Annotated in this window: 46 protein-coding genes; 20 read left to right on the top strand and 26 right to left on the bottom strand. The window is 58.5% G+C overall.

What is annotated here, in order from left to right; genetic code table 11:
- Positions 1-322: 322 nt before the first annotated feature.
- From ACE3NW_RS08945 to ACE3NW_RS08930, 4 genes are all read right to left on the bottom strand, one after another.
- Entirely contained in the window at positions 323-1,033 is a 711-nt protein-coding gene (locus ACE3NW_RS08945; protein ID WP_374282546.1) for a nucleotidyltransferase domain-containing protein, read from the bottom strand.
- Positions 1,030-1,671 carry a TetR/AcrR family transcriptional regulator gene (locus ACE3NW_RS08940; RefSeq protein WP_374282544.1) on the bottom strand — a complete coding sequence of 214 codons (642 nt, stop codon included), beginning with the start codon at positions 1,669-1,671 and terminating at the stop codon, positions 1,030-1,032. The genes ACE3NW_RS08945 and ACE3NW_RS08940 overlap by 4 nt, the downstream gene beginning before the upstream one ends.
- 180 nt (positions 1,672-1,851) lie before the next feature.
- Positions 1,852-3,540 carry an FmdE family protein gene (locus ACE3NW_RS08935; RefSeq protein WP_374282542.1) on the bottom strand — a complete coding sequence of 563 codons (1,689 nt, stop codon included), beginning with the start codon at positions 3,538-3,540 and terminating at the stop codon, positions 1,852-1,854.
- 177 nt (positions 3,541-3,717) lie between these two features.
- Positions 3,718-4,341, bottom strand: a complete 624-nt coding sequence (locus tag ACE3NW_RS08930) for a molybdenum cofactor guanylyltransferase (protein ID WP_374282540.1) — start codon at positions 4,339-4,341, stop codon at positions 3,718-3,720.
- 268 nt (positions 4,342-4,609) lie between these two features.
- Here ACE3NW_RS08930 and ACE3NW_RS08925 point away from each other — a divergent pair, with 268 nt between their 5' ends.
- The 4 genes from ACE3NW_RS08925 to ACE3NW_RS08910 all read left to right on the top strand — a co-directional run bounded on the left by ACE3NW_RS08925 (position 4,610) and on the right by ACE3NW_RS08910 (position 10,292).
- Positions 4,610-5,098 (top strand): CvpA family protein, encoded by a 489-nt coding sequence (locus ACE3NW_RS08925; RefSeq protein ID WP_374282538.1) that lies wholly within the window; start codon positions 4,610-4,612, stop codon positions 5,096-5,098.
- 27 nt (positions 5,099-5,125) lie between these two features.
- Entirely contained in the window at positions 5,126-5,926 is an 801-nt protein-coding gene (gene mazG / locus ACE3NW_RS08920; RefSeq protein ID WP_374282536.1) for a nucleoside triphosphate pyrophosphohydrolase, read from the top strand.
- Between the two features lie 74 nt (positions 5,927-6,000).
- On the top strand, positions 6,001-8,139 hold the full coding sequence (locus ACE3NW_RS08915; protein WP_374282534.1) for a hypothetical protein: 2,139 nt from the start codon (positions 6,001-6,003) through the stop codon (positions 8,137-8,139).
- Positions 8,136-10,292, top strand: a complete 2,157-nt coding sequence (locus ACE3NW_RS08910) for a hypothetical protein (protein ID WP_374282532.1) — start codon at positions 8,136-8,138, stop codon at positions 10,290-10,292. Before ACE3NW_RS08915 ends, ACE3NW_RS08910 begins: the two co-directional genes overlap by 4 nt.
- A 317-nt stretch (positions 10,293-10,609) precedes the next feature.
- On the opposite strand, the gene ACE3NW_RS08905 is transcribed toward ACE3NW_RS08910, so the two are convergent.
- The 5 genes from ACE3NW_RS08905 to ACE3NW_RS08885 all read right to left on the bottom strand — a co-directional run bounded on the left by ACE3NW_RS08905 (position 10,610) and on the right by ACE3NW_RS08885 (position 16,372).
- On the bottom strand, positions 10,610-11,143 hold the full coding sequence (locus ACE3NW_RS08905) for a serine/threonine protein phosphatase (RefSeq protein WP_374282530.1): 534 nt from the start codon (positions 11,141-11,143) through the stop codon (positions 10,610-10,612).
- The gene (gene glpX, locus ACE3NW_RS08900) at positions 11,144-12,127 is read right to left on the bottom strand and encodes a class II fructose-bisphosphatase (protein ID WP_374282528.1); all 984 of its coding nucleotides are present in this window, start codon (positions 12,125-12,127) and stop codon (positions 11,144-11,146) included.
- A gap of 148 nt (positions 12,128-12,275) precedes the next feature.
- Positions 12,276-13,958 carry an NAD+ synthase gene (locus ACE3NW_RS08895; protein WP_374282526.1) on the bottom strand — a complete coding sequence of 561 codons (1,683 nt, stop codon included), beginning with the start codon at positions 13,956-13,958 and terminating at the stop codon, positions 12,276-12,278.
- A gap of 18 nt (positions 13,959-13,976) precedes the next feature.
- Complete coding sequence (locus tag ACE3NW_RS08890; protein ID WP_374282524.1) at positions 13,977-15,851, bottom strand: UbiD family decarboxylase; 1,875 nt, start codon at positions 15,849-15,851, stop codon at positions 13,977-13,979.
- Complete coding sequence (locus ACE3NW_RS08885; protein ID WP_374282522.1) at positions 15,851-16,372, bottom strand: NUDIX domain-containing protein; 522 nt, start codon at positions 16,370-16,372, stop codon at positions 15,851-15,853. Before ACE3NW_RS08885 ends, ACE3NW_RS08890 begins: the two co-directional genes overlap by 1 nt.
- A 152-nt stretch (positions 16,373-16,524) precedes the next feature.
- Between ACE3NW_RS08885 and ACE3NW_RS08880 the strand changes: the two genes are divergently transcribed.
- Positions 16,525-17,067: a MarR family winged helix-turn-helix transcriptional regulator gene (locus ACE3NW_RS08880; RefSeq protein ID WP_374282520.1), complete on the top strand. Its 543-nt coding sequence runs from the start codon at positions 16,525-16,527 to the stop codon at positions 17,065-17,067.
- Positions 17,068-17,175: 108 nt separating this feature from the next.
- Here ACE3NW_RS08880 and ACE3NW_RS08875 read toward each other — a convergent pair whose 3' ends face one another.
- The gene (locus ACE3NW_RS08875; RefSeq protein WP_374282518.1) at positions 17,176-17,943 is read right to left on the bottom strand and encodes an L-threonylcarbamoyladenylate synthase; all 768 of its coding nucleotides are present in this window, start codon (positions 17,941-17,943) and stop codon (positions 17,176-17,178) included.
- Here ACE3NW_RS08875 and ACE3NW_RS08870 point away from each other — a divergent pair.
- Entirely contained in the window at positions 17,942-18,415 is a 474-nt protein-coding gene (locus ACE3NW_RS08870) for a 23S rRNA (pseudouridine(1915)-N(3))-methyltransferase RlmH (protein WP_374282515.1), read from the top strand. The genes ACE3NW_RS08875 and ACE3NW_RS08870 overlap by 2 nt on opposite strands.
- A 40-nt stretch (positions 18,416-18,455) precedes the next feature.
- Here ACE3NW_RS08870 and ACE3NW_RS08865 read toward each other — a convergent pair whose 3' ends face one another.
- Together ACE3NW_RS08865 and ACE3NW_RS08860 are read right to left on the bottom strand one after the other, a co-directional pair.
- Positions 18,456-20,858, bottom strand: coding sequence for an STT3 domain-containing protein (locus ACE3NW_RS08865; protein ID WP_374282513.1), 2,403 nt, complete (start codon positions 20,856-20,858; stop codon positions 18,456-18,458).
- Positions 20,859-20,909: 51 nt separating this feature from the next.
- Positions 20,910-21,602: a 16S rRNA (guanine(527)-N(7))-methyltransferase RsmG gene (locus ACE3NW_RS08860; RefSeq protein ID WP_374282511.1), complete on the bottom strand. Its 693-nt coding sequence runs from the start codon at positions 21,600-21,602 to the stop codon at positions 20,910-20,912.
- A gap of 216 nt (positions 21,603-21,818) precedes the next feature.
- Here ACE3NW_RS08860 and ACE3NW_RS08855 point away from each other — a divergent pair, with 216 nt between their 5' ends.
- The 5 genes from ACE3NW_RS08855 to ruvC all read left to right on the top strand — a co-directional run bounded on the left by ACE3NW_RS08855 (position 21,819) and on the right by ruvC (position 26,985).
- Positions 21,819-22,760 (top strand): ACP S-malonyltransferase, encoded by a 942-nt coding sequence (locus tag ACE3NW_RS08855; RefSeq protein ID WP_374282509.1) that lies wholly within the window; start codon positions 21,819-21,821, stop codon positions 22,758-22,760.
- 217 nt (positions 22,761-22,977) lie between these two features.
- Positions 22,978-24,633: an arginine--tRNA ligase gene (gene argS, locus ACE3NW_RS08850; protein WP_374282507.1), complete on the top strand. Its 1,656-nt coding sequence runs from the start codon at positions 22,978-22,980 to the stop codon at positions 24,631-24,633.
- Positions 24,634-24,835: 202 nt separating this feature from the next.
- On the top strand, positions 24,836-25,663 hold the full coding sequence (locus ACE3NW_RS08845) for an SPOR domain-containing protein (RefSeq protein WP_374282505.1): 828 nt from the start codon (positions 24,836-24,838) through the stop codon (positions 25,661-25,663).
- An 8-nt stretch (positions 25,664-25,671) separates the two neighbouring features.
- Positions 25,672-26,475: an MlaE family ABC transporter permease gene (locus tag ACE3NW_RS08840; protein ID WP_374282503.1), complete on the top strand. Its 804-nt coding sequence runs from the start codon at positions 25,672-25,674 to the stop codon at positions 26,473-26,475.
- Positions 26,476-26,481: 6 nt separating this feature from the next.
- Positions 26,482-26,985 carry a crossover junction endodeoxyribonuclease RuvC gene (gene ruvC, locus ACE3NW_RS08835; protein ID WP_374282501.1) on the top strand — a complete coding sequence of 168 codons (504 nt, stop codon included), beginning with the start codon at positions 26,482-26,484 and terminating at the stop codon, positions 26,983-26,985.
- 104 nt (positions 26,986-27,089) lie between these two features.
- Here the strand turns inward: ruvC and ACE3NW_RS08830 are convergent, their stop codons facing one another.
- Positions 27,090-27,689, bottom strand: coding sequence for a flavodoxin family protein (locus ACE3NW_RS08830; protein WP_374282499.1), 600 nt, complete (start codon positions 27,687-27,689; stop codon positions 27,090-27,092).
- Positions 27,690-27,826: 137 nt separating this feature from the next.
- On the opposite strand from ACE3NW_RS08830, the gene ACE3NW_RS08825 reads away from it, so the two are divergent.
- Positions 27,827-28,222: a winged helix-turn-helix transcriptional regulator gene (locus ACE3NW_RS08825; protein ID WP_374282497.1), complete on the top strand. Its 396-nt coding sequence runs from the start codon at positions 27,827-27,829 to the stop codon at positions 28,220-28,222.
- 123 nt (positions 28,223-28,345) lie between these two features.
- Here ACE3NW_RS08825 and ACE3NW_RS08820 read toward each other — a convergent pair whose 3' ends face one another.
- Positions 28,346-29,677 carry a hypothetical protein gene (locus tag ACE3NW_RS08820; RefSeq protein ID WP_374282495.1) on the bottom strand — a complete coding sequence of 444 codons (1,332 nt, stop codon included), beginning with the start codon at positions 29,675-29,677 and terminating at the stop codon, positions 28,346-28,348.
- Positions 29,678-30,278: 601 nt separating this feature from the next.
- Positions 30,279-30,875, bottom strand: a complete 597-nt coding sequence (locus tag ACE3NW_RS08815) for a peptidylprolyl isomerase (RefSeq protein ID WP_374282493.1) — start codon at positions 30,873-30,875, stop codon at positions 30,279-30,281.
- Positions 30,876-31,164: 289 nt separating this feature from the next.
- On the opposite strand from ACE3NW_RS08815, the gene ACE3NW_RS08810 reads away from it, so the two are divergent.
- The 3 genes from ACE3NW_RS08810 to murJ all read left to right on the top strand — a co-directional run bounded on the left by ACE3NW_RS08810 (position 31,165) and on the right by murJ (position 36,116).
- Positions 31,165-31,872 carry a Bax inhibitor-1/YccA family protein gene (locus tag ACE3NW_RS08810; protein ID WP_374282491.1) on the top strand — a complete coding sequence of 236 codons (708 nt, stop codon included), beginning with the start codon at positions 31,165-31,167 and terminating at the stop codon, positions 31,870-31,872.
- A gap of 90 nt (positions 31,873-31,962) precedes the next feature.
- Positions 31,963-34,500 carry a ribonuclease R family protein gene (locus ACE3NW_RS08805; protein ID WP_374282488.1) on the top strand — a complete coding sequence of 846 codons (2,538 nt, stop codon included), beginning with the start codon at positions 31,963-31,965 and terminating at the stop codon, positions 34,498-34,500.
- Entirely contained in the window at positions 34,500-36,116 is a 1,617-nt protein-coding gene (gene murJ / locus ACE3NW_RS08800) for a murein biosynthesis integral membrane protein MurJ (protein ID WP_374282486.1), read from the top strand. The genes ACE3NW_RS08805 and murJ overlap by 1 nt, the downstream gene beginning before the upstream one ends.
- 15 nt (positions 36,117-36,131) lie before the next feature.
- On the opposite strand, the gene ACE3NW_RS08795 is transcribed toward murJ, so the two are convergent.
- The 5 genes from ACE3NW_RS08795 to ACE3NW_RS08775 all read right to left on the bottom strand — a co-directional run bounded on the left by ACE3NW_RS08795 (position 36,132) and on the right by ACE3NW_RS08775 (position 44,815).
- Positions 36,132-36,926, bottom strand: a complete 795-nt coding sequence (locus tag ACE3NW_RS08795) for a hypothetical protein (protein ID WP_374282484.1) — start codon at positions 36,924-36,926, stop codon at positions 36,132-36,134.
- A gap of 54 nt (positions 36,927-36,980) precedes the next feature.
- Positions 36,981-37,487, bottom strand: a complete 507-nt coding sequence (locus tag ACE3NW_RS08790) for a metal-dependent hydrolase (protein WP_374282482.1) — start codon at positions 37,485-37,487, stop codon at positions 36,981-36,983.
- A gap of 184 nt (positions 37,488-37,671) precedes the next feature.
- Positions 37,672-39,963 carry a vitamin B12-dependent ribonucleotide reductase gene (locus tag ACE3NW_RS08785; RefSeq protein ID WP_374282479.1) on the bottom strand — a complete coding sequence of 764 codons (2,292 nt, stop codon included), beginning with the start codon at positions 39,961-39,963 and terminating at the stop codon, positions 37,672-37,674.
- A 541-nt stretch (positions 39,964-40,504) separates the two neighbouring features.
- Positions 40,505-42,955: a small ribosomal subunit Rsm22 family protein gene (locus ACE3NW_RS08780; protein ID WP_374282477.1), complete on the bottom strand. Its 2,451-nt coding sequence runs from the start codon at positions 42,953-42,955 to the stop codon at positions 40,505-40,507.
- Complete coding sequence (locus ACE3NW_RS08775; RefSeq protein WP_374282475.1) at positions 42,956-44,815, bottom strand: ASKHA domain-containing protein; 1,860 nt, start codon at positions 44,813-44,815, stop codon at positions 42,956-42,958.
- A 197-nt stretch (positions 44,816-45,012) separates the two neighbouring features.
- Here ACE3NW_RS08775 and fliM point away from each other — a divergent pair, with 197 nt between their 5' ends.
- Positions 45,013-45,993, top strand: coding sequence for a flagellar motor switch protein FliM (gene fliM, locus ACE3NW_RS08770; protein ID WP_291330703.1), 981 nt, complete (start codon positions 45,013-45,015; stop codon positions 45,991-45,993).
- A gap of 144 nt (positions 45,994-46,137) precedes the next feature.
- On the opposite strand, the gene gmhB is transcribed toward fliM, so the two are convergent.
- Entirely contained in the window at positions 46,138-46,770 is a 633-nt protein-coding gene (gene gmhB / locus ACE3NW_RS08765; RefSeq protein WP_374282473.1) for a D-glycero-beta-D-manno-heptose 1,7-bisphosphate 7-phosphatase, read from the bottom strand.
- Between the two features lie 202 nt (positions 46,771-46,972).
- The gene (locus ACE3NW_RS08760; RefSeq protein ID WP_374282471.1) at positions 46,973-47,374 is read right to left on the bottom strand and encodes a MucR family transcriptional regulator; all 402 of its coding nucleotides are present in this window, start codon (positions 47,372-47,374) and stop codon (positions 46,973-46,975) included.
- A 1,136-nt stretch (positions 47,375-48,510) separates the two neighbouring features.
- Here ACE3NW_RS08760 and ACE3NW_RS08755 point away from each other — a divergent pair.
- Positions 48,511-49,461, top strand: a complete 951-nt coding sequence (locus tag ACE3NW_RS08755; protein WP_374282469.1) for a TrkA family potassium uptake protein — start codon at positions 48,511-48,513, stop codon at positions 49,459-49,461.
- Between the two features lie 137 nt (positions 49,462-49,598).
- Here the strand turns inward: ACE3NW_RS08755 and ACE3NW_RS08750 are convergent, their stop codons facing one another.
- Positions 49,599-51,350 (bottom strand): methyl-accepting chemotaxis protein, encoded by a 1,752-nt coding sequence (locus tag ACE3NW_RS08750; protein WP_374282467.1) that lies wholly within the window; start codon positions 51,348-51,350, stop codon positions 49,599-49,601.
- 333 nt (positions 51,351-51,683) lie between these two features.
- Between ACE3NW_RS08750 and ACE3NW_RS08745 the strand changes: the two genes are divergently transcribed.
- Positions 51,684-52,289, top strand: a complete 606-nt coding sequence (locus ACE3NW_RS08745; protein ID WP_374282465.1) for an RICIN domain-containing protein — start codon at positions 51,684-51,686, stop codon at positions 52,287-52,289.
- Positions 52,290-52,941: 652 nt separating this feature from the next.
- Positions 52,942-53,295 carry a DsrE family protein gene (locus ACE3NW_RS08740; protein WP_374282463.1) on the top strand — a complete coding sequence of 118 codons (354 nt, stop codon included), beginning with the start codon at positions 52,942-52,944 and terminating at the stop codon, positions 53,293-53,295.
- 76 nt (positions 53,296-53,371) lie between these two features.
- Here the strand turns inward: ACE3NW_RS08740 and ACE3NW_RS08735 are convergent, their stop codons facing one another.
- From ACE3NW_RS08735 to ACE3NW_RS08725, 3 genes are all read right to left on the bottom strand, one after another.
- Complete coding sequence (locus ACE3NW_RS08735) at positions 53,372-54,259, bottom strand: glycosyltransferase (RefSeq protein WP_374282461.1); 888 nt, start codon at positions 54,257-54,259, stop codon at positions 53,372-53,374.
- A 242-nt stretch (positions 54,260-54,501) separates the two neighbouring features.
- A complete protein-coding gene (locus ACE3NW_RS08730; RefSeq protein ID WP_374282459.1) occupies positions 54,502-55,269 on the bottom strand; it encodes a hypothetical protein in 768 nt (255 codons plus the stop codon).
- An 85-nt stretch (positions 55,270-55,354) separates the two neighbouring features.
- Positions 55,355-55,828, bottom strand: a complete 474-nt coding sequence (locus tag ACE3NW_RS08725) for a TspO/MBR family protein (RefSeq protein WP_374282566.1) — start codon at positions 55,826-55,828, stop codon at positions 55,355-55,357.
- A gap of 322 nt (positions 55,829-56,150) precedes the next feature.
- On the opposite strand from ACE3NW_RS08725, the gene ACE3NW_RS08720 reads away from it, so the two are divergent.
- The gene (locus ACE3NW_RS08720) at positions 56,151-57,383 is read left to right on the top strand and encodes a radical SAM protein (protein ID WP_374282457.1); all 1,233 of its coding nucleotides are present in this window, start codon (positions 56,151-56,153) and stop codon (positions 57,381-57,383) included.
- Positions 57,384-57,671 lie beyond the last annotated feature (288 nt).

Raw genomic sequence — 57,671 nt, 5'->3', positions numbered from 1 at the left:
CTGGTAACTTTGCGTGCCATTTCAGCCTGATGGCACATAGATAACCATATGATTGCACATACAAACAGCACATATTGGGCTTATCTTATGCCACATTTTACGCTGAAATCATTATATTTTTTTCTTTAATTTTTACTTCTGAAGCAACCATTGACGATTCTATTGCCTCAAAAAAAAGACCACCATACAACGGTGGCCATAAATTATCCCTAAACAAGCAGTATTTTGCCACTCAGGCGAAATACGAACCGATGTTCGCTCAAGGCACAGCGAGGAGGGCTTGCAGCAATGCTACAAGCATTCACTTGCAGCCTATCCCCCCCTATGCCCTTCGCGCACAAGCCGTATCTGCGCACAGTTGCAAGCTGGCAGCGTGCAACATAGTGCTGCACCAACGCAACAATATGCTGTAAATATCATTTTCCGGGATCTCTGCAATCGCCTGCGAAAAATCAAGTCCGGTTTTGATAATTATCTTATCCGCGCCCTCCAGTTGCAACAGCAATTCTTTTTTACTGCGACAATACACGCCAAATACCAGCCAGTGCTGCACCTGCATGACAAAAAATGCGGCTTTACAGGCATCCTTCAATATCCTTGCTCTGGCATCTGCCGGCGCATACAGATAGGCGTGCGTGAGCATATGCATAAGCCCTGCAGCGCCGATTCTAACAGCTTCTGCTGCATCTTTGGAAGACAAGACAGGAAGAAAACTCTTCAGTTTACCATAATAATCATCTGTATCTTTATAAAATCCAAAAAGTTCGTGCCTTGGCCAGTTAAGCAAATCAGCGGTACTGCCAAAAAATCCGCAGGCCTTTTGACCTTCTGGCATGGCGCGAACAATGGAACGATACGTATCAAGGTCATCAAGAGCAACAGCGTCCAGCAGCACTACCACATCAATATCGCTGGATTCGGTGGCTTCCCCCCTCCTGTAGCTGCCCTGAAGCCCAAGGTATTGTAGTCGCGTGCCAAAAACCTGTTGCAACTGGCACAAAATGTCGGCCATCCATATCTCTGCATTGATCATAGCTGTTCCTTGTGCCCTTCCTGCTTTTCATACAGATAGCTGAACTGCCCTTCTTCCACACCCAGAGCCTTTTCTGCCACCCAAGCCAGCGCCCTGGCTTTTTGCTGCCGCTGTGCGCAGCTCCAAGAAAAGGCAGACCCGTGCAAAAGAAACTCGGAAGCTGCAAGCAAAATTTCCATACATTCCAGTGGATATTCCGTATTGAACGTCCCTTCCTGAATTCCCTGCCGCACAATATCTGCCAGAATGGGTGAAAGGCCTGTAACGATTGATGCCATTGTTCTCTGGTGTAGGTCTGCATTGCCCACAGCACGGGCTTCATTTTCAAGCCTGTCGCCAAATTCATTCTCTCTACCTGTACAATAAAGAATACGAAATAGCTTTTCGTGCGCAGTGAGGATATTTTCTTCTGCAATAATTTTAGCAGCTGCAATTTCTGCATCAATATACTTTTCAATTACCGCATCCATTACAGCTTCTTTTGACGCAAAATAGTGGTAAAAAGTACCCTTTGCTATATTCAAAGCCTCAAGAATATCGTTGACCGTGCTGTTTGCGTAACCTTTTGTTGTAAACAGTGTTTGGGCAACGTCAACTATTTCTGCCTTGCGTTCGCCATGTTCTTTTATGATGCGCATAGGTTCCCCTGTTTTACAGACCGACCGTCGGTCTATAAATAATCAACATACGCCACGACGTCAACAGCGTGGACAATCAAAAACGCTTGAGTCTGACAGGCTGTTTCAAAGAAAAAGAAGGCCCAGAAACATTTCTGAGCCTTCCAAAAAATTATTTGTATTACAAAAATGCGGGATCTGCTATTTGCCAAACCAGCACTTGGGATAAGTACAGGTATGGCACGACAGGCAGTAGCCGCCCTCACCCATGCGGGCGGCTTCGGCACGGGTAAGCCCACGCCCAGCCAGCATGCGCGGCAGCACCAGATCGAGGAAGGTGGTTTTGTAGTACAGGGCGCAGGCGGGCACGCCCAGCACCTGCATGTCGCCCTGCGGGCCAGGTATGCGGCCCATGAGGCTCATGGTTCCCGGCAGCACAGGCACGCCGTGCAGCACATCGGTAAGGCCCGCTTCAACCAGTGCCTGCCGGGTCACGTCGTCCGGGTCAACCGAAAGGCCGCCGGTGGTGATCAGCAGGTCTGCCCCGGCCTCGCGCATGGCGGCCACAGAGGCACGCATCATGGCCTTGTCGTCGGGCACGATGTCGGTGCGCACCACGGTACAGTCGAGCATGGTTACCTTGGCCGTGATGACGGGAATAAACTTGTCTTCAATGATGCCCTGAAACACTTCCGTACCCGTCACCAGAATACCCACACGGGCCTTGCGCAGGGGCAGCACGCGGAACAGGGGCCCGCCCTCCAGCGCTTCCAGGGCCTGGGCCATGCGCTCGCGGGTTATGTACAGCGGAATGGCCCGCGTGCCGCACAAGGCCCCGCCCTGTTTGACCAGCGTACCATCCTGCCGCGAGGCAACCATAACTTCGGGCACAAGGTTGAACCGCGTCATGCGCTCCACATCCACGCAAAACAGGCCGTTGCGGGCAGCCTTGAAATCTATCTTGCCCTCGTGGGGCGGCAGCTCATAGGTCACGCCTTCGCCAGCCATGCGGCGGGCAAAAATTTCGGCCGCCTCGTCTTCGTGAACCTGGGCCTGCGGGTCGGCAGATTGGGGCTGCCCGGTACCATCGTCCACAACAGCCACATTGAAGCGGCCCATCTGCTGCAAGCGGCATATGTCGCCCACAGAGATACGCTGCCCGGCCTTGAATTCCGGCCCCTTGAACTGGCCGGGATCAATGCGCGTCATGTCGTGCGCCACGGTTTTGCCCACGGCCTCTTCCACCGGCACAACACGCACGCCCGCAGCGGCCTTGTGGTGCTCGGCGGCAAGAGCCTGGCAGTCTTCCTTGAGCTCGCGCCGCGCCAGAACATAGGGGGCCTCGCCCTGACAGCCACGGCACACCGGGCCGTCCTCAACAGGATAGGCCTCGCCGCACACTGGGCAGCAGAGAATGCGCGTCATGTGTTTGTGCCCCATAAAACGGCGTTTGACCGTGATGGGTTCCAGCTTGCAGATGCTGTCGCCAGCGGCTTCAATTTCTGATTCCAGCAGCGCGATATCCTGATCTTTTTTGGCTTTTTCCTTAAAGAACCATGCCTTGAGCTCAGGGTAGGCGGCCATTTTTACCGGGTCGAGGCTTACGCGCACGCCCTCGCCCGTGTACTTGTCAAAAAGCGAAACGGCGTAGCGCCCCAGGTTGTGAATCTTCATCCAGTTGTTGCCAATGCTGCACAGGGTCAGCAGCTGCACGGCGTCGGGCAGGCACTTGCCAGATTCCACCACGGCTTCAAACAGTGTACCCTCGGGCAGATGGCGCTTGGCAAGCTCAACCATGTACCCGCCCACAAGCAGGCCGGGAGCGGCATAACCATGAAAATTTTCTGCCAGACGGTGAAATTCCTTGAATGTATAAGCCCCAATATCCATATCTGCTCCAGATCACCGCAGGCCCCGCAAGGGTGCGCACCGGCAAAGTTGTTCGCGCGCTGTTCATTCCGCTTTCCGGGCAGACGCGCAACCGCGCCGGGCAGCAAATATTACTGGCGGCCAGCAGGCAGCCGCATATAATCACGTTTACATAAAATAGCGTGAACCAAAAAAAGTTTAAAGAGATGCCCCAAGAATATCCAGCACCGTTTTGAGGTCATCCGGGCGGTTCAGATTCACAAAGGGACGCGATTCGTTGGAGCCATAAGGCAGCCGACACTGACTTTGCACCGGCACAATACAGTTGAGACGGCCACCCGGCGATTCGAGCCATTTTTCAAACAGGGGCAGGGACGCTGTTTCGTACACTGCGGCAAGGGCCTCTGGTCTGCCGCTGGCCGCCTCCACATAGAGCGTTGCCAGTGTGCCAGCAGGGGCCGCCGCGCGCGCTTCCAGCAGTCTGCGCAGGGTGGGGGCATCCATAAGCGGCATGTCACACGATAGTGCCAGCACCGCCGCAAAACCCTGCGCCTGCGCCTCCCGCAGGGCCTCCAGAATGCCCGCCGCCGGGCCCTGGCCATGCTTTGCGTCAAACAGACACGCATAGCCGCTGCGCGGGGCATCTGCCCGGCACGAAACCCAGCAGCGGGGCAGCAGATCAGCCAGCAGGGCATGGGTGCGGGCCAGAAGATCGGGCTTGTCTGGCCCGTATACGCGCAGCTGGGCCTTGTCGTGCCCCATGCGGGTGGAAAGCCCCCCCGCCAGCACAACGCCCGCCACGCTGCCCTGCAACTGTCCCATCCTGCCTCCTGCCACCGGGATGCGCCAGTTTTTGCGCATGCCGCCTGCCTGTGATATATTTTTTGAATGATGCACCAATTCCACCCCGCACCGCAAGCCTGCCTGGGCAAATCGGGTATCATTGATCTCCACAGCCCTGCCCGCACGGCGCATTGTGCCGCGTGCGAGCATCTGCTATGCTCTGCCCCGCCGCAGGTCAAAAACTGCGGCACAAAAGCCATCGCGCAGCGAACCGCCCAAGGATACCCACAGTCGCAACGGAGAACGCATGGGTCAGGATATTTTCGACCTCATCATAGTGCTTATTCTGGTTTTTTTTGGCACACGGGGCTTTATTCATGGTTTTGTGGGCGAGGTGGCCGGTCTTGTCTCGCTGTTGGGCGGCTTTTGGGCCGCACACCACTATCATCCCCTGCTTGCCCCGCGCCTGACCCTCATTGTTGACCCCTCATGGCGCATCATTGCGGCCTATGTGCTCATTTTTCTGGGCGTGATCATATCCGTGGCCATTCTTGCCCGCATACTGCAAAAAATTCTTTCTTTCTCCTTTGTATCGTGGGCCGACAAACTGGCTGGCGGCATGCTTGGCCTGGCCAAGGGCGTGCTGCTGTGTTCGCTGGCCCTGCTGTTTTTGCAAAAATTTTTCGCGGGTGCTCCCTTTATGCAGCACTCACGCGCACTGCCCTACTTTAACGCGCTCATGACCCAGGTACACGGCTGGCTGCCGCCCGACCTTACCGCCCGCCTGGGCATTTAACCGCCGCATTACCAAGGAATCTGCATCATGGAAAAGACCGCTCTTGAAGAACTTCAGCTGATCATAGACAAGCTTACCGCCCCCGACGGCTGCCCCTGGGACAAGGAACAAACCCCCGAAAGCCTTACCGAATACATCATCGAAGAGAGCCACGAGCTGGTCAGCGCCATCCGCTCTGGCGATGTGGCCGAAATTCGCGAAGAACTGGGCGACGTGGCCTTTTTGCTGCTTTTTGTGGCGCGCATGTACGAAAAAAAGGGCCAGTTCACCCTCGACGATGCCCTCAACAACAACCGCGCCAAGATGATTCGCCGTCATCCGCACGTATTCAGCGACACGGTTTTTGACAGTCTGGACGAACAGCTCAAGGCCTGGGAAAAAATCAAACGCGCCGAGCACACCGACGACGAAGGCAAACCCGAGGGCCTGTTCGACAGCCTGCCCGAAAGTCTGCCCCCGCTGGCCAAGGCCTACCGCATCAACTCCAAGGCAGCCCGGGTGGGCTTTACCTGGCAGGAAGACGAGGAAGTGGAGCAGCAGGTGGAAGCGGAATGGCTGGAATGGCTCGACGCCTCGGCCGGCACAGATCAGGAAGCCCAAAAGCACGAGCTGGGCGATCTGCTGTTCAGCATTGCCGAACTGGGCCGCCGCAAGGGCATCAAGGCCAACGAAGCGCTGGACTACGCCAACCGCCGCTTTCTCAAACGCTTTGCCCGCATGGAAGAAATAGCCCGCGAGCAGAACCGTGACTTTGCAGCCCTTACCCTTGATGAAAAAGACGAGCTGTGGAACACGGCCAAGGCCGAGGAAACAGCGACAAAAGCCTAGCGGTCGCACTCATGCCCATGCAGCGCCCCTTTTACTCCCGGCTTTCCCGTCCAAAACGGTGCTGGCAGGCAGCCATGCTGCCGCTTGTGCTGCTGCTTGCCTTGAGCGTGGCGCTGGCCGCCTGCACACCGCGCAGCGGGCGCACCGCGCACGGCGGATACGAAAGCACGCTGCGGCGCGAGCAGGCAGCGGGCAGCGCCGCCCTGCTGCCACGGGCGGATCCCGGCTATCTGCAATGGCTTGAGCGGCAATCCATGCTCGGCTCTACCCAGGAGCTCACGGGCCAGGTATCGGGCACAGACCTGATCTGGCGCAACAGCGCTTCGGCACGGCGCGTGCCGCTGCTGCTTACCGCCGCGCCCAACTGGTTTGATGTGAACCCCCACAGCCTTGCCACCGGGCAGCCAGCCCTGCGGGCGCTGGCACAGCCGGGGCTGGACGCCATGCTGACACAGGCGGGCTTTGGCGGGCTGTTCCTGGCCCCCATCGGTGAAAAGGGCGACATCTGGAGTTCGCACGCGGCTTCGGCGCAACCCGACGCCGCCTCGGAAGCGGGCGACAACATCACCTCGTTGCGGCCTGATCCCGCACTGGGCCTTGCCGAAGATTTCAACCGCCTTGCAGAAAAAATGGATCAGGCCCACATGCAGATGGGCGGCGAACTGCCCCCCGCAGCCACGGGCCTTGGGCCGGATTTCATACTTCAGGCACGCAGAGCCTCGCGCTTTGACGGTCTGTATGCCATGATGTCTGTGCCGCAAAAAGATTGGGGTATTCTGCCCACCACTGCTGGCGAGTGGGATTGCCTGCCCCTGCGCGACTCCGCCGTTGCCGAACTGCGCAAGCGCGGCATTGTTCCCGACATGCTGCGGCGCGACAGCGCAGACTGGGCCACCCCCGGCGGATGGGCCGTAACCGGCGAAATTCGCGGGGCCGATGGTCAGGTGCGGCGATGGGTGTACCGCTACAGCGGCAATGCCCTGCGGCCCGTTCTGCTGTGGCAGGATCCTTCCGGCCAGGCCCGGCGGGTATTTTCTGCTGCTGTTATCCAGCACACGGGCCTGCAACAGCAAACCCTTGCCGGCATAAGGCTTGAGCCCCTCATGGGGCTGGACGCGCAGACCGAGGGCCAACCCGCCAACAGGGGCGACACATCCGCGCTGGTTCCCGGCATTGAAGCGCTGGAATCTCTGGCGGGCGAAGTACACCGCTATGGCGGGTGGGCCGTGCAGGACGATGTGCTGCCCCCCTCGCTGACAAGGGCAGTGCTTGCCACCGCCGTTGATTTCAGCCGCGACAGCATCACTCCGGCAGCCGCAGGCTATGCCCTGCTGAGCGGCGATGCAGCCCCGCTGGCCGCCCTGCTCAAGGCATCGCTGGCAGCGGGTGTTGACCACAGCCGTCTGGCGCGCGGGCTGCGCGACAGGCAGTATGTGGACTGGCGCCCCCTGCTTGATCTGCCCGATGGCAAGACTCTGGTACGCCGCGCGCAGTCGCTGGCCAAGGGTTCGCCCGAATCCACCGGCCTGCCCGCAACACAGGCAGAGCTGGCAGCGCGGGCGCTTGGGCTGGACGACACCAGGGCAGCGCGGCCAGAAAACACGGCGGCCATGGAATCGGCCTGCATGCTGCTGCTCAGCTGGCGCATGGGTTTGCCGGGACTGACATTTTTGAGCCCGCAGGATATAACGGGGGCGCTGGGTCTGCCGCAGGGTTCCGGCAAGGGTGCATCCGACGCTTCTGGCGTAACGCTTTTGAGCACCACCAGCCGTGCAGATGGGATAACAGGTGGACTGCCAGGAGGACTGGCTGGAGGGCAGACTGCGGCCCCGCTGGCCTTTGGCCCGCTCGATACCCAGTGGAACCGCGAAACCAGTTTTGCGCGCCAGATTGCCCGTATTCTGCAAGGCAGAAAAGCCGCTGGCCTGGCAGGCGGGCGACTTGTGCAGATCAGCTCCGGGGCCCCCGGCTGCGTGGCAAGCCTGAGTGCTCTGCCCGGCGGCGGCTACTGGCTGCTTGCCGCGAATTTTTCTGAAAAAAAACAGCATATTGTATGCCCCCTGCCCGCAGACGCGCAAGGCCCGGCACGAGATGTGCTGAACGGCCAGAGCATCTCAATGGCCGGACGCGCCGTGGAAATTGATCTCGAAGCCCGCCAGGCCCGGCATGTGCTGCTTGGTGAGCCGAAAACGCATGAAGGAGCGATGCCATGACCCAGAACAGCGCCCAGAATCCCGAAGGCCAGGCTGCCTGTCAGCCGGAGGGCCAGCAGCCCAGCGCGGAGGGTGAACACACCGCCGCAGCGCAAGCTGCTGCAGCTTCCCAGCCGTCAGCACCTGCTGCCGAGTCTGCCGCCCAGGCGGCCCCCAGCCCGGAAAGCTCCAGTACCGGCGCGTCACGCCCGGTAACCATAGCGGCCAAGGGGTTCAGGGGAATGTTCGGCAATACCGGCAAAACGGCCAAGCCCGCTTCTTTCTCAAAACCGGCTGCCCAGCCCACAGTCGAGCCCACGGCTCCTGGCTTTGGCGACAAGATTTTTGACGCGGCCAGCCTGGCTGGCCCTCTGGCCCTGCTGCTCATCATGCTGGCCCAGGCATGGCCTGCCCTCATGGGACACAGCGTGTACTGTCCCCGCGAGGCTGCGGGCATCATGGCCTTTGTGCAGACCTCGCAAAGCGGCATGTGGCTGGCTCCTGCGGGTGACGGCCTTGCCCAGTGGCCCGTGTTTTTCTGGTTTTTGCGCGGCATTGATACCCTGCTGACCAAAGTTGCGCCGCAGTTTGCCCATCTGCTCTTTCCCCTTGCCGCCATGGCTGGCTGCCTGTTGAGCCTTGTGGCTGTGTGGGTGCTGGGGCGCGTGGCCGGGCTGGACCGCCGGGCCGCTCTGGCTGGCGGCATGCTGCTGCTCTGCGCGCCTATTTTTGCGCCGCTTTCCACCTTTGTGGGCCCAGAGGCCCTTGCAGCGGCTCTTACGCTGCTTTCACTGGCCTGTCTGTGCCACGGCTGGCAAAAGCCGGGCACAACCATTACGGTTCCCCTGGGCTTTGTGCTGGCGGCGCTGGCCGGGCTCACCGGCGGGCTCTTTCATATCCTGTTGCCAGTGCTCACCAGCCTTGCCTTCCTGTTCTGGCGCTGCGGATTCCGCCGTGCCCAAAAGCCCGACGGACTTTTGGGCTTTGGGCTGCTGCTGGGCCTGATAGGCTGCTGGCTGGCCGTGGTCATGCTGTGGCAGCAACCCCAGGGCTACCTTAAAAATCTTGGCGAACACCTCGTCACCTGGCCCCTCAGCAAGGCCACATGGTGGAAACCCCTGGCCTTTGCGGCCCTGGGCCTTCTGCCGTGGCTGGCCGTGATCTGCGGCGTTTCGTGGGCGCGCGTGCTGCGCATGGCCCCGGCAGATCTGCTTGCCTCGCGCAAGGAAAAGGCTGGCATGGCCTTTTTGTGGATAGCCCTTGTCGTCGCCCTGCTGCTCTGCATTCCCGCTGCCGACATGGTGGGCGCGGCTGTGTGCGCCGCCTGCCTGGCCGCGCTGCTGCTGGGCAAGGCCCTGCTGCGGCTCTCCCCTGCCGGGGCAAACCTGTTCTACATCATCGCGGCCCTGTGCCTGTTGCACGCCAGCATGACCCTGGTGGCGGCAGGCTTTGGCTACACCCTCGACTGGCTTGGCAAGTTCATGCACTTCACGCTCACGGAAAGTCAGCGTGCCGCCGTGCTTGGGCTCAAGGCCCTGCCCGTGATCGGCGGCATTGGCATAGTGGCGGCGGCACTGCTTGCCCGTCTTGTGCGCCGTGGCGCGCATGGCGGAACCAGCGGTTCGCTTGTGATGTGCGCGGCCATTGCCATTGTGCTGGCCCAGCCCGCATCGCTCATGCTGATGCCCCAAATGGAAAAAACTCCTGAAGCCCAGGTAAAAAGCCTGAGCGCCATTCTGACTCCGGCTCCTGCTGCGCCTGCGGCTCCGGCCATTCCGGCAACGCCAGCCGAAGTTGCCCCCGCACCGGCTGTTGCTCCCGAGGCCCCTGTGGCCGCTCCTGCGGCAACACCGGCTGAAGAACCCAAGGCTGCCCCGGCCGCCGCGCCTGAAGCTGCCCCGGCTGAAAAGCCCGCCGCTCCAGTGCAGGAGCCCGCTGCCGCTGCACCCGCCCAGCCTGCGGCTGCCGCACCTCAGGCCACAACGCCCCAGACCGCAACTCCCGCAGCTCCTGTGTTGGCTGCTCCTGTTTCGGCTACTCCGGCAGAAGCACCCGCAGCACCCACGGCCGCCGATGCGGCCAAGGAACTGGCCAGGGAAGTGGTCAAGGAAGCTGCTCCCGCAGCCCCTGTGGAACAGGCCCCGGCTGTCCCCGCTCCGGCCCCAGCCAACTAAGGGCTCTCTATCAGATACAGCAACCCGCTCCGGGTTGACCGCGCAAGGCCCCTTTCGAGGGGCCTTGCTGCATGTTGCGGGTAGTGGGCTGCCACAACGACGCATCTGCTGCGCATGAGTGCGCCTGCGGCATACCCGGCCAGCCGCAGCCACGTACAATCACGCGCTGCCTCGCGCACGCTCCTTCCCCCCGCACACGCAAACAGCATCACAACACAAAAAAAGACCCCGGAGTGATCCGGGGCCCTTGCAATCAAACCAGTTGCCAGCAAACATGCGCCCCCAGTGCTTTGCACGGAGCCGCAAGCCTGACCGAGCTATTTGTTAATGGGCGGCGCATCGCCGCCAGCCTTGAGCATGGTTCCAAGATGACGCCTTGCCAGCGCAAGCTCGCCCTCGGAAACCACGGGCATATCCTTGGAACGCGCGCCTGTCATGTCATTGCCTTCTTCCACAATGGAGAGAGCGGCGGCCATACGGCCCATGACGCAGAAAAAGCGCACCGGGTTCCAGTTGTGGGCCTGCACCCAGGCAGCCGCATTGGGCGAATAGAGAAAATCTGCCTTGCCGTTGCGCAGTATGGGATGCGCCTCCTCGTTATTGCCCTTGGCCCAGGTGCGGAACTGGGGCAACAGTTCGAGAAAGTCCAGCAGTTCCTTGTCCGTCACCGGCGGCTGTTTGTCATACACGCTCGCATTGGCGCTGGAGGTGGCAGGAGAAGCGGGTTGCTCCGTCTTTTTCTTGGCAGCGGGAGCCTGCGCGGCCTCGGTAATGCCGGGTGTAAAGGCCACCAGCGGCAAGGCCAGCAAAAGCGCCGCAATGACGCCAGAGTGAGATAAAATATTCTTCATTCAATACCGAACCGCGCTGATTTTCGAGAGCCTGTCCATATTATGGTAAGACTCCACATACCGCAGCGTACCGGTTTTGCCACGCAAAACCAGAGAATGCGTCACGGCGTGCTTGGCGCTGTAGCGCACGCCCCTCAGGAAATCGCCGCCGGAAATACCCGTGGCTGCAAAGAAGCAATCGTCGCTGCGCACCAGGTCGTGAACTGTGAGCACCTCACGGGCATCAATGCCCGCCTCGGTGATGGCCTCTTTTTCCACATACGACTGCGGATCAAGCCGGGCCAGAATCTGCCCGCCCATACCCTTGATGGCGCAAGCGGCCAGCACACCCTCTGGCGTGCCGCCCGTACCCATCATGATATCCACCTCAGAGCGGGGATCAACAGCCATCAAGGCCCCGGCAACGTCACCGTCGGTTTGCAGCTGGATGCGCGCCCCGGCCTGACGGACTTCGGCAATGAGTTTTTCGTGGCGGGGCTTGTCGAGCACAAAGACCACAAGGTCCTGCACGCTCTTGCCCATGGCCTTGGCCACATTGGAAAGGTTGTCCTTTACCGGTGCGTCGAGGTCGATCACGTTGCGGGCCTCGCGGGCCACAACAAGCTTTTGCATGTAATAGCTGGGGCCGGGATTGAACATGCTGCCGCGCGGGGCCACGCCCACCACCGAGATGGCGTTGGGGCGGCCATAGGCCAGCAGATTTGTGCCTTCCACGGGGTCAACGGCCACATCAAGGCTGGGGCCAGCGCCCTTGCCCACTTTTTCGCCGTTGTAGAGCATGGGGGCATTGTCTTTTTCGCCTTCGCCAATGATGACCAGGCCGTCAATGCTGAGGGTGGCGAAGCTGACGCGCATGGCGTCAACGGCAGCGCCGTCTCCGGCTTCCTTGTCTCCCCGTCCGAGCCAGCGGGCCGATGCAAGGGCCGCAGCCTCGGTAATGCGAACAATGTCCAGGGCCAGATTTTTCTCCGGTGCTTCCGCCATGATATCCTCCACTCAAATCAGCGTTGTGCAACACACTGCTCTTACCCCAGTGCGGTGCGGGCTTCAAGAAAAAACCCCGCCTCTTTTCGCGGGCGGCGGCCAAAGCCTGGCCGTGCCGCCCTGTCCATCACCAGTTTGGATTGCCTGCCTATTTTTCGGGCAGGCTGAAACGCCCGGCCACGGGCGTCTGCCAGCCACCGCCAAAGGGCGTGCGGCTCAGATAGAGCGACAGCGGTTCCTGACGGCGCTTGAATTCAGCCCTGAACAGCTTTTCGCGCACGTCCGTGCGGGTGGGCGAGAGCGGGCCGGATTCGGCCTCTGCGGGCTGCAAAAGGTCTTCAAGAATGGGATCCAGATCCTCGTAGGGCAGCAGGCTGTCAGAATCCTTCTGACCGGGGCGCAGTTCTGCCGAGGGGGCCTTGGTAAAAATTTCGTCGGGTATGATCTCTGCGCCACGGTGAGCATTGTACCAACGGCCCACGGCATAGACCTGGGTTTTGGTAAGGTCGCCGATAACCGCCAGCGCGCCCACAGAATCGCCGTACAGGGTGCAGTACCCCATGGCCCCCTCGCTCTTGTTGCCGGTATTGAGCACCAGCGCTCCGGCCCTGTTGGCCAGCGAGGTAATGAGCGTGCCGCGTATGCGGGCCTGCACGTTTTCAAAGGTAACGTCGCCCGGTTTTTCTTCAAACAGGTCAAGACCGGGCTTGAGCGCGGTTGCAAAGGCCTCCATGAGCGGGCCGATGGGCAGGGTCACGGTAGTGATGCCCAGATTTTTTGCCAGCTTGGCAGCGTCTGTGAGCGAGCCTTCACTGCTATGGGGCGAAGGCAAAAGCACGCCGGTGACATTGTGCGCACCAAGGGCCTCCACAGCCACGCTGCATACAAGGGCCGAATCCATGCCGCCAGAAATGGCCACAATGCCCTTTTCTACACCGCACTTGCGCACAAAATCACGCGTGCCGAGCACAAGAGCCCGCCAGTAGTCTTCTTCCACACACGAGGCCAGCGGTTCGGGAGTCTTGGGCGTACCCTGCCCGCGTGCGGTGTCCACCACCAGCACATCTTCCTCAAAGGCCTTGCCACGGGCGAGCAGCTGGCCTGTGGGATCAAATACAAGGCTCTGGCCGTTGTACACGCGGCTGTCGTTGCCGCCTACCATATTGACCGAAAACATGTGTACGTGATGCCGGGCCGCCACGTGCGAAAGCAGGTGTTCGTCCGTTTCTTGCGCGCCCACGCTGAAGGGCGCAGCCGCCATGTGTACGAGGGCATCAACGCCGCGCTGCACCAGCTCCATGAGCGGATTGTGGCCGCTGGCGTAACGGGTTTTCCAGAAAGAACCGTCTTCGCTCTGCGCGTCTTCGCACAGCACCACGCCGATGCGCCAGCCGCCCATGGTCACTATGCCGCACGAGATGCCCCGGTCAAAATACCGCGCGTCCTCGTCGGTTGATTCGGCCACGCTGGGGTTCTGCCCCTGATTCTGGTACACCTTGCGCGAAACCACCTGCCAGCCGCCCTTTTCAACCAGCACAGCCGCGTTGGAGAGCAGGCCAGAGGCGTACACGCTGGGCACGGGCGCGCCCACCAGCAGCGAGGGGCCGTCCTTGAGTTCTGCGGCCAGAATGTCCAGCGCCTTGAGGCAGCCTGCGGCAAAACCCTGGGCGCACAGGTAGTGGCCGGGGGCCACGCCGCAAAGGGCAAGTTCGGGCGTGACACACAGGTCTGCCCCGGCGGCTCCCGCCTGACGGGCGGTGCTGATGATACGTTCCAGGTTTCCGGCCACATCGCCAGTAACGGTGTTGCACTGCAATAGGGCGATTTTCATTCCGATGTCTCCCCAGAGTTACAAGTAGTTGTGCAGGGGGCCGCCCGGCGCTGCCAGGGCTTCCACCTTACGAATCACCGCCGCGTCCTCTTCCAGTGGGGGGGCATGGAAGGGCTTGAGGCGTGCATCGATGACCAGCGGTGCCTGGCACGACCAGTGACGGGCCTGCGTGGCGGCATTTGCGCCGTACACGTCTGTGGCCGGGTCTGACCGGGTAAAGGCCACCCATAAAAAATTATCCAGCGCCTGGGCGCAAAACTCCGCATCGTCGGCCACAACAACGAGAGGAAAAGCCTCGCGCCCCGGCCACTGGGCCAGTGCCTGCGCAAGAGCTTCCAGCTGCGGGTCGGGCTGATTGCGTTCCAGGCTGTGCCGGGGCCCGCCTATGGCCACAAGGCCTGGGCCGCACACGCGCACGGGGCCAAAACCTTCGGGCAGGGACGGCAAATCCGCCGCCGGGCCGGCAAGCTCGGTTCCAAGCGTGCGGCGCTTTTTACCGGCAGAGGCCCACACAAGCTTGGAGCCTTCGTTGAGCGCGCCGCCCGTGTAGTCCAGCGTATCATTGGTGCTGCGGGTGATGAAGTGCAGATCGCGCGCAAAGTCGGCCCGCTCCAGCAAATGCCGCAAAAAGGCGGGCACATCACGCGCCGACAGATTGGGCGCGTCTTCGTGCGCCACCAGAAACACGTACTTGGCAAGGGCTGTCTGGGTGGTTCCCAGCAGATGCAGCCCGGCAGTGATCAGTTCACGCGGGCGGCGGTCTTCTTCATACGGCGTGTAGCGTTCGCTGCCCACGGCCAGCAGCAGGGGGTGAACGCCAGCGGCGTCCACGGCATGCACATCGCACACGCCCTGAAAAACCTGCGGCACAAGCGGCCCGGTAAGCTCGTGGATAAAATCGCCAAAGACCGTGTCTTCCTGCGGGGGGCGGCCCACAGCGGTAAAGGGCCAGATGGCCCCCTGCCGGTGGTAGACGGCATCAACCTTGAGCGCGGGAAAATCATGCGTAAGACTGTAGTAGCCCACGTGGTCGCCAAAGGGGCCTTCGGGCTTGCACTGGGGCAAAATATGCCCGCTGATGCAAAAATCGGCCTGGGCCAGCACCGGCAGGGGCAGCCCTTCAACACTGGCCATTTCTGTGCGCCTGCCGCCAAGCAGCCCGGCAAAGCGCAGCTCGGAAAGGCCTTCGGGCAGGGGCATGACAGCGGCCACGGTGAGGCTTGGCGGCCCGCCCACATAAATATGCACGGGCAGGGGCTTGCCCATCTCAAGGGCGCGGGCGTGGTGCGCCCCGATGCCACGGTGTATCTGATAGTGCAGGCCCACCTCGTCGGCCCCATATGCGTTGCCGCCCAGCTGCACACGGTACATGCCCAGATTTGAGGCATCCGCGCCGGGTTTGGCAGGGTCTTCGCTGTACACGAGGGGCAGGGTTATGAAGGGCCCGCCGTCCATGGGCCAGCAGACCAGCTGCGGCAGATCGGCCAGCTTGCAGCGGCATTGCAGCACGGGGGCCACAGCAGTTGCCTGCTCTGCCCGCACCCGGCTTACCTGGGGCAGCATGTTCACAAGCCCGGGCAAGGCCCGCAGCGACTGCAAGGGACGCTTGAGCGCGGCGGCAGGGTCGGCCTTGGCAGCCAGCACAGCCTCCACGGCGGGCAGGCTGCGCCGAAAAATGAAGTGCAGCCTCTCGCGCGTGCCAAACAGGTTGGAAAGCATGGGAAAGGGCGTGCCCTTGACCCTGGTGAACAGCAGGGCCGGGGCATTGGCACGGAAGGCGCGGCGCTGGATGGCGGCCAGCTCCAGATGCGGATCAACCTCGGTTTCAATGCGCACCAGATGCCCGTTGGCTTCCAGATCCTGCACGCATTCCTGAAGATTGCGGTAGCTCATTACACTCCTTCCCCGTGATTTTCCACAGCCGCAGGCGCATCAACGCGGGGCTGCACGCCCGCCAGGGCGCGTTTGCCTTCAAGCATGGCTTTGAAATCGGCCAAAATCTGGGCGTGGTCAAAAACCAGAGGCTGCGGCAGCGCGTCCAGCGGATAAAAATCCGCATGGGCTGCATCGTCGCCAGCTTGCAGGGCCTCTGGATTACGGGGCCTGCCCGCAAAGGCCACGGTCAGCGTGTGCTGCCGGGGGTCGCGGTCGGGGCGGGAATAGACGCCCAAAAGCCCGGTCAGTTCCACATCAAGCCCGGTTTCTTCGCGCATTTCGCGCACGGCGGCAGTTTCCGCACATTCGCCCTCTTCGATAAATCCGCCCGGCAGTGCAAAACCCACCGGCGCGTTGGCACGGCGGATGATCACCACGCCCCTGCCGGGTTCGTAAATGACCACGTCTGCTGTGGGCGTCGGGTTCCGATAACTGGAATATGGCTTGCCGCAGTGCGGACAGGTAACCTGGCGTTTCATGCAATCTCCGTCTGGGGTTCGCGCCACGGCGCGCAACTGGTGTATACTAAGCCAGCATGCCCCGAGCCGCAAGCGCGGGAAACAATTCACCCCTCCTGGTCCGGCACGAAACCCGAATTGACAAAAATGTATGGATACCATACACATTTGCTATGAAGAAAAACGGCCAAAAAAATACAGTGGAACTGCGTATCCAGAAATCCATGCTCAAAACCATGGGGCACGAGGCGGCCCACGGGCCGCGCAGCGCGCCTGTCAGCCACGCCCTGCTGGGCATTGCCACGCGCTTTCAGGAAATAGAACGCCAGTGCTGCAAATTCGGCACAGATGTGGATATCCACATGGCTGAAATCCACACCATCATGGCAATCCACAACAACGAGGGGATCCATGTGGGAGGCCTGGCCGAAAACCTGGGCGTCACCAAGGGCAGTGTTTCGGAACTGCTGCGCAGGCTTGAGCGCAAGGGGCTGGCGCACAAGGAAAAAGACCCGCTTAAAATGACCCGCCTCAATGTTTTTTTGACAGAAAAAGGCAAGACGGCAAACGCCCGCCACATGGGTTTTCATTCGCAGCTGGACGGACTGGTGGACGAGGCCATGGGCACACGTTCGCCCGAAGAAATAAAAAGCATTGTGAGCTTTTTGACTGAAATTCTCGACCGTCTCAACGCCGCCGAAGTCAAGGACGAATAGCCCTCTGCCGTTCTGCCCGCAAGGCGCTCTCCGCTGGCCCTGCCCGCACACGCCCGCCGCCCCGGCATATCTGCAACGGGGGGGCAAAACCCCGGCGGGGGTCACGCTTTATTCAACTGTAAAGCCCGCCGCCACAAGCTCTGCCACGCTGACAGCCCCGGCCCGCACCACGCGCAGCCGTTCTGATGCCCCAGCCGCCCCGCGCAGGGGTTCGACCACGGTTGACGGCAGCCCCCCGGCAGGCAATGGCCCGCCAAGCAGCACGGGCGGCATATCCTGCTGATTTTTCATGTGATCGTTGCCGCAGACAGAGGGCAGTATCTGCCGCGCCATGTCTTGCAGGGCGGTGAGCAGAGCCGGGTCAAGCTGTTGCGGCGTGCGCACGGCCTCGCCGCCGCTGAGGTTGGCGCTGCTGGCCGTAAGCGCCCCGCCAGCCTCCACGGCCAGTTGGGCCGCCAGCGGATGCGGCGTAACGCGCACGGCCACAAGGCCTTGGTCGTTCACAAGAGCCTGCGGCAAACAGGCGCGGGCTGGCAGCAGCACTGTGAGCGGGCCGGGCCAAAAGGCCGCAAGCCCCCTGGGCATGGCCGCAAGCTCTGCAACCTCGTCCACCTGGGCCGCGTGTGCCGCCAGCAGGGGCAAGGGTTTGTGGACGGGACGGCGCTTGAGCTGGTACACCCTTGCCACAGCCTGGGCATGGGCCGCGAGACACCCCACCCCGTAGAAGGTTTCGGTAGGAAACACCACAGCCCCGCCGCCGCGCAAAAAACTGGCAGCCTGGGCCAAGTCCATACCGACAGAAGCCTCTGCGCCGCTGGCCGCAACCGGCGCACCCTGCGCGCCCGCATCCCTGTTTAACACAAGACGAGAAGACATGACTGGCAAACCTTTGAAATACATAAGTGTGGGCAAGCTGAAAACGCCTTTCTGGAAGGATGCCGCAGCCCACTACACCACGCGCATCACCCGCTGGCGCAAGCTGGACATAACCGAAGTACGCGACGGCGATTCCGCCCTGCCGCAAGACCAGCGCAACGCCCTTGAAGGCCGCCGCATCATCGAGGCCCTTGACCCGCAGGATATCGCCCTGGTGCTCGACGAGCGCGGCCAGCACCTTACCTCGCCCCAGCTGGCCGACCTGTTGCGCCAGATGGACCACGATGCCAGGGGCAGGGCCTGCTTTGTCATAGGCGGGGCGTGGGGGCTGGACGAAGCCGTGCGCCAGCGGGCCAGCCACTGCATCAGCCTTTCGCACATGACCCTGCCGCACGAGCTTGCCCGCGTTGTGCTGCTAGAACAGCTCTACCGGGCAGAATGCATTTTGCGCAAGGTGCCCTATCATCATTAGGGCCAGCACAAGCTGCGCCCCCCCAAAAAACCGCAGAGGCCTACAAGACCTCGTAAATTCTTGCAAACACGTTGTCGTAGACCAGCTTGAAGTAGGGCGAGATGCGCGGATCCTGCGGATCGCCCACCAAGAGCTGCACCATCAGCGAATTGTACAGGCCAGCATCAATGGCAAGTTTTTCGTCCGTTACCCGGTTGAAAAGAAAGTTGATGTTGCGGCGCTTTGAAAGGAATTCGTGCTGTTCTTCGGGCGTGGCCCTGGGGTGCGCGTCAAACCAGTCCTGAATATAATTGCGGCGCGTCACGCCCGTTTCTTCAAAAACACTGATGGACGACGCATAGATGGCGCTGCTGTTGCCCTCAAGCCGCACCTCGCCCGTATCCAGCTTGTAGGCAAGGGCCTGCGGCACGATGGAAAGCGCCCCGCCCTCGCCCGACCGTGTGACAAAATTCCAGTTGCCAAAATTGCTTATCCAAAAGCCCAGCCGCAGCATTTCAAAACTTGCAACCACGTACAGCTTGCCCTTGGCCTCAATGAGCGGCGTTTCGGGCGAACGCAGCTTGTCCATGAGGTCCTGCGCCCCCTGCCCGTCAAGCCCTTCAAAAACATTGCCCGGTTCGTTGCCGCACTGCGCCGTATAGCGGATAATCTGGCGGGCAAAGCGCGGGTTGTCCGTGGCAAAGACCGCCGCAGGCAGATACAGCGAGGGCCCCGCGTGCTGCGCCCCGTCGGCAATGGTCTGGCGTTGGGCGAAATGGTTGGCCGAGTAGCCCCAGTCCCACCACAGCCACAGCATGGCATCGGGCGGGGTCATGGCCTTGGCGCGCGAAAGGGCCTCGGCATGCCGCCGGTTGATAATGGGCCCCTGCGACATGGCGGGAATCATGTCGGCAAAGGGCGCTACCAGCAGGGCCAGCAAAAGGCCGCTGGTCAAAATGCCCGCCACCGCACCGCGCAGATCAGCGCGCAGCAGGCGCTGCAACAGCCAGTAAAATGGCAGGGTAAGCCCAATGGCCATGATGGGCGCGCCAAACATGACCATGCGCCCCCCCATCTTCACACTCAGTATGCCCAGCGCGGCCAGCGGCAGCAAAAAAAGCGCCCCCGGACGGCGCAGAGCCACCAGGGCAAAGCCCAGCAGGCCAAGCGCGGCGGCTTCCATCCACGGATGAAAATAGGGAAAAATCTCGGCAAAGCCCAGATCCTGCACCTCGATGATGGACTGCGCCACCGAGGGATATTCCAGCGAAAGCCCGCCGCCCGTGCTTTTCACATCGCCGGTATGCTTCACATAGGCATTGATGTGGTTGACAATGGACGTGAGAATTTCGCCTTGCAGCATCAGGTAGCCCAAGCCCGCCAGCAACAGGGCCAGCAGCCAGGGTTTGCACAGCAGCCGCCGCAGCCGGTAGCCGGTTTTTGTGCCCGCTGCCAGCAACAGCAGGCTGAAGCTGAAGCCCCACGGCCCGGCCAGGGTGGGCAGGGCGTAGGCCATACTGCCCAAAAGCAGCAGCCCCCGCCGCCCACGCGGAGCCATAACCATGCTCATAAAGGCCAGCAGGCCCACGTTGTAGCGTATCAGATAGGGAAAAACCGAATGCCATTCCTGCGTCCACCACGATATGACGCCAGAACAGCCCAGCAGCACAACCCACTGCCACCGCAGGGGATTACCCATATGGTCGGTCTGCTTGAAACTTGGCGTCCAGTGGCCCTGCGGCTGATTGCGCAAAAAAAGGCGGCGCAGGCTCATCATGCCAGAAGACATGGAAAGACGGCGCAGCACCATGCCCGGCAGCAGCATGTAGCGCATGGCCCAACTGGCCGGGGCCAGGGTCATGAGCAGGGGAAAAAACAGGGTGACAAGGTCGGTATCGTAAAAACCCAGCAGGGTGCGGGCCAGAAAACCCGGCGCAATGGAGGTGAGAATACCGGCGGCAACACCCGCCTCAATGCTGCCCAGCGCCCATACCCAGGCAAAGGCGATAACAGCCACAAAGCTTGCCAGCAGGGCGGGAAACCAAAATGCCACAGCCGCCGGTGTGGTTCCCGCCATGTCTGCCATGAACTTGAGCATCACCGCCATGGGATGCCCCACGGCAAGGCCAAAATCTTCCGCCCCGGCCACCCAGGTATAGGCATCGTGGGTAGCCAGAAGCCATTCGTTGCCAAGTCGGTATTCCGGATTCTGCCAGCAGGGCCATTCGAGCATGCGCAGACCAAAGGCCAGGGCCAGGGTCAGCGCCCCCCAGAACAGACCACGGGCCCAGTAACGGCCAGAAGGCAGCGAACGGCCGCCCTGGTGCAGGCCCTTGCCTGCGGTGGGCAGCAGCTTGCCGCCAGCCGTGGCAGATTGCTCGACGCGGGGGGCGTCTCCGTCTGCTGTGGTACTGGCTGCGGCCGGATTCAGGGCGTTTTCTGGGGCATTTTCTGCGGGGTGCATGGCTTTCTCCGTAGGGCTTTACGCCCGATGCTCCGGGCGCGGCAGGCTGCGCTATCCGGCCTTGTGCGTTGCCGCATCGTAGGTCACGCGTTCGCTTTCCGCACTGGGGGCAAGCGCCCAGAACCAGCGGCCATTGCCAGCCGCCACATAGCTGTGCTGGGCAACCAGACGCCAGGGGGCGGGCAGATCACGCGGTGCGGGCTCCAGGGCCAGAATCACCAGCACACCGTTGGCGTGCAGCCGAGGCCCGGCAAGCTCAAGCAGCTGCCGCCACGGCATAAAGGCGCGGCTCAGAATGCAGTCGGCCTGGTAATACTGCCCCTGAAAAAAATGTTCCACGGGTCCCCGAAAAATATGCGTGGAATGCAGCTGCAAGCGCGAAAGCACGCTTGAGATGAACAGGGCGCGCTTTTCGCGCACTTCTACCATGTAATAGGCGCCGCGCGTCCACACCATGCGCAGGGGAATACCCGGCAGTCCTGCTCCCGCGCCCAGATCCCAGCACAGGGGAGCTTGGGGCAGATCAAGTTTGTCCAAAAAGGCGGCCAGATAAAAACTGTCCACCACCAGCCGTGCCAGCATATCCTTCCAGGTGTGTGGGCCAACCAGATTCATGGCCTTGTTCCACTGGCAGAGCATTTCAAGATATTCCGCAAGGGGTTCCAGTACCGTCTGCGGCACTTCCGCGCCAGTGGCCGCCACCAGACGGGCCAGTTCCTTTCTGTCCACCGATTGTCGCTGCATGTTCATTATCCTGATCTTGTGCGCCCTCTGCGGGCTTTTCCGGCGTATTTGCCGGGTTCACTCTCATATCCCCGCAGACCGGGACTTGCAAGCCCCGCGCCGATAACGTAAAAAAGAGGGCTTGCGCGTTTGCGCGCGCTCATCCCACTACATACAAGGCCGTTACCGGCCACGCCAATGCGCACCGATGTGCGCCACTGGAGGATAACCCCCGTCATGACACAAGCCGTTCTGCTCTTTCCCGGCCAGGGCTCGCAAGAGTCGGGCATGGGCCGCGATCTGGCCGAGGCCTCTTCTGATGCCATGAATCTGTGGAAGCAGGCCGAGCGCATCAGCGGCCTGCCCCTGCGCGAAATTTACTGGGAAGGCGACGATGCCGCCATGAGCGACACCCGCGCCCTGCAACCCGCCCTTACCGTGGTGAACCTGAACCTCTGGAGCGCCGTTGCCGCGCGCGCCGCCGTGTGCGGAGCCGCCGGGCACAGCCTTGGCGAGTTCAGTGCCATGGCCGCCGCTGGCGTGATTTCTGCCGAATGCGCCCTCGAGCTCACCGCCCTGCGTGGCCGCCTCATGGCCGAGGCCGACCCCCAAGGCAAGGGGGGCATGGCCGCCCTGCTCAAGCTCGACCAGACCGCCATTGAGGAAATTGTGGCCGAAACCATTGCCCAGTGCGGCGAGCTGTTGCTGGTGGCCAACTACAACACCCCCGGCCAGCTCGTTATCAGCGGCACAAAGGCCGCCGTGGCCCTGGCCTGCCAGAAGGCCAAGGAACGCAAGGGCCGTGGCCTTGAGCTCAAGGTCAGCGGTGCGTTTCACAGCCCCATGATGGCCGAGGCCAACAAGGAGCTTGCCCCCCTGCTGCGCAAGGCAGTGTGGAGCAAACCCAAATTTCCCGTTTACTGCAACGCCCACGGCAAGGCCGTGACCGACGGCGAAAGCGCGCGTGAGAGCCTGCTTGTGCAGATGACTTCATCCGTGCAGTGGATAGACACCGTGCGCAACCAGTATGCCGACGGCGCGCGCCGCTGGCTTGAACTGGGCCCCAAGGCCGTGCTTGGCAAGATGGTGGCTCCGTGTCTTGCGGGCACGGCAACGGCAGAAGACCTCGCCATCGAGCTGGTCAACAATGCCGAAACCGCTGCGGCCTTTGCGGGATAGCATCGGGCATATACATTCCTGGCAGAACATTTGGGGAGGCAGCCGCAGTGGTTGCGGCTTTCTCCCACATTTTTCATACAACATTTTTCTTCATGCGCCCTGGGCGGCACTGGCCGCCAACAGGCGGCGCATGAACCCGAAACGGGGTTTCCGGCGGCTTTGCCCCGGCCACCACAGGCATATTGCCGCAACCGTTGCATAAAAGGACACCAGCACTATGCGCGCCATCGACACCCTGCGCACGGCCCTGAAGGGCATTATTGAAGAAGAAGGCCTTGCCTGGCCCGTCAAAACCGTCATCGAGCCGCCCCGCGACCCCAAGCACGGCGATCTTTCTGTGAACTCTGCCATGCTGCTGGCCAAGGAGGCCAAGGCCAACCCCCGCGAACTGGCGCAAAAATTTGCCCAGAAGCTTGTGGAGCGTTGCCCCGATGTGGCCCATGCCGAGGCCGCTGGCCCCGGTTTTTGCAACGTGACCTTCACGCAGGATTTTTGGCGCAACACGGTGGTGGACATTGAATCCGCCGCCGCCGACTACGGCAAGAGCACGGGCGGCGCTGGCAAAAAGGTGCTGGTTGAATACGTTTCGGCCAACCCCACCGGCCCCCTGCATGTGGGCCACGGGCGCGGCGCTGCCGTGGGCGACAGCCTTGCCCGCCTGCTGCGCGTGGCTGGCTACGACGTAAACACCGAATACTATATCAACGATGCCGGTCGCCAGATGCGCCTGCTGGGCCTTTCTGTGTGGCTGCGCGCCAAGGAACTGGCCGGAATGCCCGTCACCTGGCCCGAAGACTACTACAAGGGCGACTACATCATCGACATCGCCCGCGAAATGCTCGATGCCAACCCCGCCCTTGTGCAGATGCCCGACGCCCAGGGTCAGGACGTGTGCTACGACAAGGCCATGAACGACATTCTCAACGGCATCAAGGATGACCTCAACGAATTTCGTGTGGAGCACCAGCGCTGGTTTTCTGAAAAAACCCTGGTGGAAGGCGGGGCCGTGGCCTCTGCCTTCAAGGCTCTTGATGACGCGGGGCATACCTATAAAAAAGACAATGCCTACTGGTTTGCCACCGAAAATCTGGGCGACGACAAAAACCGCGTGCTGCGCAAGTCGGACGGCAGCCTGACCTACTTTGCCTCAGACATCGCCTACCACCACGACAAGTTCCAGCGTGGCTACGACTGGCTCATCGACATCTGGGGAGCCGACCACCACGGCTACATTCCGCGCATGCGTGCGGCCATAACGGCCATGGGCAAAACGCAGGACAGCTTTGACGTGGTGCTCATCCAGCTGGTCAATCTGCTGCGCGAGGGTCAGCCCGTAAGCATGTCCACCCGCGCGGGCACGTTTGAAACCCTGGCCGACGTTATCAAGGAAGTGGGCGTTGACGCGGCGCGTTTCATGTTTCTTTCGCGCAAGAGCGACAGCCCCCTCGACTTTGACCTTGAGCTTGCCAAGCAGCGCAGCCTCGACAACCCCGTGTACTATGTGCAGTACGCCCACGCGCGCATCTGCGCCGTGCTGCGCAGGGCCGAGGAACGCGGTTTTGTGCTGCCTGCCAGGGCCGATGCCGATCTGCTGCACGGGCTCGACACGCCCGAAGACATGGCCCTGCTGCGCAAGGCCGCCACGTTTGAAGACATGCTGGCCTCTGCCGCCAAGTCGCTCGCCGTACACCATGTGAGCACCTATCTTACGGAACTGGCCGGGCAGCTGCACAGCTACTACGCAAAGCACCAGGTGTTGCTGGCCGACGACGCGCCGCGCACCCTGGCCCGCCTTGCCCTTTTGCGTTCCATCGGTCAGGTGCTGCGCAACGGTCTGGACGTGCTTGGCGTAAGCGCCCCCGAAAGCATGTAGGCAGCCCAGCACTGCCAGCAACCGGCTTCAGCGGGTATGCCCCGCTGACTGCACAAACGTCGAACACTCGGCGTGAGCCCATCAAGGCTTTTTATCTGCCGCAAGGCGCATTTTGCCAGGGCGCGGACACCCGCCACCTTTACAGAGTGCGCCTTGCGCAGGCAGAATACAAAGGCCTGTGGCCCACGACGGAGGATACAGAATGGCCGCCCCCTTACGCAAACCCCGCAAGTCTGTCGTTTCCCCGCCTGCGGGCGAGAAACGCCGCTTTGTAATCCGCCTTTCGGGGCCAATGGCCGCTCTGCTGGGAACAATTCTGGCGGTGGCGGTGGGCTGGTCGTTTTTTATGGGCTTTATGGTCGGACGCGGACAAAACCCTGAAACCCGCGTGGAACAGATGACCAGCATGATTTCCAAAGACACGGCCGCGCCCAAGGGCAAGGCCGCGCAGCCAGAAGCGCCCGCGCCCGATGCGCCTGCCGTGGCGGAAAATGCCGAGGGGCAAACCGCCGCCCCCGGTGCGGATAACGCCGCCCCCGCTGCTGCCGCACCTGCGCAGCCCGGCAAGCCCGCCGATGCCAAGGGGCAAAAAGCTGCCGCACAGCCGCAGCCGGGCCAGCAGCAGGCTCCGGCCTACCCTTTTTCCCAGCCTTCGGCCAACGGCATGGCTGCCTGGGGCATCAAACCTGGGGCCAACCAGCAGGGCGCTCAACCGGGCGCACAGGCTGGCACAGCACAGGCCGCCAAGCCAGCCCCGGCCAAAACCGGCCCGCAGTTTGACTATGTGTATCAGGTGGCGGCTTTCAAATCAGACGAAGACGCCGACAAGCTGCGCACCCGCCTTGAAGGCAAGGGCCTGCACACGCGCACCCAGAAAAACGGCAAGCTTGTTCTGGTTATGGTGAATCTGCGCGGCACGGAAGACGATGCCTTCAACCTGCGTGAAGACCTGCGCCACATGAAGCTTGGCGTGCCAATCATGGTTTCGCAAAAGCCGGTTTCCACCAAACCGCAAAAAGCCGGGCGTTGAGGCACAGCATGACCGTAACAGAATCCTTTGGCAATTTTTTGCGCAAGCTAGGCAGCCCCTGCCTGCACGGCATAGACGCTCTGGGCGGCACTGCCCTGTTCATGTTCAGCGGGCTGGCGCAGATATTTGCCAGCGCCAAGATTTTTCCGCGCACGATGCAGCAGCTCTACGTTATCGGATCAAAATCGCTGTTTCTCATCATGTTGATCGGCGTGTTCTGCGGCATGGTGCTTGGTCTTCAGGGCTACTACACCCTGGTGAAATTCGGCTCGGTGGGTATGCTGGGCTCGGCGGTTTCGCTGACTCTTATCCGCGAGCTTGGGCCGGTGCTTACGGCCATCATGCTTACGGGCCGCGCCGGTTCCTCCATGACCGCAGAAATCGGCGTCATGCGCATTACCGACCAGATCGACGCGCTGGATGTCATGGACATCAATTCCATGGGCTATCTGGTCAGCCCGCGCCTGCTGGCCTCACTCATCGCCTTTCCGCTGCTCACGGCCGTATTTGACGTTATCGGCATCATCGGCGGCTACCTTACCGGCGTGCTCATGCTGGGCATCAACGAGGGTGCGTACTTTTACCGCATCACCAGCTCCGTTACCGCAACCGACGTGAACGGTGGCTTTATCAAGGCCATACTTTTTGGCCTGCTGGTCACCACCATCTGCTGCCGTCAGGGCTACTACACCAACAAACGGCGCGACAGCGTGGGGCCGGAGGCCGTGGGCAACGCCACCACCTCTGCCGTGGTTATCTCGTGCGTGCTGATTCTTGCGGCAGACTACATTGTTACCTCGTTTCTGCTCTAGCGTGCCATGCAGGCTGTAACGGTCATCGGCATAGACCCCGGCTCGCAACGCACCGGCTGGGGTGTGGTGCGCGAAGTTTCTGGTGTGCTGCAACTGGTGGATTGCGGCGTGGTGCGCACTGCCTCGGCGGGAAAGGAATTTTCTGACCGCCTCGCCCGCATCTACCACGAGCTTTCGGGCATTCTGGCCCGCCTCAATCCTGAAGAAGCCGCCATCGAGCAGGTTTTTACCGCCAAAAACGCAGCTTCGGCCCTCAAGCTTGGGCAGGCGCGGGGTGTGGCCGTGGCCGCCTGCGCGGCGCACGGCCTTTCCATCAGCGATTATGAACCCACGCTTGTCAAAAAATCCCTGGTGGGGACAGGCCGGGCAGAAAAAGAACAGGTGGCCTTTATGGTGCAGCGCCTGCTCAACGTCAAAAACGCCAACTGGGCGCTGGACACATCGGACGCGCTGGCCGTGGCCGTGTGCCATCTGACCGTGCGCCGCTTTGCCGCCCTGGCTGGCAAGTAGGCCGCCTCCCAGCCCACCCTCTTTCCCCTTCTCGCTGTGATTTTCACAGCCTGTCATACCGTGGCCCACAAACAGGCGCACAGCCGTATCCCTTTTTTAGCCGCTTACTCGGCGGGGTAGCTTGCCATGTGCGGTGCAACCGCCTTGCCCAGCCAGTCCATGGCGCGGCCAAGCTGACGCATGTTGTCCAACGCAAAGCTGTCCTGCTGCACCGATCCTTCCGCATGGCCGTAGCCAAGGTTCCAGTAGGTTGAACCGGGCACGAGCATCTTGGACATCAAAAACATGTGGTTGATGCTGTCATAGGCGTGGGTGGCCCCTGCCCTGCCGGCGGCCACCACCGCCGCGCCAATCTTGCCCTGAAACAGCCCACCGTTCACATAGGCCACATAGCCCGCGCGGTCCACCAGCGCCTTCAGCTCTGCCGTCATGTCTGTGAAGTAGCAGGGCGTGCCCAGAATCATGGCATCCGCAGCCAGCATTTTTTGCAAAAGCTCGTTGAGTAGGTCGTTGTCAAAAACGCAGCGGCCATTTTTGAGCTCCGCACATTTTCCACAGCCCCGGCAGCCCTGAATTTTTTTGCCGCCAAGCTGTACAAGTTCCGTTTCCCAACCCGCCTGTTTAAGGGGTTCAAGCGCCGTATTCAGCAATAGTGCCGTGTTGCCGTTTTTTCTGGGGCTTCCGTTTATGGCCAGTACCTTCATGCGCATCTCCTGATGGATAGTTTTGCGCACATGATACCGTTTATCTGCAAAAGTTGAAGTACTGATAAAAAAATCATATTGTAACATCTGTAGCTGGTACTAACAAAAAGTATAGTATTAAAGACACAGGAACCCCGATGGAAAACATCCCCAACTGCCCGCCCGTTCAGGGCAATTACCGCTGCCACTTTGAGCTCACCTTGCAGCTCATTGGCGGCAAGTGGAAGCTGCTGGTCATTTATTTTCTTTCGTTGCAGGAGGTCATTCGCTTTGGCCAGTTGCGCCGCGCCCTGCCAGAAATCAGCGAGCGCATGCTGGTACGACAACTGCGCGAGCTGGAAGACGACGGCCTCGTAAGCCGCAAGGTTTACGGCACGGTTCCCCCACGGGTGGACTACGCGCTCACGCCGCTTGGGGCATCGCTTGTGCCCATCATGGAATCGCTCAAGACCTGGGGCAACATGTACGAAACGAGCCGTGATATAAGCGACGCCACGATAGTTACTGCCACTGAAGCCATGGAAAATGATTGATGACATCGCCTGCCTGGACAAAAAAGGGGGGCTCAGCCCCACACACACAAAAAATGGATTATCAAATTGTCAGGTCTAAAACTTACCTTCCCCTCACCAAATGGCATGACACCCCAACTTCGCTTAAAGTATAGCGAATTGTTCGACCTGGCCAGAACTATCGAAAGACATGGCAACCTGAACACTTCCATCACGTGAGATAAATGAGTTTAAACTCATTGCTAGTTCTTTTTGAGTCTTCGCAAAAAGCTGCTGCAAATCATTTGCGGCTCTTTCACAATTAGCTGAAATCGATTGAATTTTGTCTTTACGCAATTCCAAGGTTTCCGAGGAATTCCAAACAGATTTAGAAAGAAGCACCGACACTTTTACCTTTGTAACCTCTGAAAACTCTTTGACAATCTTCTGCCACTCACCCTCGTTGGGTTTGGCTTTTGAAAATTCCAGATGAGAAGGATTAATGTATGCTGTAACAAAATTTATTGCAGTGCAGAAATTAAGTAAGAGTTTACGCCTTTTGAGCAGTGGTTCAAACTTACCCATCAATACTTTGAGCTGCTCGTAGGTGGATCCAGTCCCAAACGTATCCAAATCCTTGAGTTCGCCTATCTGCCTGATTAACGAATGTGCATCTTCTTCCAATTTATTACGCCATGCATATGAATCTTTGATTAACGATTCAATCACATTCCTTTTTTGCTGCGAAAGTTCCTCGGGGCACCGTAACTCTTTCATAAACATCGCAATTTCAGCAAGATAATCATAAGCTCCAGTAATTTTGGATTTATCCTCATTTTCCTGACGCTCAATAATTTCTGTAAGAGAAGCTTTAATATCAGTCAAACTTTTCTCAATATCATTCAAATGAGATTGGGCCACTGCAATGCTAACCAGCTGGAACGCTCCTGCTGCAATTTTGCTGGCTCTGCCGCCCTGGATCATGCGCCCTTTGCCAACAATTTTTCCAGAAGAATCAATAGCATCACACAAACTTTCCCCACCATTTGTCCGCAGCAATGTGTATGTTCCGTTCGATAAACCTTTTTGTATTTCCGGCTTAAACATAACTGAAACAGTTTTATTAGGGATGCCTACAAAACCTTTAAATAAATCCGCAGCCATGTGCTGTACTCGATTGATAGCGCTTTCAGAAGACACTATATTGTATGCTCTCTGTGGCATTTCTGAAAGTTCAGTAGCTTTGATTACAGATCTACCATTTTCATCAACAATTTCAAATTCACAGCTACTATCAACAATTGTGTCATCAGACACCTGAACAGATTGAACTGCACATTGTTCTTTATCTTCCACCGTTACAGTCGATTTTTCGACTTGAGTGTTCGCACTGTGAACAGATTCAGCGATTGCAGCTTTCTTGCTTTTTTTCCACACCACGCAGCCTACTATCATCAATACACATATAGATGCCGCAATATAAATTCCAATTTCCATACAATCCCTTCCACTTCACCTTTTCTGTGTATTTTTTATAAGAGATTTTCCCACTAAACAGTTATCACCAGCGATCACAAATGTTCTAAAAACGATTATGGGAGCCCTCAAAAGTAGCTCAAAAAAATATCTACCCAACAATGCAATATTTTTTATGACAATTGTGTCCCTGCAAAGATAGCCCACTAAAAATACATTTTGCAACTAAAAAATGGCATTAAAATATATTCCTCCCACCCAATAATACTTCTCCTTGCGATGTGACATCTTTCCCATCACATAAAAAAATCACAACTAACGTCCATTACTGACAGATATTAACCGCACTTCGACATATGCAAAGAGAACAGATTGCAATCTTTCCACAACACTCGCTGAGATGCTCGGTGAATCGACCTAAAACTACACACACGTAAAACCTGGCATACGAAAGTGCCGCCCTCACTGGTGTTGATTATGATGTCCGCCAAACAGACAACTACATATTTCTACAAAAATAAAGGCCCCGTGATATTCACAGGGCCTAAAAAACAAACGAAGGGCAGCAAACCAAGGCGACACGCAATTATTCCTGGAGGGCAGGCTACCTTGTCACCAAATTCTATTCCACAATCACGGCCTTCTTGATGACCACGGTTTCCATGGGCACGTCGTCGTAGTAGCCCTTTTTGCCGGTCTGCACGGCGGCGATCTTGTCTACCACTTCCTGCCCCTTGATAACCTTGCCAAAAACGGCATAGCCCCAGCCCTGGGGGGTCTGGCTCTTGAAGTCGAGGAAGTCGTTGTCCTTGGTATTGATGAAGAACTGCGAAGAGGCCGAGTGAGGCTCGCCAGTGCGGGCCATGGCAATGGTGTACTTCTTGTTCTTCAGGCCGTTGTCGGCTTCGTTGCGGATGGAGGCGCGGGTGGACTTCTGCTTCAAATCGGCAGTCATGCCGCCGCCCTGAATCATAAAGTTTTTGATAACGCGGTGAAAAACCGTGCCGTCATAGAAGCCGGATTTGACATACTGCACAAAGTTGGCCGTACTGATGGGGGCCTTGCGCGAATCAAGGCGCACCACAATGTCGCCCAGGCTGGTCTCGAGCTTTACGGCGGGGTCTGGATCGGAGGCCTGGGCCTGACCGGCCAGAGCGAGCACGGCTCCGAGGCAAAGAGTCACGGTAAGCGCACGAAAAAATATGCGAAATGATTTCATAAAGCACTCCTCACTGTATGGTGTGCCGGGCGTTCCCCGGCAGGGCGCACGGTAGCACGGGGGCCGCTGTGCAGCAAGGGCGGCCTGGGCTGCGCCGCCCGCCCATGGCCGCAGCAAGTGGCCGCAACAAATGATCGCAGCCGAACTTTGCCCTTACGGGCCTTGCTAAATGGCGCTGCCGTTATTATACTTAAAGGCAGAAGACAAACTTCAGGCCCGAAGACGGCACTGCGGCTCGGAGCCGCAGCCGCCAAAAGGGCTGAACGCCTTCAATGACTTTTCGGAGGATATGATGTCGTATAGCCGCAGTGTTGCTCAAAGCGCCGCCAGCAGCGTCGCTTCCATTTACATGCGTCAGGTGTACCAGTGGATGACAGCCGGTCTTGCAGTAACCACCGTGGTTGCCTACGCAGTTGCCAGTTCGCCTGCCGTGCAGGCTGCCATTTTTGGCAACATGATCGTGCTCGTTCTTATGCTGGTGGCCCAGTTTGGTCTTGTCATCGCCCTTTCGGCGGCGGTTCACAAAATGTCTGGCGGCATGGCCACGGGCCTGTTCCTGCTGTATTCGGCAGTAACCGGCGCAACGCTTTCGTCCATTTTTGTGGTCTACCCCATCGCGTCCATTGCCAACGCCTTTCTGGTGACCACAGGCACGTTTCTGGCCATGTCGGTTTACGGCACCGTGACCAAGCGCGACCTTACGGCCATGGGCAGCTTTCTGTTCATGGGCCTCATCGGCATTGTCATTGCCTCGGTGGTGAACATCTTCCTCAAGAGCAGCATGATGGACTTTATCATCAGCTGCCTGGGCGTGCTCATCTTTACCGGCCTGACCGCCTATGACACCCAGAAGCTGCGCCAGTTTGGCGAAAACGCCCCCCTTGAGGACGGAACCGCCGTGCGCCGTGGTGCCATTCTTGGTGCGCTGACCCTGTACCTTGATTTCATCAACCTTTTCCTCATGCTGCTGCGCCTCTTCGGCGGCAACCGCGAGTGATGCGGTACTGCGCCAACGCAGCCTGAAATTTGAGCGATCGGGGGCGAAAGGCCAGGCCTTTTGCCCCCTTTTTTCGCCCTACGGAACCCTATGAAAAAGAAAAAATCCCAACGCGGAGCGTTCGGCTCTTCCCCCCACAATCCCGGTTTCCCCTCGCGCGATGAACTGCTGGATGCCCTTGCGGCCCAGTCGCGCCCCATGCGCGTGGACGGAATTTTGCGCATCATGGGCCTTGCCCGCCGGGCCAAGGGCGACCTTGAGGCCATGCTGACCGGGCTTGCCGATCAGGGCCGTCTGCTGCGCCTGCGCGGCGGCCTGTGGGCGCGCCCCGAGGCCCTCAAACACATTGTGGGACGCTTCAGCTCGTTGCGCGACGGCGGGGGCTTTGTCACGCCCATGCGCCCCGTGAACGATGGCGAAAACAGCCGCGACAGCAGACTGGAATTCACCGGCGCGCGCGATGTGTATATTCCCGCCGCGCAAACCGGCGAGGCCTGGCATCAGGATATTGTGCGCGTGGCACTCAGCCCCGGAGCGGCCCGTGGCCCCTCGCCCGAAGGCCGGATTATCGAGGTGGTTGAACGCGGCCTTGCCGAAATTCCCGCCCACGCGGCGCACCGCACGGGCAATACGCTGTTTTGCCGCCCGGCAGATGCCCGGCTGAACGTGAATTTCAGCGTGGAGCTGGCAGCGGGCGATACGCCACCCCAGCCCGGCACGCTGGTTTTGCTGGCCCCGCAGCAGCGGCTGGCCTCTGATTTGTGGTCAGCCCGTATTGTGGGCGACTATGGGCGCGAGGACGATGTGGCCGTGCAGGAGGAGCTTGTAAAGCTCAACCACGAAGTACCGCGCGATTTCCCTGCTGGCGTGCTGGCAGAAGCCCAGCAGCTGCCCGAGGGCCCCACGGCACAGGACACGCACGACCGCGAGGACGTGCGCCATCTGCCCCTGGTGACCATTGACGGCGCCGATGCCCGCGATTTTGACGATGCCGTGCAGGTCGAAGACCTCCCCGGCGGCGGCTGGCTGCTGCGTGTGGCCATTGCCGATGTGAGCCACTATGTGCGCCCTCGCGGCAGCGGCAGCACGGGCGCTCTGGATGCCGAGGCCCTCGCGCGCGGCAATTCGTGGTATTTCCCCAAATCGGTCGAGCCCATGCTGCCAGAGGTACTTTCCAACGGCCTGTGCAGCCTGCGCCCCGATGTAGACCGGCTGGCCATGCTGGCAGAAATTCCTTTCACGGCACAGGGCAAGCCCGGCAAGCCGCGTTTTGCGCAGATAGTCATGCGCTCCGCAGCGCGGCTGACCTACGATCAGGTCAAGGCCTGCATGCTCGACAACGATGCCGCCGCCCTTGCCACCCTGCGCGAAAACCCGCGTGGTGAAGAAGTGTACGGCATGCTGCAAAAGGCCTTTGCCCTGTATGCGGCCCTGCGCGATGCCCGCCGCCAGCGCGGCAGCCTCGATTTTGATCTGCCCGAGGCAGACAGCCGCCTGGACGAAGCCGGGCGCGTGGTCTGGATGGGCCACCGCATGCGCCACGATGCCCACAGGCTTATTGAAGAATTCATGATCGCGGCCAACGAGGCCGTGGCGCGCTATCTGCGCGATGTGGGCATGCCCTTTTTGTACCGGGTACACCCCCTGCCCGACCCGGAACGGCTCGAAAGCCTTTTTGACACCCTTGCAGGCGTGGGCATGGAAGACCTGCCCCCCCGCCCCGATGCCGCAGCAATGCAGGGCATACTTGCCCGCGTTCAGGGTACGGACATGGAATTCCTGGTCAACCGCCTCTGCCTGCGGGCCATGCCCCAGGCGCGCTACCAGCCCTTTAACGAGGGGCACTTTGGCCTTGCCTCGCAGGCATACTGCCACTTTACCTCGCCCATACGCCGCTATGCCGACCTGCTGACCCACCGGGCACTCAAAACCGCCCTGGGCATTGGCGTTGGTGCGCTGCCCGCCGGGCAGAAGCTGCTGCGCATCGGCGACCAGATCAACCGGCGCGAACGCGCGGCCATGGCCTGCGAACGCGAGATGGACCGCCGCATGGGCTGCCTTGCCCTGCTACCCCGCGTGGGCGAGCACTTCAAGGGCATGGTGGCCGGAGTTACCGACTTTGGTATCTTTGTGGAGCTGGCCGACATGCCCGTGGAGGGAATGATCCGCATTGATGACCTTGGCGACGACTGGTACGACTTTGACCCGCACACCATGAGCCTGGTGGGCCAACGCTCCGGCGTCATGTGGCGTATGGGACAGAGCCTTGAGGTGGCCCTGGCCGACGTGAACCTTGGCAGGCTTGAAATTCGCCTCATGCCGCTGGAACTGCCCAAGGCGGCCCAGGGCAACTGGCGCGGCCGAGGCAAAGCTTCCCGCGCACCTTCCCGCAAGCCTGCCCACAAGGGCGGTGCAAAACAGGGCCGTGCCGGCAGTGCTGGCGGTTCACGTTCTGGCTGGAAGATCACCTCGCCCGGTGACGAGTCCGGCAAGGGGGGCGGCAAGGGCGCTGGCAAGGGCAAATCCAGCCGCCGTGGCGGCGGAACAGGGTATGGCGGCAAGGCTGGCGGCACAAGCTCTGGCTCCAAAGGCTCTGGCGGTCGTACCGGCAAAAAGCGGGGCCGCTGATGGCGCTGCTCACAGCCCGGCAACGCATGGGGGCAGCCGCCCTCATACTGGCGGCCAGCACCATTCTCTCGCGCCTCATGGGCCTTGCGCGCGACAAGATCATATCGTGGCAGTTTGGCGCGGGCGGCGAATCAGACATGTATTTTGCCGCCTTTGTGGTGCCCGATATCATCAATTATCTTCTGGCTGGCGGCTTTATGTCCATCACCATCATCCCCCTGCTGACCCGCAGGTTTCAGGAGGATGAGGCCGATGCCTGGGGATTTTTTTCGTGCGTTTTCTGCTGGATGACTGCCGCCTCAACCCTGCTGACCATCGGCGGCATGGCCTGTGCGCCATTGCTGGCGCGGCTGGTGGCCCCCGGCTTTACGCCGGAGCAATGGCTGCGACTGGCCTTTTTCATGCGCATTATCCTGCCCGCCCAGATATTCTTTTTGTGCGGGGCGTGCGTGACGGCACTGCTGTTCATGCGGCGTCAGTTCCGTGTTCCGGCGCTGGCCCCGCTCATCTACAACGGGGCCATCATTGCCGTGGGCCTGCTGCTGCCCTGGCTGGCAGCCACACAGGCGGCGCAAACTGCCCTGCCCGCATGGCTGCTGGCTCACATGGACGGCATGACCGGCTATTGCGTGGGCGTCACCCTTGGCGCGGCCCTTGGTACGTTTGTGCTGCCCCTGCGGGTGGCAGCGCAGCAGGGTCTGCGCATGCGCATGGTCTGGCGGCATCCGCTCATGGGCAAATTTTTGCTCACGGCCCTGCCCCTCATGCTGGGGCAGACCATCATGATGCTGGACGAACAATTTTTGCGGGTTTTCGGCAGTCTGGCCGGTGACGGCGCGGTGAGCCTGCTCAACTACGCACGGCGTATAACCCAGGTTCCCGTGGGGCTGGTGGGCCAGGCCGCCGCCGTGGCCTCATATCCTTTTTTGGTGTCGCTGCTGGCACAGGGCGAAACAGAGCGCTTCAACGCCACACTGCGCACGGCGCTGCGGGCCAGCGTGGCGCTTATCATTCCCTGTGCTTTCTGCATGGCGGCCACCAGCTGGCCCATTCTTGGTGTCATTTTTCAGGGCGGGCGCTTCAGCCCTGCCGACACGCTGGCAACCCTGCCGCTCACGCGCATCATGCTGGCCGCCACGCCCTTCTGGATTGTCTACATGGTGCTGGTACGCGCCTATTACGCGCACGGCGACACCATTACCCCGGCGGTAACCGGCAGTGTCATGACTGCCCTGTGCATACCCATCTATTACTGGTGGGCTGTGCCACACGGGGCTTGGGCCATCGCCGCCCTTTCGGGCCTGAGCGTGAGCCTCTACGTGTTGTGGCTGGTGGGCATATGGATTCGCCGCCACGGCTGCGAGGCGTTTGCTGGCCTGACCGGGCTGGGCCTGCGGGTGATCTTTTGCAGCCTGCCCGCCACCGCTGCTGGCTGGTGGATTTCAGAGGTCTGCATGCGTTCCTTGACGCTGACGCCCATTCTCAAGGCCTGTGTGGTGCTGATGCTTGGGGGGTGCGCCTTTGCGGCCCTCTTCCTGCCCATTGCCTGGAAGTGCGCCCCCGAAACGCTGGAGCCAGTGTTGCAACGGTTGCGCCGCAGACGGGGCACGGCCTGATCCAATCCCCCGAAACTATCTGACCTGCCGGGCGGCCTGCCACTGCTGCAAGCGCCGCTCCAGCAGGGAAATCACCGCTCCCGCCAGCAGAGCCGCGCCCGATGCAAGGCTGTAACACAGCCACAGGGGCAGATGTTCAACCCCTGTCATCACCACCACGGCAAAGGCTATGCAGCCAAACCAGCCCGCCATGATGCCGCGAAAAATGCTCACCACCGCCGCTGCCCCCAGTGTTGCGTGGGCAAAGGGCACGATGGAACAGACCATGACGGGAAAAAACATGAGCACTCCGCTCCAGCCGGGGCCAAGCCAGTGGGCGGCTTCCGTCACTGCAAAAACAAGCCCCGCCCCGCAGGCCATCTGCACGGGTACGCGCACCCAGGCCGACATGGCGTGGCCGCGTCTGGCCGGGGCCACAACCGTGGGCAGGCAGGCCAGCACAAGTGCCGGAGCGAGTGAAGACAAAATCACCGCCCACAGTGCAGTGATACCCAGATGCAGCACACCCCAGCCGCCGCCAAAAAATCCGCACAGGGCCACGGGCAGGGCCACATACCAGGGCAGGCCCAAAGCTGCCAGCCAGGGATAGATGAGGGCCGTTGCCGTGCAGGCCAGTACGCCCAGCAGGGTGTTGAACGAGGCAGCTGCAGAAAAAACCGCGCCCTGTTCCAGTGTAAGAAAGAACGAAACCGGGCCGGAAATGAGCGGCAGGCCTGCAATCACCCCACCCACAAAAGCCCCCCAGCGGCGGGCCACCAGCAGGCAAAGCAGGATAAGCAGGGGCGTAAGAAGAATTTTGACCAGCATCATCCGCCCGGTTGCTGCGGCAGAGCGCAGCCGCCACAAGGGCGGCAGGCCGCGTGGTTAAAAAAGGTGCGTGCGGGCCAGCTTGTGCGTGAGCCGCAACAGGTCATCGTGATAGAACAGCCCGGTCAGGCCCACCACGCAGGCCAGAAAACAGTACTCACCCAAACTGCCCGTGGAGCACAGCTTGAGCGAAATCTTGTTCTGCCGAGAAAAGGGCGTCAGCGGCACGCCCGAAGGCGTAAGCATATCCAGCAGCACATGGCTTAGCCCGCCAAACCCCAGGCCCAGCAGGGCATCGCGCCCCAGCGTGCCAAGGCTGGCTGGCGGCAGCACCAGTGCCGCCACGCATACGGCCAGCCACCAGCCGAACCAGTGCGTGGTTCCCCGGTGTATGGCATTGAATATCTTTTGCTGGCCCCTGCGGGTGGGTGCAAGCCCGGCCATGCGCTGATCAAGCACATCGGGCAGCACGGCCCCCGCGCAGGCGGCGGCAACGCCGCCAAGGGGCAGATGCAGCGCCAGCGCTGCTGCCACGGCAGTGGCCTGATGCGTAATCCATTTCATGTGCGAACCGTCTGGTAAAAAAATACTGCGGGGAGGAATCTCTTGTACAAAAGAGCACCCCTCCCCGCAAGGATATTACTGAAGCAGCTGCTGCTTGTCTTGCACCACCAGGAATAGTCAGCGGCACAGACAGCTTAGGGGCAAGTCTGCCCCGCCACAAGCCCGCTGCCGGTCGGCATAGCCCTTAGCCGCAGCGTGAAAAACCGCAGCCGGGGCAGATCAGGCAGCCTTCCTGAAACACAAGGGGTTCGCCGCATTCCGGACAGTTCTGGGCTTGCAGATCGTTGACATCGCTGATGTGCTCGTCCTTGAGGTAGCGCTTTTCCAGCACCCAGGCGATGGCGTCGGGAATGGAGAGCAGCAGGCCCTTGCCGCGAAATACGGGGTGTTCGCCGCCGATGCCCTTGATCTGGGCAACCACATCGCGCACGTGTACGCCAGAGCGCAGGGCCAGCGACACCAGGCGGCCAATGGCTTCGGCCTTGGCCGTGATGGAACGCCCGGATTTGCCAATGGTGGCAAACACCTCAAAGGGTTTGCCGTCCACTTCGTTGACGGTAAGGTACATGGCCCCAAGCCCGGTGGGAACCTTTTGCGTAAAGCCCCACACCATGTCGGGACGCTTGCGCACGCCCGCACCAGCCTGTGCCGCAGATGACGGGCCGGATGCCGTGGCGGAAGCCGCGCCGGTTTCTCCGTCCATTTTCTTTTGGCCTTCGCCCGTGGCCAACACCTGAATACTCTTGCAGCCGTCGCGGTACACGGTAACGCCCTTGCAGCCTTCCTTGTACGCCAGCCAGTAAATATCAAAAATATCCTGTTCTGTTGCGCTGTTGGTGAGATTGACCGTTTTTGACACGGCATTGTCGGTATGCCGCTGAAAGGCAGCCTGCATGCGCAAATGCCACACCGGGGCAATGTCCATGGCAGTTACAAAAACCTTGCGCAGGGAGGCGGGCAGGTAGTCCATTTCCTGAATGGAACCCTTGGCCACCACGGCATCCATAAGCTCGTGGCTGAACAGCCCGGCCTCGGCCAAAGCGGCCTCAAAGTACGGGTTCACCTCAACGAGGCGCTCGCCGTCAAGAATATTGCGGGTAAAGCACAGGGCAAACAGGGGCTCCACGCCCGATGAGCACCCCGCAATGATGGAAAGCGTACCCGTGGGCGCAATGGTGGTTACCGTGGCATTGCGGTAGGGACCAAGTTTCTTTTTGGCATAGACCGAGGTGGCGTAGGCCGGGAAGGCCCCGCGCTCTGCCGCCAACTGGGCAGAGGCCTTGTGCCCTTCTTCCTGAATAAAGGCCATGATGCGCTCGCCAAGCTCAATGCCCTGCTGCGAATCATAGGCCACCTCAAGCTGATAGAGCAGATCGGCAAAACCCATGACGCCAAGACCAATCTTGCGGTTTTTGCGCACGGTTTCGGTGATGCTGTCCAGCGGAAAACGCGAGGCGTCGATGACATTGTCGAGAAAACGCACGGCCAGATGCACCACGCGTTTGAGTTCGGCCCAGTCAATACCATCGCGTGCCGGGTCGGCCCCACCGTTGTGACCGGCAATATAAAAACATGAGAGGTTGATGGACCCCAGGTTGCAGGCCTCATAGGGCAACAGGGGCTGCTCGCCGCAAGGGTTGGTGGATTCTATCTCGCCCTGGTCGGGGGTGGGATTGTCGCGGTTGATGCGGTCAAGAAAGACAATGCCCGGATCGCCCGACTGCCAGGCTTTCTTGACCAGCATCTCAAAAATTTCGCGCGCCCGCAGGCGGTTTATCACTTCGCCAGAATTGGGGGCCACAAGATCATAGTGCTCGTCGTTTTCAACGGCGCGCATGAAAACTTCTGTCAGGCCCACGGAAAGATTGAAGTTGTTAAACTCGCCTTCTTTTTCCTTGGCGCGGATAAATTCAAGGATATCGGGATGGTCTACGCGCAGAATGCCCATATTGGCCCCGCGCCTTGTGCCGCCCTGCTTTACCTGCTCTGTGGCAGTGTTGAAAATGCGCAAAAAAGACACCGGGCCGGAGGCCACGCCGCCGGTGGAGCCCACGCGGCTGTCCTTGGGCCGCAGACGCGAAAAGGAAAAGCCCGTTCCGCCGCCCGACTTGTGGATCATGGCCGCGTATTTGACCGCGTCAAAAATTTCTTCGATGGAATCGCCCACCGGCAGCACAAAACAGGCAGAAAGCTGGCCCAGATCAGTGCCCGCGTTCATGAGCGTGGGCGAATTGGGCAAAAACTTCCAGGAGGTCATGAGGTCATAAAAAGCGCACGCCAGATCCTCTCCCTTGTAGGTGGACTGCGCGTACTTGGTCTCTTCGGCGGCAATGGAGGCAGCCACGCGCCAGAACAGATCACGCGGGGTTTCTGTTTGCCGGCCAGCCATATCCTTGCGCAGATAGCGCTTTTGCAGAACAACTTCCGTATTGGGTTTCAGCTGCGGCTGCGACAAATTCTTGGGCATTGTGAACATGAAAAACAGCCTCTTTGTTAGGTCTGAAGGCATCGCAACGATGCCTGAGGTACAGAAAAAAAGATCCCAAAAACAGAATCCTCAACGATCTGCCAGCAAAGCCTGAATGTGGCAAAAAGGCAGTATACACAGAACAGCCGTAAAAAAAAGAGCCTCAAAAGCCGCATTCCACCATTAACATGCTAATATAACTAAAAATACTTAATAATAAAAATAACCAATATTATATATTTTTCTAGGCGGCTTCTGCTCCCGCGCCAAAATTTGGGCCAGTGGCGCGGCCTTGGGGGTCTGCCCTTTGAACAATTTTTTGTTCGACAGATACGAACTGAGAAGCAGAATACAGTGCGGGGCACTCAAAAGGAGCAGCAGCCAGAGCAGCCAACGGCAAGGCGCGGCACGATACAGGCAATCCGCCAGGCGTTTTTGTGGGCAGAGGCGAAACAACCGCGCCAATGGCAAGGGGCGGGCAAAAGCCCGCCCCCATATTGCGTACTAAAGCCGCAGCGCACACGCGGCACGGTCATTCAGGCAAGGCCGGTTAGGGCTTGCCGCCGCGCGGGCCAGAACGTCTGCTCTGCCCACCCTCACGACCGCCGTTTCTGTCACGGCCTGGCCCACGGCCAGAATCGCGGCTCTGCCCGCCATCCCGCCCACGGCCAGAGTCACGCCCCTGGCCGCCACGGCTGTTTCTGTCCTGCCTGTCCTGGCGGCCTTGGCGGTCCTGACGATCCTGACGGCCTTGGCGGTCTTGGCGGTCTTGGCGATCCTGACGGTCATCGCGACGGGGCCTGTCGTTGCCCTGGGGACGCGGAGGCCGCCCGCCCTGTCCGTTACGGTCATCGCGCTGCGGGCGCTCACCGTGGGGCGCACGGGCCGGACGGTCAGACTGCCCCCGGCCTGCGGGCCTGTCATCGTCCCTGCGGTGGTGAGCGGGCCTTTGGCCCCTGCTGTCACGATTGTCGCGATTGTCGCGGTTGTCACGATTGTCGCGCCCTTCACGGTTATCGCGCCCGCCACGATTGTCGCGGCTGTCGCGGCCACGGCCATCACGAAAATCGCGGTCATCGCGCCGGTCACGGCCATCCTGCCCGTTCTGGCCGTCCTGCCCATACTGCCTGTCTGGGCGGCGGGTCAGAACAGAGTCGGCACCGGGACGTGCCGGAGGACTTACCAGCAGGGCTCCGCTTTTGCGGTCACGCGGCGTGCCTGCGGCAACGGTCACTGACAGGGCATCGCCAGAGGCAAGGGCCTCGGCATTTTCCAGCAGCAGCATACCCTTGCAGGAGCAGCCGTAGCGCGCCCTACCCGACAAGCCGGGAACCACAAAGGGCGCGGAAAGCACCCGGGTCGCCAGTACGTTGCCCGATTCGGGGGCAGCATCGGGCAGGGCCGCGAGCAGCAGGGGTGACAGGCTCAGGCTGCTTTTGCCGAGGCCCGCTGCCAGCGAAAGGTCTTCAAGCCACAAGGGCGCTCCTTCGCTGACAAAGGTAAAGTGACACCATGTACGCCCCCCCTGGCCGCGCAACAGCGGGCAATCAAGCTGGTGCGTGCAGGGCGAAAGCGCGGTCAGCCCGCCATCCACCGCCAGCTGGCGCAAACGCATGATGGTGGAACCGCCAAGGCGCGTACCAGGTTCCACAAACAGAAGTGCGGGCCCCACGGCTGCATCTGCTCCTGCGGCTCCCACATGGTCAAAAAGGGGCGAGAGGGATTCGAGAAAACTGTCCAGCCGGTCTTCGCGGCAGCCTTCGGGCTTATCCGCATCTGCGCCTTCCGCAGTGGGGTTGCCGTCAAAATCCACACCCTCGTTATCCAGCGAATCAAATTCGTCTTCTTCCTCAATGGCGCTGGCCCCGCGTGAACGCTTTTTGCCAAAGCGCAATTCGTTGAGCACGTTGGCCGCGCTGATCAGCCAGGGGCGAGCCTTGCCGCCAGAAAGCAGGGGGGCTGCCTGCCGCACCACCTGATCCAGAGGCGCACGGGCCACCCGCACGGGCCATACAGGCTGACCAGTGAGCTCGCCCAGAACTTCCATCAGCGTTTTGCCAAGCTCCAGCGGCTGTGACGAGGTATCCAGCGCCAGCACCCGTAGAGGCGCAGAGCGCCATTCAGGCTTTGCCAGCCAGAGAGCCAGCGGCAGGGTCAGAGGGCCGGAACCCACATCCACCAGCAGGGCCTCGCCCCCCTGGGGTGCAACACTGCGCGGGTCGGGCAGGGGCAGGCTGGAAAGAACCCGCGTGAGGCGCACGAGGTTCCAGGGCAGGAAATAATACAGGTACGCACTGATGGACGCAGGGGAACTCCAGTACGGGCGGTCAAGACCTGCGCGTTCTGTGGTCAGCAGGCGCGAAAGCTGGGCTATGTCGTCGGGCAGGGTGCGCCGGTGCGCGCTGTTGAGCGGCCACACCTTTGCCAGTGCTTCGGGCAGCATGTCCAGAACGCGCATGGCCTCTGCCGAAAGCGGCGGAAAAAGCGCCCTGGCAGCGGGCCAGGCCCCCAGTTCGAACGGACGGGGGGTGTGGCGCGGGCGCTCGTCGCGGCGGTCATCGCGGCGGTCATCGCGGCGGTCGGCATTGCGCTGGCCCGCTGGTGCAAACGCCCTGTCGCCATCGCGCTTTTCTGGCCGCAGTGCGGGCCTGCCATAGCGGTCTTTGGGCACATTGGGCGAACGGCGGTCGCCAGAACGGTCGTCACGGCGGTCACCGGGGCGGTCGTTCGGGCGGTCATCGCGGCGAGCTGGGCGGCGGTCGTCACGACGGTCACCGGGACGGTCATTCGGACGTGAAGGGCGGCGGTTATCCCGGCGGTCATCGTTGCGGCCAGCAAACCCTCTGCCGGGCCTGTCACCGGGCCTGTCGTTGCAGCGGCCACCGGCGTCGTCCTGACGCGCTGGCCGGTCATCAAATTTGCGGCGCGGCTGGCCCGCACCCTCGCCTGTGCGGCGGCCACGCCCACCGGCATTACGGGAAAAATCATCATTGGCAGACATTTAAACTCCAAAGCGCATATGGCGCAGATATTCGGTGTGAAAATTTGGTTGATCAACAAGAGAAATGACCACGGCATCGCGGCACATGCGGGACAGGGATGCGGCCTTGCTAGCATCAAGGGCCAGCAGTGCTGCTCCGTCCAGCGACGTATTGCCCACGGCGCGTATGCGGCGGCTCAGGACAGAAGGCACAAAACCCACGGTTTCGAGGTCGTCGGGGTTAACGTATTCGCCCAGCGTTCCGGCCAGGCACAGGGTTGCCAGCCCTGCCAGCGGCAGGCCTGCGGCCCGCAGCAGCGTATGAAGGGCAAGGGCAAAGGCCGCCTTGACCTTCAACAGTTCTTCCACATCTGCGGCGGCCAGCCACAAACCGTTTGGCAGGCGCAACCGGGCGCCAGACGCGCCGCACTGCTGGCTGCCACTCAGACCGCCGGGGTCGGGCAGTTCCAGACCGGCGGCCAGCTTTCTGGCCAGAGGCATGGCCGGAACCGCCACAAACTGACCGTCGTCGCGCAGCACGCCCGCGCGCAGCAAGAGGGCCAGCAGCGAAATATATCCAGTGGCACTTATGCCCCGCGCCGCGCCCGCCAGTTCATGGGGCCGCCCATGCCCTACGGCACTTTCGGCCTGCTGGCAAGCGGCACAAGGGCAGGCTGCGCCCCCGCCAGGGTGCGCAAAGTCATGCCCGCGAGTTTGAGCAGCCACCTGGGCCGTGCCACGGCTGTCAGCACTTTCATAAAACCGCGCCGCCAGCCCCAGGGGGGTAAGTGAAAAACCCGTCACCACACCGGGCCCGGCAAGCTGCCCGCATTCCGGCCCAATGCCTTCAAGTGCGGGGCCCAGAGGCACGCTGGTCAGCCACAGTTCGCCCGCCTCTGTAACCAGGGCCAGCTCGCCGTTTGTGCCAAGGTCGGCCAGCACAAAGGGGCGGGGAATATCCGCATCCAGCAGGGCCGCCAGCCCGGCGCTCACATCGCCGCCCACAAAGGGAGCTGGCAGGGGTGGAATGTAGACCGGCGGCAAATCCGGCACGGCAGCGGTTTCGTCCCCGCTGTGGGTGAGCCTGTAGGGGGCCGCACACAAGCCCTGCACATCGCGGTTGAGAAAAATATCGGTCATGGCCGTGTTGGCTGCAAGGCACATGCTGTCAACGCGCCCAAGGCCAACATGCAGCAGAAATGCTATGATGCCTTGCAGCTCGTGGCGCGCAAGCAGGGCCAGCAGTTCGCGGCCCTGTGGCGTGCTGGCCACGGCAAGGCGCGACATCACATCGGCCCCGGCCCCGGCCTGCGGGTTGAGGCTGCGGCCTTCGGCAACAGGGCTGCCCTGTGCATCAAGCGCCCGCCAGCAGAGCGAGGTTGTGCCCAGATCAACGGCCAGCACCAGCGGCCGCATATCTGCGCCCCCGGCCCCCGGCGTGAGAGCCTCTGCTGGTACAAGTATTCTTGCCCCCGGCGGCGACTCGGCCACTCTGCCCGCTTGCGGGTTGCCCGCCAGCGGCACAAGGCTTTCTGGCGGCAATTCCAGCTCAAGCACTGTATCACCACCCGCAGCGGCCCCAGCGTCGGGTACTTGACGGCGACAGGCCAGCCGCCAGCCCTCTGCCAGCTGCTGCTGGCTAAAAACTGCTTCTTCCGCTGGCAGTGCTGGCGGGGCATTGCGCACAAAGCGCACGCGGCAACGCCCGCAGCGCCCAAGCCCTCCGCACAGAGGCAAGGGCCGCACCAGACCGGAAAGCCAGATGGCGTGCGAGAGGCTTTGCCCCGCACGGGCAGAAACAGTCAGCCCCCGCGTGTGCAATGAGCCCTGTGCCGGGGTTTCAGTGGTATGGCCGCTGGCCGAAAAAAGACGCACGTTCATGTAAATAGCCTGCCTCAAGCCCTTGTTAAAGGCAAGCTGCCCACATATTGCCAGGGGATGCCCCGTTGCCGCCAGCCGGGGCAAAAGGCCATCATCTGCTTGTCAAACTGGCCTTTATCTTGCATATTTCAACTGCATGGTCGTGCGCGGAAAATTTACACCGCAACACACTTTTTCACGACTGTTCAGAGGCTGGCATGAATAAAGTTCTGGCGCAAGACGAAGTTGATGCCCTGCTGCGCGGGCTTTCCGGCGGGGAAATCGAAAACGAAACGGAAACGCAGGAAGATGAATCCGGCATTGTCTCCTTTGACCTTGCCAACCAGGATCGCATCATTCGCGGGCGTATGCCCGTGCTTGAAATTGTCAATGACCGTTTTTCGCGGCTTTGCACCAATGCCTTGTCAAACTCTGTGCGCAAACGCGTGGAGCTGAACCCCATCTCCATTGACATGACAAAATTTGGCGAGTTTATGCGCTCGCTGCCGGTTCCCACATCCATCAACATTTTCAAGATGGACCCCCTGCGCGGCAATGCCATTATGGTTGTTGATTCGCGCCTGGTTTTTGCGCTGGTCGAAAACGTATTTGGCGGCGCGGGTTCGCAGCCCAAGGTAGAAGGACGCGAATTTACACGCATCGAACAGGCCGTTGTGGACAAGATTGTCAAGATCGCCCTGGAAAACATGGAAGAATCCTGGCGGCCCGTACACGATGTAAAGCTTGAACTGGTGCGCAGCGAAATCAACCCGCAGTTTGCGGCCATTGTGCCGCCCAGCGACGTGGTGGTGGTCATCACCTTTGAGGTAGAGCTGGATACGGCTCTTGGCTCCATGATCATCTGTCTGCCCTACGCCACCATTGAACCTATCCGCTCAAAGCTGCACGCCAGCTTTCAGACCGAGCGCCTTGAAGTTGACCACGCCTGGGTGGCCCGCCTGAAAGAACGCCTGCTCGAAACCCCCGTGGAAATGAAGGTACACTTTGGCCGCACCACCATTACAGGCAACCAGCTGCTGCGCATGCAGGTGGGTGACATTCTGGTGCTTGATACTGACCATGAGGACATGCTCAACTGCACTGTAGCAGGCGTTACCAAGTATCAGGGGCTGCCGGGAACCATCAAGGCCATGAAGGCCTTTCAGATTATCAAGGAAAACGAACCGCAGTACACCTAGCTGCGAGGGGGCCTGCCCCCCGTCAAAATATAAAGGCCCATGCAAGCCCAACCAGCATATCAGCGGTTGGACAGGCATGGGCCTTTGTGGTTCTGCTGTGTGTAGGGCCGCACGGGCAGCCCAAAAGTTTATATGCTGTTTGACTTACAGCGCGGTTCTGCCGGGGCATGCCCCGCCGCAACTGCCGCCTGGCAGTTTTGTAAGCCTGTGCGCGCGCATCTCTGGCGCGAGTATGTGTACCCCCGCTGCGGGCAGATGCGGCACGACCGTAACGCCCTCTGGCACAGGCACGTCACTCTCGTAGGCCCCAACTGGGGGCCGCAACAGCACACAGCTGCACCCGGCCGCCAGGCCCGCCTGCACATCGCGCACGCGGTCGCCTATCATCCATGAGCGGGCAAGGTCGATATTCATCTCTGCCGCAGCACGCAGAATCAGCCCGGGTTCCGGCTTGCGGCAATCACATGGCCCCGTGATCTCTGGCAGATGCGGGCAATAATACCAGGCATCTATCACGGCGTTTTGAGCAGCAAGATCCTCTCGTATCCAGGCTTCCAGCGCACGCAGGTCTTGCTCGCCAAACATACCCCTGGCAAGACCAGACTGATTGCTCACCACCACAAGCAGATACCCCACGGCATGGAAGCGCTTGAGCGTTTCAACAACGCCCGGCAGCCATTGCCAGTCTTGTTTGCGGTGTACGTAGCCGGTGTCCCTGTTCAGCGTGCCGTCCCTGTCAAGAAAGACAGCGCGGCGCGGTGCTTCCGAAATGCTCATAAATACTTGTCCTTTAGGGCTGCCTGATGTCGCGTGCGGATTCAGCTGCAACTTTGTGCGAAAAGGCAAAAAATTGCAAAAGGCCCGCCCGTACAGGCATGCTCCCGGTCGTACCAGCCAAACGGCCCGGTTTCAGGCAGTCTTGCCACCAGCATGTGAACATTCGGATATACAATAAGGATACTCAGGCATCTGCCAATGCCTACTTCTTTGCGCTCATCCTGCGTTCCCACAGTTTCATGTCGTTCATCTTTTTGCGGCGCTCACGTTGCAGGGCCTTGCAGGCCAGCGGCGCGCCCTTTTTGAAGCCCCACTTTTCAAGATATTCCTCGGTGGTGAGGCCGTGCGTTGCCAGATGACGTTTAGTCAAAATTTTAAAGCTCTTACCGCACTCAAGGCAGGTAACGCTTTTTTCCTTGATTGACTTTCTGGCTTCAAGCACAACACCGTCAAAATCAGGCTCGCATGCTGCTTCGCCCATAGCCACAGCGCGAATGCTGACGGCTACCTTTTGAACATATGCTGTGATTTCTTCAGCGCTCATAACCCTCACGCCTGCCTGCGCTTTAGATATTTCTAAAGCACCCTTTAAAAAATCGTCCATCTTGTCTCCGCGATATATTAAGTTAAAAAGCTTTTGAACTACAAGGTTTCAGCACAAACACTATTTCGATAATGCAATTTGTGTCAACCCAATTAACGAGAAGGGCTATCTTAATTAAATAGGCAAGCTTGCAACGTATAGAGAACAATATACGCAGTGGCTAAAAAATACCCTATTCATATTTCGAGATATCTATAGATTACAAGAAGCAAATCCTACCCCACATAACTGTAAAATTAAAAATAGCCTTTAAATGAATGGCAAGATAGAAAAAAATTATTATCTTTTAACATTCGAAGACAATAAAAAATAAGAATATATATTATTAAATTACATTATTGTTTTAACATACAATATTGATTAACCAAAAAAGGCCAAAAATGACTGGTTCACCAACTAGTTTCAAAGATTAGATACAATTTAATTTAATTTTTTTATTAAAATAATTATTTTAAATTAATATAAATCGGTTCAAACCACAACCATTGCATAGTGTCATACCAATCAATTGCCACTTGTATGCAAAAAAATTTATGTCATAACTTTTTTTGACAACCTTGAACCCATGCAGATAAGGATTGTCATTGACACTCGCGCTTCTCGCAACAACAGCTATCAGGCCCAATGAATCCCTTTTCATATCACAACTTAAAAATTCAAGTGTCTGTAATTCCGCGTGTTACAAAGCATCATTGCCAGACATGTTAATTTTTTTAACATCAATCTGCCACAATAAATTTATTTTTAAATAAATATCAATATTAAAAACTATATTTTAATCATATAGCTAAATTACAGCAATGCCAGAAGATTATTGATGCGCACGCAACAAATTTTACTGCGCCCCACCTGCACGCAATGCCAAGAGTATATTGATACCCGATATTCAAAAATAATCACTTCCCATCCGGCATATTCTGTTGAAATATTGCCTGTTCACTCGTAAACACAGGTTACGCTACATACAGAACTAGCTACATGCCTCGCCGAAGGTCGCTTCGCATGGCAAACAATGCATCGCAAGAAAAGCAGGCTGCAACACGATGAAACAAAGCGCAAGAAAGTGACTCTATCTACGCATGCTACGCCTCAGACAGCGTCTTGGAATTTTTTGGCCCATATTACTGAATGGGACTGTGCTTCTTTTCATATTTGTACTTGGCAGCCTGGGATACATGTACATTGAAGGCTGGTCGTTATTCGACGGCTTTTACATGGTTCTTATCACCCTTTCTACCATAGGATTTGGCGAAGTATATCCGCTTGACCATGCAGGCAAGCTGCTTACCGCCGGGGTGATTATTTCTGGTGTCGTCTATTTTGCCCTTCTCATCGGCTATTTTGTGCAGCTGGCATCTGAAGGGCGCGTTTTTCAAATGATGCGGAGGCGCAGAGTGGACAAGGCAATCGCGGCACTTTCAGGGCATTGCGTTTTATGTGGATACGGCCTTGTGGGCCGTGTGGTAGCTGCCGAGCTTGCCGCAGACGGCGTAGACGTTGTGGTGGTGGAAACAGACGACAAAAAGGCCGAAGAAATTGAAAGCGCCGGCTATTTTCTGGTGCTTGGCGACGCCACATCAGACAATGTAATGATGCGCGTGGGCCTGAGCAGGGCAAAGGCGCTTGTCGCCTCCATGTCCAATGACCCTGCCAACGTGTATGTGGTGCTTTCAGCACGTGCCATGAATCCTGACCTGTATATTGTTTCTCGCGCCAGCGACAACCGCCATATCAGCAAACTCAAAACCGCCGGGGCCAACCGGGTCATACTGCCCCACATGATTGGCGGGCAATCCATTGCCCAGGCCATTCAGCGGCCGCTGGTCGAATCGTTTATGCACCGCAGCAACGCTAACGACGAGGTGCTGCTTGACGAGTTTGTTGTTTCCGACACCTCGCCCCTGGTGGGCAAAAGCCTGGCAGAAGCAGCCCTTACCAAATCACATGATGTGATCATACTTGCCATCAAAAACCAGGAAAACCCCATTCTGCAAAAGACACGCGCCGACACTGTGGTTCAGGCGGGCGATGTGTTGCTGGTGGCGGGCTCAAAGGCGCATCTGCAAGGCCTTAACGAAATGATGTAGCACCTGACAGCAGTTCCTTTGCGGGGCGTGCCACGGGCTGGGGCTTACATGGCTGCCGTCCGATGGCTACCCGTCCAATGGCCGCTGCCTTGTAGGGGCCCCCATGAAGGGCCCCGGGCACTACAAAAAACAGTCGTTTAGCCCTGATCTTTCATATCGGCGATAAGGCTTTGCAACACTTGCGACTGCTGGGCCAGATCGGCCACAGCCTTTGCGGCCTGCTCCATGGCTTGCGCCGTTTCTGAAGAAATCGTCGCCACCTGTTCCACAGAGCGGTTGATTTCCTCGCTGGCGGCCGACTGCTCTTCGCTGGCAGTTGCTATGGACTGCACCTGTTCGTTGACCTGCTGCACATATTCAAGAATCTGCTTGAGGGACTCGCCCGACCGGATCGAAAGCTCATTGGCATGCGCTATGGAATCACCGGCCTTGTCCACGTTGGCGATATTTTTTCTGGTCCCTTCCTGAATTCCTTTGATGGCCTGCCCTACCTCCTGGGTAGCAGACATGGTCTTTTCTGCCAGTTTGCGCACTTCGTCGGCCACCACGGCAAATCCACGCCCGGCATCACCGGCCCGCGCGGCTTCGATGGCTGCGTTGAGGGCAAGCAGATTGGTCTGATCGGCAATGTCGGCGATCACGTTCATAACCTGACCGATTCCAACAGCCTGCTTGCCCAGCTCGTCCATATCCTGCTTGATGGCCACGGACTGTGTGTGTACATCTTCTATGCCCTTGACGGCATTACTCACGATCTGTGCGCCCTCCAGAGCCTGCTTGTGCGCCTTGCCAGATACATCTGCCGCCTGCTGGGCATTTTTGGCCACCTCAAGCACGGTGGCGTTCATCTGCTCCATGGCTGTGGCCGTCTCACGCACACGGGCGGACTGCTCGTCTGCTCCACGGCTCGACTGTTCCACCTGAGCAGAGAGTTCTTCCGAGGCTGATGTAACAATCTCTACCACTCCCTCAAGCTGCCTGGCGGCCTGCAACATACCCTCGGCCCTGGCTCGCTCGGCCTGCTTGCGGGCTTCTTGCGCCTCTGCCGTGGCCTGCTGGGCTTTTTCCGATTCTTCGCTGGCTTCGCGGCTCTTTTGATCGGCTTCGGCGATCTTGCCCTTGAGGGTTACCACCATGCGCTTCATGGCGCCGAAAACACCCGCTTCTTTTCTGGCGGGGTTAAACTGAGCCTCCAGGTCACCCCCGGCTATGCGCAGGGCAAGAGCTGCAAGCGAGGCTGGCTCGTCGCCCAGTTGGCGAAGCATGTTGCGTGACAAATAACCGCCCAGGCCCAGCCCCAAAAGAACCGACAACACAACGCCCACAACCGTTACATTTCTGGCAAGCAGGTAATCTCCACGGCTCTGCTGGCTGACCTGCTGGGCAAAATCCATTTTTGTATCTGCCACTTTTCTGATGGCTTCAGCCAACTTGCGAACTTTTAGCCGCCCCTCTGTGGATGAAATCTGCTGCGCCTTGGCATTCATGGCAGGGTCGGTGGTGCTGCCCAGCTCTACAACTTTTTTATGTACCTCACGCCAATCCTTGATGACAGGTGACAGCTGTGAAATTAAAAACTGACCCTCGGACGAAATAAAGTACTTTGGAAGTTCCTTGATATAGGTATCAAGAGCGGAATATTCTTTGTGCAAGGCTTTGAGCTGTGCCTGGTTTTCTGCTTCAGATGTGCTTATGATCAGGTCTTTCTCTTCACGTACAATTCTCAGCACGCAAATATTTACATCTTTTATTATATCAAGCCCTGTCATATGAACATTGTATAATTCATCAACATCGTCGGAAATATCGCTCAGTTCGGAAACCCCAAACGAGCCCACCGCCATCGTAAACAGTGAAAGTATCAAGCACAGGCCAAAAATTTTCTGCATAGTAGAAATTCTTACCATCAGAACCCCCCTGCTGTAATTGATTATTGCCACCGATGCTGCACCCCAAAATTCAGGTATTCAATAGATGTATTTCTCGTCAAAAAAAGTTATCAGTTTATGGCATTTTTAAAAAAAATATCGATTTGCCAAACAAATAAATATTTCTGGCATAGTGCGCCGCACGTGAACAGTTATGGCAACAAACAGGCCTATGCAGGCAAGGCTTGAATTGAAGTTTGCAACAATCCGATGTGATTGGTATGAACAATAAAATGTGCAGCATTATCACCTTGTAATGCGGCACATTTTATCTTGGCCCCTGAAGAGGAAGCAATGGATATTCGAAAAAAAATGTCGTTGAGCCCGGCGGCTCTTGCCCTTGCGGCAATACTGCTGGCCCAGATCAGCCTTTTGCTGCCACAGCTGGCATTCTGCGCAGTTATCCCCGACGGCACGTACCTGATTCAGATGGCAGACAGCGACCATGTGGTATTTTTTTCAACAGCCGAAAGCCCGCCCCGTGTCACGCTGAAAAAGCACTCCACCTCGGCAGCCTGGCGTTTCGAACATATGGGCAACGATTATTTTAAAATAACAGAACAAAAACAGTATCTTGTTCTTGATTCGTACAGAAGCGAGAAATACAATGGCGTGCCGATCATCACGTTTCCCTGGCACGGAGGAAAAAATCAACGGTGGAAGGTGTTGGCCAAGGGGGAGTATTACAGCCTTATCAATCAGGAGACAGGGTTGGCCCTTGACCTGAAAAATAACGAACAAAATGTCGGAGGAGTTTTTCAGGGGTACAAGGCAAACGGCTCAAGAGGCCAGCTTTTTCGCCTTACCCCGACCAGCGGAGCTGCGCCCCGGCGCGAGCAGAACAGCCCCCACGCAGAAGACCAGATAAAATCCTTTAGCAGCGGATCTGCGGCGCAATAAGAGTGCGCGCTACAATAAGTGCTAATTCTGCAAAATTTAACAGCCGAAGGCGCGCAGCAGCCTGTTGCGCGCAGCATAAAACACGTGCTGACAACGCAGCAACCCAATGCCCTGCGTAAAAAAAGCACAACAACCCCGCTTGCTCAGCCCTTTAAAAGCAGTGATGCGCGATCAGCCTGGTTGGGAAACATGTCGGTAGGCACGGCTTCCCGCCCCAGTTTTTTGCAGACCATATACCGCGCACAATTTTTAAAATCGCCTTCGCAGTATGTTTTTTTCAAAAGTGTAGCTGTGCCGGGTTTGTTGGCCATCTTGTCATTGAAAAAAATACATTTGGCAATATTTTCGCAGGCCATATTCTACCCCCGATTTAGTGTATGATAACATGCTACTTCACTGCGCATTTTAGGGCAACACACAACCCTGCAATTGTGCATGCCTACACAGGCAACAGGCAATAATCACGGTTAAAATTTATTTGGCACTTCTGCCTTGCCTGCCGCCCGGCACAGCCAATGCCTTGCGGCAACGCTGCTTGCCACCATGGGCGCACTTTCCACGCTTCATAACCTTGTGAACAACTCTGTTGTCATTCCTGCTGGCCGGGCGTATCCCCACGGTGCGGCAATTTATATCTATCTGGAGGCTTATTATGAAAAAGTTTCTTTTTGTGCTTTCTCGTGGCCCAGAGGATTCCACTCGCGCAGTGCGTTGTTTTCAGTTTGCCAAAATCGCGGCAGAAAAAGGGCACGACACCACAGTTTTTCTTGTGGATGATGCTGTGTACCTTGCCAACCTTGGCATGGCCGAAAGGGTAAAATGCCCCACAGGCGATGAACTGCTGCCCTACATGAAGGTGATGCAGGAAAAAGGCAAAATACTTGTGTGCAAGCCCTGCGCTGCCACCCGCATGATCGGCGAGGACGACCTCCCCGCAGGCTTTAGCATCAGCACCGGCGTTACACTTATAGAGCTGGCAGAAGACGCCCAGGTTTTTTCGTTTTAAGCATGCCCCAATATGCAGTAAAGGCCCGCTTTTGCGGGCCTTTTACATTTTTATGGGCAACGTGGGAGCAAACAGCCTAGCCTTCAGCGGTCTGTTCAGAATCCTGCTCTGCGGCTATATAGTGCTGGATAAAATCTTTCCGCTCTGCGGCGTAGCGCATTTCTGCTTTCAAATAGGCCGGGTCGGGATAAAAATCATACGTGCCGTCCGGGAGACAGCGCGGCAAAAACTTGCGTTCAACGCGCAGGGGCCGAACGCCAGAAAAATAGAGCGCGTTGTGGAAATAGAACATGCCCCTGTACTCGGCGGAAAGTCCGTTTGTCTTGCGAATTTCGTCGTCAAGCAGGGCATTTTCTCTGTAGAGCGCGTGCCGATGCCGAATATACCTCTCGCTGTTGGCCATATACAGATTTTTCAGCCCCGCCGCCTTGAGCCGCGAGCTGAAATCTGAATCTTCGATACCGTACAGGCCGTAGTCTTCATTCCAGAAACCCAAAACCTCGTGGGTGGCCTGCGGAACAAGAATGCACGATCCCACGCTGTATTCTACAGCAAAGCTGGCCGCGCCTTCCGGCACGTCCGGCCACGCATCTTCAATATAATAGCCAACGCAGCCAATATCAGGAGCAGATTGCGCCGCTTGCAAAAGAGTTGTCAGCCAGTCTGCGCGCAGAACTTTAACGTCGTTGTCCAGCTTGACATAATACCGCGCTGGCACGGCAGCCCAGCCAAGATTCGCGGCCACAGCCACACCCATATTCCGCTTGCACAACAGCAGCGAATCAATGACGCCTTCAGCATGAAGCGCCTTAAGACATTCAACAGAACCATCGACGCTGTTATTATCAACAACAGTCAGATGCCAGCCATCGCAATCTGTATTTTTCAGCGCGTTTATGCAATTGAGCGTAGACTGACACCTGTTAAATGATGTTACGGTCACATTTACAATGCATTCTGACATCCTGTATCTCCAAGCCCGCCGTGACGCTCAACGCAACAGCAAAAATCTATAGGCTGCGCCGTAAAAATCCATTTCGGCTACATACGCAAGCAACCATTACAATGAGGCCTGCAACATCTACGGGCATCAGTATAGCCTCAGCAAACACTATCAATTCAGCACATTTTCACTTGAAAAAAATGCAAGGAGCAGCCCAATCTACACAGATCGTTTATTAACGTATGCACTGCAACCAGACAAGTTCAGGAAGTGGTGGAAACAATACTTCCAATGTCACGCAACAGCGGGTCTTCCTCACTCGGCATGGCATCCTTGGCGGCTTTTGCCAGCATGTCTGCCTGCTTCACCAAAAAATCAGATTCACTCGCGTAAGCCTTTGAGAGCGCATCATTGCCACTATAAATTATGTTGGCAGTATTCACATTTGTAGAAAGGGTGCTGATGAGCGCATCAAGGTCCAGTGATGGACTGCTCAAATCTACGCTGGCAAGAGCATTGAGGTACGACATATCGTTCAGGGTAAATTTTGAATTATCGTACCCGGCCTGAATCTTCAGAGATGCAGAATTTCCATCGCTGCTGACAGTAAGCCGGCTGTCACCTGTCCAGCCAGACTTATCCAGCAAGGAAATACCATTATATTTTGAGTTGGATATGATCGCGGTGTTTTCTTGGGCAAGAGCCTTGAATTTAACGCTGTCTGCCGCGCCCTTGGTTGAATCGGCCTTTACCTCTTGGGCAAGTGCCAACATATCTGTCAGGTTGCTGAGAATTGTCGAGGCCGAATTTGCAACGATACCAGCCATATTTGAGGCTTCTGTGACATTTTTTGCCCCCTGGCGCAGCATGGTCGAATCACTTCGAATACGACCGGTCAGCGCGGCGGCCATCATTTCTTTGCCCGATCTTTGCTGAATAACGGGCATGGGCTGCGGCATACCCTCCAGCATAAGGCTCAGACTGCCACTTTTCAAAAATGAATAGGCCATAAGCTGATCAAAAAAATCCATCTGGCACCCCACATCCGTAAATGTATCTGCACCTGATCAGCTTATCGGCGAAATTTCAAAAATACTTAGCGTGCAGCCCGCCTTTTCAGAGTGGCGCATTCATACGCCACAGCGCCCACGACAGGGCAGTGGCAAAGCACACCCAACACGCATACGGAACCATGAGCATGCCACCGATCACAGAAATGCGGGACATAACAGCCACACAGGCCCAAACCACAACAGCCAATGCGCCACAGGCAAAAAAGGGGGCAAAACCAGCAGGGTACAACCAAAACACCACGGGCCAGGCGGCGTTGAGCCCCAGTTGCACCCACCAGCCAGCAAGGGCCAGGCTGTATGTCCGTGCAGGGCGCGTTGCCCTGTTTTTCCAAACCAGCCACATAGCAACGCTCATGAACACATACAGCAGAGTCCACATCGGGGCGAATAGCCATCCAGGTGGGGCCCAAACAGGTTTTGCCAAAGCTGCGTAAAATTCGGTAATGGTGGCTAGCGCGGTAAAGTGCGCACCCACAACGGCCGCAGCACACGATGCCAAAAGATACACAAGCAGCATAATCACCGACAATTTTCTATCTTGGGGAACATTCATAACCACCGCCGTTATTGTGTCGCTGATGCTTCAAGCAAACCGCTCAGAAAATGTATGGCATAGCGTTGAGGTGATATTTCTATCCACCCTAAATTTTTGCCTGCGCAATGGCAAATAACGGCAAAAATGATGGCAGCAATAATTCTCTGGACCAACATCGGTTCCATCATTTGGCAGGCAGGCAAGGTCGTGCCCCCATGTACGGAGCTAGTAAATTTACGCAGTGGCGCACGAATGCACAACAGTAACGTCCATTGAGCGCAACCATCAAGGCAGGAAAAGCCCAATGCATTATGTAAAGGTAAAGGGAATCTTATCCGCAAAAAATGGCATGAATCTTTATCGCGGCTGCTCACATGGATGCATATATTGTGATTCGCGCAGCACTTGCTATGGAATGGAACATGATTTTGAAGACATAGAAGTCAAGGAAAACGCCCTTGAACTCCTAGAAAACGCTCTGCAACGCAAACGAAAAAAATGCATGATTGGCACGGGTTCAATGACCGATCCGTACATTTCGGCAGAAATGAAGCTCGAAAGTCTCAGAAAATCCCTTTTGCTCATACATGAGTATGGCTTCGGATTTACCGTTATAACCAAGTCAAATCGCATTCTGCGAGATATCGATCTGCTGCAAAAAATTCATGCCAGGGCAAAATGCGTTGTGCAGATAACCCTGACAACCTACGATGAAAATTTGTGCAAAAAGCTGGAGCCCAACGTATCAACCACGGCAGAGCGCTTCAATGTTCTTCTTCGCCTGCGCGATGCAGGCATTCCCACGGTGGTATGGCTCTGCCCCATTCTGCCTTTTATAAATGATACCGAAGAAAATATCTCAGGAATTCTGGATTATTGCACAGAAGCTCAAGTGCGCGGCATCATCTGCTTTGGAATGGGGGTGACACTGCGCGATGGCAATCGCCAATATTTCTACAGCCAACTCGATCGGCACTTTCCCGGCATGAAGGAGCGATATGTGCGCACGTATGGTACAGAATATATATTGAGCAGCCCCAACAACAAATATCTCATGGAAATTTTTAATCGTCGGTGCGCCCAACAAAAAATAATGCACGATCCAGAGCAAATTTTTCGATACCTGAACACCTTTGACGAAAAGCAGGCGTGTATGGGGCTGCGCCCCCTTCGCGGCCCCCCTTGCATCCCCCCCGAAGCACCCCCAAGAAGGTTTTCAACTTCCTTCAGGTGGCGAGGGCACGCGTCTTGCGCTGCGGGAGCTTCCCTCACTCGCTCCGCTCGCTCAGGTGATCTCCCTCCGCGACGCGTAAATGCCATAGCCCGCTGCCGCGTTGGACAGACTCCGTTTCAGCCTAATACGATGGGATCGTCCACCCACTTTGTGCCGCGCTTTTCCCCCTTCCCTCGCGCACCTTGCTTGCCAGAAATTCAGTGCACTCAAGAAGTTGGTCTTCCATTGGCGGTTTTAGGACTTTACCCGGAGATTTTTGCACATCCCTCGCACACCATGATTGTCAGAAATTCAGGACATTAAATTATTTGGCCTTCCATTGGCGGTTTTAGGACTTTACCCGGAGATTTTTGCCCTAAACGCGCCCTTGCCTTTCGCCGCGCCAAGAAAGTTGAGCGCCAACGTCCTCATTTATGATGGCAGATTACCGTGTCACCCAGCGGAAGTGATCAAAACCGGGTCGTGGCGTCGCCCACTTCTCTCTGCGACATTCGCCACACTCCTGCACCAATAAATCTGCCAAGATATATTGACCTGTGTAGTTTGGCCCAAGATTAATTGGCCTGTGCAGTTAGGCCTACCCTGCCTTTC

Origin of the sequence: Desulfovibrio sp., assembly GCF_041907885.1 — a bacterium.
GTDB lineage: Bacteria > Desulfobacterota > Desulfovibrionia > Desulfovibrionales > Desulfovibrionaceae > Desulfovibrio.
This window is presented reverse-complemented; position numbering and strand designations above follow the sequence as displayed.

What these genes read in the sequence shown, in the direction of transcription:
- ACE3NW_RS08945 (WP_374282546.1), bottom strand. Translation starts at nt 1,033, where the DNA reads ATGATCAATGCAGAGATATGGATGGCCGACATTTTGTGCCAGTTGCAA.
- ACE3NW_RS08940 (WP_374282544.1), bottom strand. Translation starts at nt 1,671, where the DNA reads ATGCGCATCATAAAAGAACATGGCGAACGCAAGGCAGAAATAGTTGAC.
- ACE3NW_RS08935 (WP_374282542.1), bottom strand. Translation starts at nt 3,540, where the DNA reads ATGGATATTGGGGCTTATACATTCAAGGAATTTCACCGTCTGGCAGAA.
- ACE3NW_RS08930 (WP_374282540.1), bottom strand. Translation starts at nt 4,341, where the DNA reads ATGGGACAGTTGCAGGGCAGCGTGGCGGGCGTTGTGCTGGCGGGGGGG.
- ACE3NW_RS08925 (WP_374282538.1), top strand. Translation starts at nt 4,610, where the DNA reads ATGGGTCAGGATATTTTCGACCTCATCATAGTGCTTATTCTGGTTTTT.
- mazG (WP_374282536.1), top strand. Translation starts at nt 5,126, where the DNA reads ATGGAAAAGACCGCTCTTGAAGAACTTCAGCTGATCATAGACAAGCTT.
- ACE3NW_RS08915 (WP_374282534.1), top strand. Translation starts at nt 6,001, where the DNA reads ATGCTGCCGCTTGTGCTGCTGCTTGCCTTGAGCGTGGCGCTGGCCGCC.
- ACE3NW_RS08910 (WP_374282532.1), top strand. Translation starts at nt 8,136, where the DNA reads ATGACCCAGAACAGCGCCCAGAATCCCGAAGGCCAGGCTGCCTGTCAG.
- ACE3NW_RS08905 (WP_374282530.1), bottom strand. Translation starts at nt 11,143, where the DNA reads ATGAAGAATATTTTATCTCACTCTGGCGTCATTGCGGCGCTTTTGCTG.
- glpX (WP_374282528.1), bottom strand. Translation starts at nt 12,127, where the DNA reads ATGGCGGAAGCACCGGAGAAAAATCTGGCCCTGGACATTGTTCGCATT.
- ACE3NW_RS08895 (WP_374282526.1), bottom strand. Translation starts at nt 13,958, where the DNA reads ATGAAAATCGCCCTATTGCAGTGCAACACCGTTACTGGCGATGTGGCC.
- ACE3NW_RS08890 (WP_374282524.1), bottom strand. Translation starts at nt 15,851, where the DNA reads ATGAGCTACCGCAATCTTCAGGAATGCGTGCAGGATCTGGAAGCCAAC.
- ACE3NW_RS08885 (WP_374282522.1), bottom strand. Translation starts at nt 16,372, where the DNA reads ATGAAACGCCAGGTTACCTGTCCGCACTGCGGCAAGCCATATTCCAGT.
- ACE3NW_RS08880 (WP_374282520.1), top strand. Translation starts at nt 16,525, where the DNA reads ATGAAGAAAAACGGCCAAAAAAATACAGTGGAACTGCGTATCCAGAAA.
- ACE3NW_RS08870 (WP_374282515.1), top strand. Translation starts at nt 17,942, where the DNA reads ATGACTGGCAAACCTTTGAAATACATAAGTGTGGGCAAGCTGAAAACG.
- ACE3NW_RS08875 (WP_374282518.1), bottom strand. Translation starts at nt 17,943, where the DNA reads ATGTCTTCTCGTCTTGTGTTAAACAGGGATGCGGGCGCGCAGGGTGCG.
- ACE3NW_RS08865 (WP_374282513.1), bottom strand. Translation starts at nt 20,858, where the DNA reads ATGCACCCCGCAGAAAATGCCCCAGAAAACGCCCTGAATCCGGCCGCA.
- ACE3NW_RS08860 (WP_374282511.1), bottom strand. Translation starts at nt 21,602, where the DNA reads ATGCAGCGACAATCGGTGGACAGAAAGGAACTGGCCCGTCTGGTGGCG.
- ACE3NW_RS08855 (WP_374282509.1), top strand. Translation starts at nt 21,819, where the DNA reads ATGACACAAGCCGTTCTGCTCTTTCCCGGCCAGGGCTCGCAAGAGTCG.
- argS (WP_374282507.1), top strand. Translation starts at nt 22,978, where the DNA reads ATGCGCGCCATCGACACCCTGCGCACGGCCCTGAAGGGCATTATTGAA.
- ACE3NW_RS08845 (WP_374282505.1), top strand. Translation starts at nt 24,836, where the DNA reads ATGGCCGCCCCCTTACGCAAACCCCGCAAGTCTGTCGTTTCCCCGCCT.
- ACE3NW_RS08840 (WP_374282503.1), top strand. Translation starts at nt 25,672, where the DNA reads ATGACCGTAACAGAATCCTTTGGCAATTTTTTGCGCAAGCTAGGCAGC.
- ruvC (WP_374282501.1), top strand. Translation starts at nt 26,482, where the DNA reads ATGCAGGCTGTAACGGTCATCGGCATAGACCCCGGCTCGCAACGCACC.
- ACE3NW_RS08830 (WP_374282499.1), bottom strand. Translation starts at nt 27,689, where the DNA reads ATGAAGGTACTGGCCATAAACGGAAGCCCCAGAAAAAACGGCAACACG.
- ACE3NW_RS08825 (WP_374282497.1), top strand. Translation starts at nt 27,827, where the DNA reads ATGGAAAACATCCCCAACTGCCCGCCCGTTCAGGGCAATTACCGCTGC.
- ACE3NW_RS08820 (WP_374282495.1), bottom strand. Translation starts at nt 29,677, where the DNA reads ATGGAAATTGGAATTTATATTGCGGCATCTATATGTGTATTGATGATA.
- ACE3NW_RS08815 (WP_374282493.1), bottom strand. Translation starts at nt 30,875, where the DNA reads ATGAAATCATTTCGCATATTTTTTCGTGCGCTTACCGTGACTCTTTGC.
- ACE3NW_RS08810 (WP_374282491.1), top strand. Translation starts at nt 31,165, where the DNA reads ATGATGTCGTATAGCCGCAGTGTTGCTCAAAGCGCCGCCAGCAGCGTC.
- ACE3NW_RS08805 (WP_374282488.1), top strand. Translation starts at nt 31,963, where the DNA reads ATGAAAAAGAAAAAATCCCAACGCGGAGCGTTCGGCTCTTCCCCCCAC.
- murJ (WP_374282486.1), top strand. Translation starts at nt 34,500, where the DNA reads ATGGCGCTGCTCACAGCCCGGCAACGCATGGGGGCAGCCGCCCTCATA.
- ACE3NW_RS08795 (WP_374282484.1), bottom strand. Translation starts at nt 36,926, where the DNA reads ATGATGCTGGTCAAAATTCTTCTTACGCCCCTGCTTATCCTGCTTTGC.
- ACE3NW_RS08790 (WP_374282482.1), bottom strand. Translation starts at nt 37,487, where the DNA reads ATGAAATGGATTACGCATCAGGCCACTGCCGTGGCAGCAGCGCTGGCG.
- ACE3NW_RS08785 (WP_374282479.1), bottom strand. Translation starts at nt 39,963, where the DNA reads ATGTTCACAATGCCCAAGAATTTGTCGCAGCCGCAGCTGAAACCCAAT.
- ACE3NW_RS08780 (WP_374282477.1), bottom strand. Translation starts at nt 42,955, where the DNA reads ATGTCTGCCAATGATGATTTTTCCCGTAATGCCGGTGGGCGTGGCCGC.
- ACE3NW_RS08775 (WP_374282475.1), bottom strand. Translation starts at nt 44,815, where the DNA reads ATGAACGTGCGTCTTTTTTCGGCCAGCGGCCATACCACTGAAACCCCG.
- fliM (WP_291330703.1), top strand. Translation starts at nt 45,013, where the DNA reads ATGAATAAAGTTCTGGCGCAAGACGAAGTTGATGCCCTGCTGCGCGGG.
- gmhB (WP_374282473.1), bottom strand. Translation starts at nt 46,770, where the DNA reads ATGAGCATTTCGGAAGCACCGCGCCGCGCTGTCTTTCTTGACAGGGAC.
- ACE3NW_RS08760 (WP_374282471.1), bottom strand. Translation starts at nt 47,374, where the DNA reads ATGGACGATTTTTTAAAGGGTGCTTTAGAAATATCTAAAGCGCAGGCA.
- ACE3NW_RS08750 (WP_374282467.1), bottom strand. Translation starts at nt 51,350, where the DNA reads ATGCAGAAAATTTTTGGCCTGTGCTTGATACTTTCACTGTTTACGATG.
- ACE3NW_RS08745 (WP_374282465.1), top strand. Translation starts at nt 51,684, where the DNA reads ATGGATATTCGAAAAAAAATGTCGTTGAGCCCGGCGGCTCTTGCCCTT.
- ACE3NW_RS08740 (WP_374282463.1), top strand. Translation starts at nt 52,942, where the DNA reads ATGAAAAAGTTTCTTTTTGTGCTTTCTCGTGGCCCAGAGGATTCCACT.
- ACE3NW_RS08735 (WP_374282461.1), bottom strand. Translation starts at nt 54,259, where the DNA reads ATGTCAGAATGCATTGTAAATGTGACCGTAACATCATTTAACAGGTGT.
- ACE3NW_RS08730 (WP_374282459.1), bottom strand. Translation starts at nt 55,269, where the DNA reads ATGGATTTTTTTGATCAGCTTATGGCCTATTCATTTTTGAAAAGTGGC.
- ACE3NW_RS08725 (WP_374282566.1), bottom strand. Translation starts at nt 55,828, where the DNA reads ATGCTGCTTGTGTATCTTTTGGCATCGTGTGCTGCGGCCGTTGTGGGT.
- ACE3NW_RS08720 (WP_374282457.1), top strand. Translation starts at nt 56,151, where the DNA reads ATGCATTATGTAAAGGTAAAGGGAATCTTATCCGCAAAAAATGGCATG.